The 57,671-nt window shown below is 64.8% G+C and carries 44 protein-coding genes and 1 tRNA gene (2 of these 45 running past the window's edge); 30 read left to right on the top strand and 15 right to left on the bottom strand.

Features of this window, described 5'->3' with window-relative positions:
• Window positions 1-32, top strand: the final stretch of a protein-coding gene (gene rho / locus FJV83_RS23460) for a transcription termination factor Rho (protein ID WP_095775599.1). The gene continues 1,234 nt to the left of window position 1, outside the view; 32 of the gene's 1,266 nt are visible here — the last part of the coding sequence; its start codon lies off the left edge, out of view; its stop codon occupies window positions 30-32.
• A gap of 146 nt (window positions 33-178) precedes the next feature.
• On the opposite strand, the gene FJV83_RS23455 is transcribed toward rho, so the two are convergent.
• A complete protein-coding gene (locus tag FJV83_RS23455; protein ID WP_142887355.1) occupies window positions 179-2,194 on the bottom strand; it encodes a thioredoxin domain-containing protein in 2,016 nt (671 codons plus the stop codon).
• Between the two features lie 59 nt (window positions 2,195-2,253).
• Between FJV83_RS23455 and mnmE the strand changes: the two genes are divergently transcribed.
• The 6 genes from mnmE (at window position 2,254) to FJV83_RS23425 (ending at window position 9,552) form a co-directional block, all read left to right on the top strand.
• Window positions 2,254-3,585 (top strand): tRNA uridine-5-carboxymethylaminomethyl(34) synthesis GTPase MnmE, encoded by a 1,332-nt coding sequence (gene mnmE, locus FJV83_RS23450; protein WP_142887356.1) that lies wholly within the window; start codon window positions 2,254-2,256, stop codon window positions 3,583-3,585.
• Window positions 3,586-4,035: 450 nt separating this feature from the next.
• On the top strand, window positions 4,036-5,943 hold the full coding sequence (gene mnmG, locus FJV83_RS23445) for a tRNA uridine-5-carboxymethylaminomethyl(34) synthesis enzyme MnmG (RefSeq protein WP_142887357.1): 1,908 nt from the start codon (window positions 4,036-4,038) through the stop codon (window positions 5,941-5,943).
• Window positions 5,940-6,572: a 16S rRNA (guanine(527)-N(7))-methyltransferase RsmG gene (rsmG, locus tag FJV83_RS23440; protein WP_142887358.1), complete on the top strand. Its 633-nt coding sequence runs from the start codon at window positions 5,940-5,942 to the stop codon at window positions 6,570-6,572. Before mnmG ends, rsmG begins: the two co-directional genes overlap by 4 nt.
• A 55-nt stretch (window positions 6,573-6,627) precedes the next feature.
• Window positions 6,628-7,425 (top strand): ParA family protein, encoded by a 798-nt coding sequence (locus tag FJV83_RS23435; RefSeq protein WP_019862172.1) that lies wholly within the window; start codon window positions 6,628-6,630, stop codon window positions 7,423-7,425.
• An 81-nt stretch (window positions 7,426-7,506) separates the two neighbouring features.
• Entirely contained in the window at window positions 7,507-8,394 is an 888-nt protein-coding gene (locus tag FJV83_RS23430; protein WP_095775595.1) for a ParB/RepB/Spo0J family partition protein, read from the top strand.
• Between the two features lie 534 nt (window positions 8,395-8,928).
• Window positions 8,929-9,552 carry a DUF1326 domain-containing protein gene (locus tag FJV83_RS23425; protein ID WP_095789016.1) on the top strand — a complete coding sequence of 208 codons (624 nt, stop codon included), beginning with the start codon at window positions 8,929-8,931 and terminating at the stop codon, window positions 9,550-9,552.
• A 171-nt stretch (window positions 9,553-9,723) separates the two neighbouring features.
• Here the strand turns inward: FJV83_RS23425 and holA are convergent, their stop codons facing one another.
• Window positions 9,724-10,767 (bottom strand): DNA polymerase III subunit delta, encoded by a 1,044-nt coding sequence (gene holA / locus FJV83_RS23420; protein WP_142887359.1) that lies wholly within the window; start codon window positions 10,765-10,767, stop codon window positions 9,724-9,726.
• 727 nt (window positions 10,768-11,494) lie between these two features.
• Here holA and FJV83_RS23415 point away from each other — a divergent pair.
• The 4 genes from FJV83_RS23415 (at window position 11,495) to lpdA (ending at window position 16,614) form a co-directional block, all read left to right on the top strand.
• Window positions 11,495-12,727, top strand: a complete 1,233-nt coding sequence (locus FJV83_RS23415; RefSeq protein ID WP_142877164.1) for a 3-methyl-2-oxobutanoate dehydrogenase (2-methylpropanoyl-transferring) subunit alpha — start codon at window positions 11,495-11,497, stop codon at window positions 12,725-12,727.
• A gap of 3 nt (window positions 12,728-12,730) precedes the next feature.
• Window positions 12,731-13,744 carry an alpha-ketoacid dehydrogenase subunit beta gene (locus tag FJV83_RS23410; protein WP_142887360.1) on the top strand — a complete coding sequence of 338 codons (1,014 nt, stop codon included), beginning with the start codon at window positions 12,731-12,733 and terminating at the stop codon, window positions 13,742-13,744.
• Between the two features lies 1 nt (window position 13,745).
• Window positions 13,746-15,077 (top strand): dihydrolipoamide acetyltransferase family protein, encoded by a 1,332-nt coding sequence (locus FJV83_RS23405; RefSeq protein WP_142887361.1) that lies wholly within the window; start codon window positions 13,746-13,748, stop codon window positions 15,075-15,077.
• A 142-nt stretch (window positions 15,078-15,219) separates the two neighbouring features.
• Window positions 15,220-16,614 (top strand): dihydrolipoyl dehydrogenase, encoded by a 1,395-nt coding sequence (gene lpdA, locus FJV83_RS23400; protein ID WP_142887363.1) that lies wholly within the window; start codon window positions 15,220-15,222, stop codon window positions 16,612-16,614.
• Between the two features lie 256 nt (window positions 16,615-16,870).
• On the opposite strand, the gene FJV83_RS23390 is transcribed toward lpdA, so the two are convergent.
• Window positions 16,871-17,974 (bottom strand): saccharopine dehydrogenase family protein, encoded by a 1,104-nt coding sequence (locus FJV83_RS23390; protein WP_142887362.1) that lies wholly within the window; start codon window positions 17,972-17,974, stop codon window positions 16,871-16,873.
• Window positions 17,975-18,100: 126 nt separating this feature from the next.
• Between FJV83_RS23390 and FJV83_RS23385 the strand changes: the two genes are divergently transcribed.
• Window positions 18,101-18,529, top strand: a complete 429-nt coding sequence (locus tag FJV83_RS23385; protein ID WP_142877160.1) for an Lrp/AsnC family transcriptional regulator — start codon at window positions 18,101-18,103, stop codon at window positions 18,527-18,529.
• A 462-nt stretch (window positions 18,530-18,991) separates the two neighbouring features.
• On the opposite strand, the gene FJV83_RS23380 is transcribed toward FJV83_RS23385, so the two are convergent.
• From FJV83_RS23380 to FJV83_RS23370, 3 genes are all read right to left on the bottom strand, one after another.
• Entirely contained in the window at window positions 18,992-20,362 is a 1,371-nt protein-coding gene (locus FJV83_RS23380; RefSeq protein WP_142887278.1) for an ATP-binding protein, read from the bottom strand.
• Window positions 20,359-21,042, bottom strand: a complete 684-nt coding sequence (locus FJV83_RS23375; protein WP_095775587.1) for a winged helix-turn-helix domain-containing protein — start codon at window positions 21,040-21,042, stop codon at window positions 20,359-20,361. The genes FJV83_RS23380 and FJV83_RS23375 overlap by 4 nt, the downstream gene beginning before the upstream one ends.
• A 90-nt stretch (window positions 21,043-21,132) precedes the next feature.
• The gene (locus FJV83_RS23370; protein WP_142887279.1) at window positions 21,133-21,924 is read right to left on the bottom strand and encodes a hypothetical protein; all 792 of its coding nucleotides are present in this window, start codon (window positions 21,922-21,924) and stop codon (window positions 21,133-21,135) included.
• 232 nt (window positions 21,925-22,156) lie between these two features.
• Here FJV83_RS23370 and FJV83_RS23365 point away from each other — a divergent pair, with 232 nt between their 5' ends.
• Window positions 22,157-22,792: an isoprenylcysteine carboxylmethyltransferase family protein gene (locus FJV83_RS23365; protein WP_142887280.1), complete on the top strand. Its 636-nt coding sequence runs from the start codon at window positions 22,157-22,159 to the stop codon at window positions 22,790-22,792.
• A gap of 80 nt (window positions 22,793-22,872) precedes the next feature.
• Window positions 22,873-23,916 (top strand): peptidase C39 family protein, encoded by a 1,044-nt coding sequence (locus FJV83_RS23360; protein WP_246691907.1) that lies wholly within the window; start codon window positions 22,873-22,875, stop codon window positions 23,914-23,916.
• Here the strand turns inward: FJV83_RS23360 and FJV83_RS23355 are convergent.
• Complete coding sequence (locus FJV83_RS23355) at window positions 23,913-24,398, bottom strand: hypothetical protein (protein WP_142887282.1); 486 nt, start codon at window positions 24,396-24,398, stop codon at window positions 23,913-23,915. The genes FJV83_RS23360 and FJV83_RS23355 overlap by 4 nt on opposite strands.
• A gap of 219 nt (window positions 24,399-24,617) precedes the next feature.
• Here FJV83_RS23355 and FJV83_RS23350 point away from each other — a divergent pair, with 219 nt between their 5' ends.
• Window positions 24,618-24,983: a RidA family protein gene (locus FJV83_RS23350; protein ID WP_142887283.1), complete on the top strand. Its 366-nt coding sequence runs from the start codon at window positions 24,618-24,620 to the stop codon at window positions 24,981-24,983.
• Window positions 24,984-25,184: 201 nt separating this feature from the next.
• On the top strand, window positions 25,185-26,420 hold the full coding sequence (locus tag FJV83_RS23340; protein WP_142887284.1) for an amidohydrolase/deacetylase family metallohydrolase: 1,236 nt from the start codon (window positions 25,185-25,187) through the stop codon (window positions 26,418-26,420).
• Between the two features lie 243 nt (window positions 26,421-26,663).
• Here FJV83_RS23340 and FJV83_RS23330 read toward each other — a convergent pair whose 3' ends face one another.
• Together FJV83_RS23330 and FJV83_RS23325 are read right to left on the bottom strand one after the other, a co-directional pair.
• The gene (locus tag FJV83_RS23330) at window positions 26,664-28,454 is read right to left on the bottom strand and encodes an NAD(P)/FAD-dependent oxidoreductase (protein ID WP_142887285.1); all 1,791 of its coding nucleotides are present in this window, start codon (window positions 28,452-28,454) and stop codon (window positions 26,664-26,666) included.
• 104 nt (window positions 28,455-28,558) lie between these two features.
• A complete protein-coding gene (locus FJV83_RS23325; protein ID WP_095775663.1) occupies window positions 28,559-29,500 on the bottom strand; it encodes a MurR/RpiR family transcriptional regulator in 942 nt (313 codons plus the stop codon).
• Between the two features lie 306 nt (window positions 29,501-29,806).
• Here FJV83_RS23325 and FJV83_RS23320 point away from each other — a divergent pair, with 306 nt between their 5' ends.
• The 5 genes from FJV83_RS23320 to FJV83_RS23300 all read left to right on the top strand — a co-directional run bounded on the left by FJV83_RS23320 (window position 29,807) and on the right by FJV83_RS23300 (window position 35,497).
• Window positions 29,807-30,640 carry an ABC transporter ATP-binding protein gene (locus FJV83_RS23320; RefSeq protein WP_142887286.1) on the top strand — a complete coding sequence of 278 codons (834 nt, stop codon included), beginning with the start codon at window positions 29,807-29,809 and terminating at the stop codon, window positions 30,638-30,640.
• The gene (locus FJV83_RS23315) at window positions 30,637-31,479 is read left to right on the top strand and encodes an ABC transporter permease (RefSeq protein WP_095788999.1); all 843 of its coding nucleotides are present in this window, start codon (window positions 30,637-30,639) and stop codon (window positions 31,477-31,479) included. Before FJV83_RS23320 ends, FJV83_RS23315 begins: the two co-directional genes overlap by 4 nt.
• A 70-nt stretch (window positions 31,480-31,549) precedes the next feature.
• Window positions 31,550-32,713: an ABC transporter substrate-binding protein gene (locus FJV83_RS23310; RefSeq protein WP_095788998.1), complete on the top strand. Its 1,164-nt coding sequence runs from the start codon at window positions 31,550-31,552 to the stop codon at window positions 32,711-32,713.
• A gap of 76 nt (window positions 32,714-32,789) precedes the next feature.
• The gene (locus tag FJV83_RS23305) at window positions 32,790-33,878 is read left to right on the top strand and encodes a Gfo/Idh/MocA family oxidoreductase (RefSeq protein WP_095792522.1); all 1,089 of its coding nucleotides are present in this window, start codon (window positions 32,790-32,792) and stop codon (window positions 33,876-33,878) included.
• A gap of 182 nt (window positions 33,879-34,060) precedes the next feature.
• Window positions 34,061-35,497, top strand: a complete 1,437-nt coding sequence (locus tag FJV83_RS23300; RefSeq protein WP_142887287.1) for an amidase — start codon at window positions 34,061-34,063, stop codon at window positions 35,495-35,497.
• A gap of 153 nt (window positions 35,498-35,650) precedes the next feature.
• Here FJV83_RS23300 and FJV83_RS23295 read toward each other — a convergent pair whose 3' ends face one another.
• Window positions 35,651-36,895 (bottom strand): Xaa-Pro peptidase family protein, encoded by a 1,245-nt coding sequence (locus tag FJV83_RS23295; protein WP_142887288.1) that lies wholly within the window; start codon window positions 36,893-36,895, stop codon window positions 35,651-35,653.
• 154 nt (window positions 36,896-37,049) lie between these two features.
• A complete protein-coding gene (locus FJV83_RS23290) occupies window positions 37,050-37,595 on the bottom strand; it encodes an invasion associated locus B family protein (RefSeq protein ID WP_246691906.1) in 546 nt (181 codons plus the stop codon).
• A 352-nt stretch (window positions 37,596-37,947) separates the two neighbouring features.
• Here FJV83_RS23290 and FJV83_RS23285 point away from each other — a divergent pair, with 352 nt between their 5' ends.
• From FJV83_RS23285 to FJV83_RS23265, 5 genes are all read left to right on the top strand, one after another.
• Entirely contained in the window at window positions 37,948-50,232 is a 12,285-nt protein-coding gene (locus FJV83_RS23285; protein ID WP_142887290.1) for an S-layer family protein, read from the top strand.
• A gap of 107 nt (window positions 50,233-50,339) precedes the next feature.
• Window positions 50,340-50,840 carry a tail fiber protein gene (locus FJV83_RS23280; RefSeq protein WP_095788994.1) on the top strand — a complete coding sequence of 167 codons (501 nt, stop codon included), beginning with the start codon at window positions 50,340-50,342 and terminating at the stop codon, window positions 50,838-50,840.
• Between the two features lie 13 nt (window positions 50,841-50,853).
• Complete coding sequence (locus FJV83_RS23275) at window positions 50,854-51,354, top strand: tail fiber protein (RefSeq protein ID WP_142887291.1); 501 nt, start codon at window positions 50,854-50,856, stop codon at window positions 51,352-51,354.
• Window positions 51,355-51,363: 9 nt separating this feature from the next.
• Window positions 51,364-51,888 (top strand): tail fiber protein, encoded by a 525-nt coding sequence (locus tag FJV83_RS23270; RefSeq protein ID WP_095775572.1) that lies wholly within the window; start codon window positions 51,364-51,366, stop codon window positions 51,886-51,888.
• A gap of 7 nt (window positions 51,889-51,895) precedes the next feature.
• On the top strand, window positions 51,896-52,420 hold the full coding sequence (locus FJV83_RS23265; RefSeq protein ID WP_142878247.1) for a GNAT family N-acetyltransferase: 525 nt from the start codon (window positions 51,896-51,898) through the stop codon (window positions 52,418-52,420).
• Between the two features lie 13 nt (window positions 52,421-52,433).
• Here the strand turns inward: FJV83_RS23265 and FJV83_RS23260 are convergent, their stop codons facing one another.
• Window positions 52,434-53,012 (bottom strand): 2OG-Fe(II) oxygenase, encoded by a 579-nt coding sequence (locus FJV83_RS23260; protein WP_142887292.1) that lies wholly within the window; start codon window positions 53,010-53,012, stop codon window positions 52,434-52,436.
• A gap of 74 nt (window positions 53,013-53,086) precedes the next feature.
• On the bottom strand, window positions 53,087-53,362 hold the full coding sequence (locus FJV83_RS23255) for a hypothetical protein (protein WP_095775661.1): 276 nt from the start codon (window positions 53,360-53,362) through the stop codon (window positions 53,087-53,089).
• Between the two features lie 275 nt (window positions 53,363-53,637).
• On the opposite strand from FJV83_RS23255, the gene FJV83_RS23250 reads away from it, so the two are divergent.
• A complete protein-coding gene (locus FJV83_RS23250; RefSeq protein ID WP_142887293.1) occupies window positions 53,638-54,432 on the top strand; it encodes a SapC family protein in 795 nt (264 codons plus the stop codon).
• Between the two features lie 85 nt (window positions 54,433-54,517).
• Here the strand turns inward: FJV83_RS23250 and FJV83_RS23245 are convergent, their stop codons facing one another.
• Window positions 54,518-54,940 carry a nuclear transport factor 2 family protein gene (locus FJV83_RS23245; RefSeq protein WP_095775568.1) on the bottom strand — a complete coding sequence of 141 codons (423 nt, stop codon included), beginning with the start codon at window positions 54,938-54,940 and terminating at the stop codon, window positions 54,518-54,520.
• A gap of 173 nt (window positions 54,941-55,113) precedes the next feature.
• On the opposite strand from FJV83_RS23245, the gene FJV83_RS23240 reads away from it, so the two are divergent.
• A complete protein-coding gene (locus tag FJV83_RS23240) occupies window positions 55,114-56,127 on the top strand; it encodes an AraC family transcriptional regulator (RefSeq protein WP_142887294.1) in 1,014 nt (337 codons plus the stop codon).
• A 6-nt stretch (window positions 56,128-56,133) separates the two neighbouring features.
• On the opposite strand, the gene FJV83_RS23235 is transcribed toward FJV83_RS23240, so the two are convergent.
• Window positions 56,134-56,208: transfer RNA gene (locus tag FJV83_RS23235), tRNA-Gly, on the bottom strand.
• Window positions 56,209-56,420: 212 nt separating this feature from the next.
• On the opposite strand from FJV83_RS23235, the gene FJV83_RS23230 reads away from it, so the two are divergent.
• Window positions 56,421-56,918 carry a prolyl-tRNA synthetase associated domain-containing protein gene (locus tag FJV83_RS23230; protein ID WP_142878251.1) on the top strand — a complete coding sequence of 166 codons (498 nt, stop codon included), beginning with the start codon at window positions 56,421-56,423 and terminating at the stop codon, window positions 56,916-56,918.
• Between the two features lie 81 nt (window positions 56,919-56,999).
• A protein-coding gene (gene trxA / locus FJV83_RS23225; RefSeq protein ID WP_142878252.1) for a thioredoxin crosses the window boundary here: on the top strand, window positions 57,000-57,671 show its 5' portion. The gene runs 336 nt beyond the window's last position; the window shows 672 of its 1,008 coding nt (coding positions 1-672); it begins with the start codon at window positions 57,000-57,002; its stop codon lies off the right edge, out of view.

Genomic DNA, 57,671 nt, shown 5'->3' with positions numbered 1-57,671 from the left:
ATGCCGATTTCTTCGATTCGATGAATACGTAAGGGCTTACCCTCCCCCTTGTGGGGAGGGTCGATCCGCGCAGCGGGGCGGGGGTCAGCACTGAGGCTGGCGTTTCACCCCCCGTCTCCCGATCTACGCTTCGCCACGATCGCAAGCCGACCCTCCCCACGAGGGGGAGGGTGAGGAGCTATCGCCGCAACAGCCGCTCCAGCTCTCCAGCATCCGTCACCACCGGCAAACACACCTGCCCGGTACACAGCCAGGCACCGGCTTTGTCGGCCGGTGGCAGAATCCCGCCGGGCAGCAAGGGTCGATTCGTTTCCGAACCAATCGCGGCAATGATGTCGACGCGGCGCGGGTCGGGGCACCGATTCGCAACCGGAACGAGCTTTGGATCCTCTGGAATGTCGACGATGACCAGTTTCAAAGGCTCGATGGCGAGCGCGCAGGCATTGACGATGCCGGCCTGGCCATAGGCCTGGTGCGCGGCGCGGCCGGCCGCATGTTCGGCGATTTTCCAGGCTTTTTCGCCGAGATCGAGATCGCCGGTAACGGAGGCGAGCCGCACGAGTGCCGCGATGATCTGGCTGGTGGCTGAGGAAATGGCCTCGTCGACATCGCCCCTGATACGGATCGGCACGTCGGTGCTGTCCGAGGCGGTCAGATAGTAGCCTGTACCGGTGTCGTCGGCATGCCAATGGTCGAGCTGTTCGATGAACTGCTTCGCCTGGTCGATGTAGCTCCAATCGCCGGACGCCTCGAACAGCGAGATCGCCGCATTGGCCATGGCGGCGTAGTCGCTCGACAAAGCGGGAAACAGTTTTCTGGCACCAAGCATGGAATGCGGCAAGCGGCCGTCGCGGCTGGCGCCGGAGATGTGGGCAAACGCCTTGGCCGCTGCCTCGATGCAGTCGGGCCGGCCCAGCGAGCGACCGGCCTCGGCGAGTGCCGCGATCATCAGGCCGTTCCAGTCGGTGAGGGTCTTGGCATCGAGGCCTGGCCTGACGCGCTCCTCCCGCACCGCGAGAAGCCTGGCTTTGAGCGGCATGAGTTTTTCGCGGTCGGCCACGCTTTGGGCTTGCTGGCCACGGGTTTGATGGACGACCGGCTTGCCTTCCCAGCCATGCGGGGCAGATAGCGTGAAGTATTTAAAAAACAAGGCTGAATCGCTACCGAGGACGGCTTCGATCTCTTGCCGGTTCCAGGTGTAGAACAGCCCTTCCTCGCCTTCGCTGTCGGCGTCGAGGCTGGCTGCGAAGGCGCCGCCGGTGACGCGCATTTCGCGCAGCAGCCAGTCGACCGTCTCTTCGATTCGTATCCGGAACAAATGATTGCCGCTTGCCGAAAAGGCCCAGTTGCAGAAGCGGATCAGCTCGGCATTGTCGTAGAGCATCTTCTCGAAATGCGGCACCAGCCATTCCGCATCGGTTGAGTAGCGGCTGAGCCCACCGCCAATATGATCGTAAATGCCGCCGCCCAGCATCCGTTCCAGGCTGACCAGCAGGTCGTCACGATGCGCGGCGTTGCCATCGCGCAGCCAGGACAGCCACAGCGTCAGCATGAATGGCGCGTTGGGGAATTTCGGCGCGCCACGCAGGCCGCCAAGGTCGCGGTCGATCATGCCGTCGATGCGGCCGGCGAGGTCGGTGAGCGTGCCGCGGTCGAGGCTCTGCCTGGCATGCGTGCCGGAGAGCCGCGCCTCGACATGGGAGGTCAGGCCGTCGGCGCTCTGGTGCAGGCTGTCGCGCTTCTCGCGCCAGGCCTTGTCGACCGCTTCCATGACCTGGATGAAGCCCGGGCGGCCATAGCGCGCCTCGCGCGGAAAATATGTGCCGCCCCAGAATGGCTTGCCGTCCGGCGTCAGGAACATGGTCAGCGGCCAGCCGCCTTGCTCGCCCATCGAGGAGAGCGCGGCCATATAGATCTGGTCGATGTCGGGTCGCTCCTCGCGGTCGACCTTGATATTGACGAACAGACGGTTCATGACGGCGGCGACGCCGTCATTCTCGAAGCTTTCATGCGCCATGACATGGCACCAGTGGCAGGCGGCATAGCCGACGGAGAGCAGGATCGGGCGATCGAGAGTCCTTGCTTCTTCGAGCGATGCCGTGGACCAGGCCCGCCAATGCACGGGATTGCCGCTGTGCTGCTGCAGATAGGGGCTGGCCTCTTCGGCAAGCAGGTTTTGCGCGGGCAATGTCACGATGGGCAACTCGGGTTGTTTGAAGGCGCGAGGCTAGGGCGGTTCAACAGAGCGGGCAAATGATTTCAGGCGATTCGATCGTTGCGCTGTCGAGCGGCCGGCTTCCGGCCGGCGTCGCCGTGCTGCGCATTTCCGGCCCACGGACTCGATTCGTGGTCGAAACGATCGCCGGTGGCATGGTTAAGGACCGGGCGGCGCTCCTGCGCAGGCTCAAGGCGCCCGATGGAACCATACTGGACAGCGGGTTGGTCATCTTCTTTCCCGGTCCGGCCAGCTTTACCGGGGAGGATGTCGCCGAATTCCATGTCCATGGCGGACGCGCCGTGGTGGCCAGGATGCTGGAGACGATCGCCGGCTTTGAGGGCGTCAGGCACGCCGAACCGGGCGAATTCACCCGCCGGGCCTTCCTCAATGGCAAGTTCGACCTAGTCGAGACGGAGGCGCTGGCGGATCTGGTCAGTGCCGAAACGGAGGCGCAGCGACGCTTTGCGGTCCAGAATGCCGAGGGTGTCCAGAGCGAGCTCTATATGAGTTGGCGGCGCCGGCTGATCCACGCGCGCGCGATGATCGAGGCGGAGATCGACTTTGCCGATGAGGAGGATGTGCCGGGATCCGTTTCGGAGACGGTCTGGTCGGATGTCCGGGCGATGATCGGCGAAATCGATCGCCACATCGCCGGATTTCATGCGGCCGAAATCATCCGCGACGGCTTCGAGGTGGTGATTCTCGGCGCGCCGAATGCCGGCAAGTCGAGTCTGTTCAACGCCTTGGCGCGGCGCGATGCAGCTATTGTAACGGATGAGCCCGGCACGACCCGCGACCTGCTCGAGGTGACGCTGGACCTCGGCGGCCTGCGCGTCAGGCTGACGGATACGGCCGGCTTGCGCGAGGCGCCGGGCAAGGTCGAGGCGATCGGCATCGAGAAGGCGCGAGCCAAGGCCGACCGCGCCGATCTCTTGCTGCTGCTGGAGGACATTTTGGCTCCCAGGGGCATCGGCTCGGTCGAGTCTACGGCACCTCTGTTGCGCGTCGGCACCAAGCTCGACCTGTTGGATGAGCAGGCGGCCGGTGATGCGGCCGGCAGATACGACTTCGTCATTTCAGTTATGAATGGCATCGGCGTGGAGGCGCTGCTCGCCGAAATCGGCCGTCGCGCCGCGGAAGCGGCCGGTCATGTCGGCGATGTTCTGCCGTCGCGCCTGCGCCATGTCGAACTGCTTGGTGAAGCGAATCGGCATTTGCTTCGCGCTGCTGCCGAGGGTGCCGCAGGCCAGGAACTGCGCGCCGAAGAGCTGCGGCTGGCGGCGGACAGCCTGGGCCGAATCGTCGGCGCGATCGATGTCGAGGATATGCTCGACGTGATCTTTTCGCAGTTCTGCATCGGGAAATGATTCACGTGAAACAATTGCTTGGACTGATGTGAGCTGGACCTCTGCGATTACGGATACTGGTGCGACTGGCGAAGACATCAACCGCTTCGTCACCTATGGCGGAGCAAGGAGCGAAGCGACGCGGCGCAGACCCCTGGAGCTGCTCCGCAGCCCAAGGGATCCATGCCGCGACTCTGACGCGCCGCAACGGTGCAGAATTCTGCGCCGCTGCACCCTTCGACCTCGGTCACGGCATGATCCTCGGGTCTCCGCGACGGAGCTTCGCTCCTGCTTCGCCCGTGGATGACGAAGTTGGGGACGCTTCGGCAATCCCTTGCCGTGACTCACGTGAAACATCGCCGGACGTGCCGTTCACTCTGTTTCACGTGAAACTTGCCGCGAAGTTTTCTTGACAGCTTGGTGCTGCGGGGACATGTGTCCCTCAATCTCTTTTTGAGTCCAGGATTTGAAATGACCGATCACTATGATGTGGTTGTGGTGGGCGGCGGCCATGCCGGGTGCGAGGCGGCCAGCGCTGCCGCGCGCGCCGGCGCCAAGACAGCGCTGGTGACGCTGCGCTTCGATACGATCGGCGTGATGTCGTGCAATCCCGCAATCGGCGGGCTCGGCAAAGGCCATCTGGTCCGCGAAATCGACGCCATGGACGGGCTGATGGGCCGGGTGGCGGATGCAGCCGGCATCCAGTTCCGTTTGCTCAACCGCCGCAAGGGGCCGGCGGTGCGCGGGCCGCGCACGCAGGCCGACAGGAAGCTCTATCGCCTTGCCATGCAGGAAGCGATTCGGCAGCAGAACGATCTCGACGTGGTCGAGGGCGAGGTGCTGGATTTCGAAATCAACGAAGGGCGGATCGCCGCTGTCCTGCTGGCCGACGGCCGCAGACTTGCGTGCGGCGCCGTGGTCCTGACGACGGGCACCTTCCTGCGCGGCCTCATTCATATTGGCGAGAAGAAGATCGTCGCCGGCCGCATGAACGAGCAGGCGAGCCTTGGCCTGTCGGCGACGATGGACGGTGCCGGTTTCAAGCTCGGCCGGCTGAAGACCGGTACGCCGCCGCGGCTGGACGGAAAATCCATCGACTGGGCGTCTCTGGAAAGCCAGGCGGCGGACGAGGATCCCGTGCCGTTCTCGCTGATGACCGACCGTATCACCACAGCGCAGATCGAGTGCGGCATCACCCGCACGACGCCGGCCACGCATGAGCTGATCCGCGCCAATCTCGGCCGCTCCGCCATGTATTCCGGGTCGATCGAAGGCGTCGGGCCGCGTTATTGCCCGTCGATCGAGGACAAGATCGTCAAGTTCGGCGACCGCGACGGCCACCAGATCTTTCTGGAGCCGGAAGGGCTCGACGACGACACCGTCTATCCCAATGGGATCTCGACCTCGCTGCCGCAGGATGTGCAGCTCGACATCCTCAAGACAATTCCCGGGCTCGAGCATGCGACCATGCTGCAGCCGGGCTATGCCATCGAGTATGATCACGTCGATCCGCGCGAGCTGCATCAGACGCTGGAGACGAAACGTGTCGCCGGTCTTTTTCTCGCCGGGCAGATCAATGGCACGACCGGGTATGAGGAGGCCGCCGGGCAGGGCCTGCTCGCTGGCCTCAACGCTGCGCGGCGGGCGTCCGGCGGCGAGCAGATCGTGCTCAGCCGCACCGAAGCCTATATCGGCGTGATGGTCGACGATCTGACCAGCCGCGGCATCAGCGAACCCTACCGCATGTTCACCTCGCGGGCAGAATTCCGGCTGTCATTGCGCGCCGACAATGCCGATGAACGGCTGACGCCTGTCGCCGAGAGACTGGGGATCGCCTCGGCGCATCGCATGCAGCGCTATGGCGATGTCATGCAGCGGCTCGATGCGGCGCGCGAACTGGCCAGATCGGTGGCGATGACCCCCAACGAGGCGGCGCGGCATGGGTTGGAGATCAACCGGGACGGGGTGCGCCGGTCCGGTTATGAGCTGCTGGCCTATCCCGACGTCGATGTCGCCTGGCTGGCCAGGATCGAGCCTCGGTTCGCGGCGATCGACGCCAGGACCGCCGAGCGCCTCGAAACGGAAGCGAAATATTCGGTCTATCTCGACCGGCAGAAGAGTGATGTCGCTCAGATCCGCCACGAAGAGAGGCGGCTGATCCCGGAGACGGTCGATTTCACCGGCGTACCGGGCCTGTCCAATGAGTTGAAGCAGAAGATGCAGGCGCGGCGGCCGCGGTCCATCGCCGACGCGCAGCGCATGGAGGGCATGACGCCGGCGGCGCTGGCGATCATCGTCGCGCATGTCCGCCACTGTGAGAGTGCGCAGAGGCTCCAGAGCGAGCAAAGGCCCCAGAGCGAACAAAGGGTCGTTGCGTGAGCTCTTTCTCCTGGAAGAGCCTGCAGGACGCGTCCGGCACGGTTTCACGTGAAACATTTGATCGCCTGGTGGCGTTCGAAGCAATGTTCCAGAAATGGAATCGCAGCATCAATCTGGTCGCGCAGTCGACCGCGGGCGATGTCTGGCAGCGCCACATCCTCGACAGCGCGCAGCTGGCACGCATAGAACCCAATGCCACGCATTGGGTCGATATCGGTTCGGGCGGCGGATTTCCCGGCCTGGTCATGGCTTTCCTGCTCGCCGAGCGCGACGGGGCCAGCATCGATCTGGTGGAGAGCAACCGCAAGAAGGCGTCGTTCCTGCAGACCGTCATCGGCCAGTTCAACCTGCCGGCGCGGGTTGTCGCGCGGCGGATCGAGGACAGCCATGCGCTTGTTTCGCAACCACAAATCGTCACGGCACGGGCTCTGGCCTCGCTTTCGGTCCTGCTCGACCTGTCGGCGCCGTGGCTGACATCAGGCGCGCGCGGCCTGTTCCATAAAGGCCGGGATTATCGCGCCGAAGTGCAAGAAAGCGTTAACCGATGGGCCTTCGATCTGGTAGAACATGCCAGTGTGACGGACCCCCATGGCGTCATCCTGGAATTGTCTAACCTGCGACCTGTCTGATCTTCGACTTGACGGGCTATTTGGCGACCCAAAAATGAATTTCTGGCATAAACCCATGAAGAACGGCCCCCGAATCATCACCGTAGCCAACCAGAAGGGCGGGGTCGGCAAGACCACCACCGCCATCAATCTGGCCACCGCTCTGGCCGCGATCGGCGAAAAGGTGCTGATCGTCGACCTCGACCCGCAAGGCAATGCCAGCACCGGCCTCGGCATCGACCGCAAGGACCGCACGGTCTCGTCCTACGACGTGCTGACCGGCGAGCTGGAGCTGGAAGCCGCGGCCATTCCGACGGCCGTGCCCGGCCTGTCGATCGTGCCGTCGACGCTCGACCTGCTCGGCATCGAGATGGAGATCGCCTCGGCGCCCGACCGGGTGCTGCGGCTGCGCAACGCGTTGCGTGCCGCTTCAGCGCGGTCGGCCGGCTTCGGCTATGTGCTGATCGACTGCCCACCTTCGCTCAATCTGCTGACGCTCAATTCGATGGCGGCGGCCGATTCGGTGCTGGTGCCGCTGCAATGCGAGTTCTTCGCGCTCGAAGGCTTGAGCCAGTTGCTGGAAACCGTCGAGCAGGTGCGCCGGTCGATCAATCCGGACCTCACCATCCAGGGCATCGTGCTGACCATGTATGACGGCCGCAACAATCTCGCCAACCAGGTGGTGCAGGATGTCCGCCAGCATATGGGCGACAAGGTCTACGAAACCATCATCCCGCGCAATGTGCGGGTATCGGAGGCGCCATCCTACGGTAAGCCGGCGATCCTTTACGATTTGAAGTGCTCGGGCAGCCAGGCCTATCTGCAGCTGGCCTCGGAAGTGATCCGCCGCGAGCGCAAATTGCGCGCCGCTTGATTGGATCGGATCCAGAATTAGCAGCCGATTCGATACCGAAACGATCTCAAGACGATTATCCTAAATAGACCTGGAATAGACATGAGCGAAGACCTTTCGAGGAAAAGACTGGGCCGTGGCCTGGCGGCACTGATCGGCGAGATCGATCGTCCGGCGGCTCCGGAAAAGCCCGGCATGAGCGCCGACGGCAAGGTGCCGATCGAGTTTCTCAGCCCCAACCCGAAGAATCCGCGCCGGCACTTTGGCGACGCCGAACTGACCGATCTTGCCCAGTCGATCCGCGAACATGGCGTGGTGCAGCCGGTGGTGGCGCGGCCGTCGCCGACGCAGGCGGGCCGCTACGAGATCATCGCCGGCGAGCGGCGCTGGCGGGCGGCACAGCGTGCCGGGCTGACCGAGATCCCGGTCATCATCCGCGAGGTCAACGACCGCACCGCGCTCGAGCTGGCGATCATCGAGAACGTCCAGCGCACCGACCTCAATGCCGTCGAGGAAGCGCTGGGCTACCAGCAGCTGATCGACGAGCACGGCTACACCCAGGCCGATCTCGGCAATGTCATCGGCAAGAGCCGCAGCCATGTCGCCAACACGCTCCGGCTGCTGAAGCTGCCGGATGTCATCCGCGACATGCTGGTCGACGGCGCGCTGTCGGCCGGCCATGCCCGCACGCTGGTGACGGCGGAAGATCCGGCCGGCCTTGCCAAGCGCATCGTCGAGGAAGGGCTTTCCGTGCGCCAGGCCGAAGCGCTGGCGCAGATGCCGACCGGCCCCACGCCGGCCAAGCCGAAGCAGCCGCAAGCCGCGCCGGAAAAGGATACCGACACGTTGGCCCTGGAAAAGCTGATGACCGATACGCTCGGCATGATCGTGGCCATCGATCACAAGGGCAAGGGCGGCGAGCTACGGGTGTCCTACCGCTCGCTGGAGCAACTGGACGAGCTGTGCCGGAGATTGAAGCAGGAGCGGTAGTTAGCCGGCGAATGACATCAAGCGGAAGCTTGATTTAACGCAGAAAAGGGGGGCTGGCTGTTGGGTCAGCCCTTTCGTTTTGCCAGGGTTGGCGACACGAGCTGATGGGGGGGCGATGCTGGCGGCGGCGGTGGGCGATTGGCCGATCTCCCCCTTGTGGGGGAGATGGCTGGCAAGCCAGAGGGGGGCGCTGGCCCGCCGACATCTCAATGGATAGTGATGCAGCTTCAGGTAAGTCTCTCGGCCAGTCGAAGCTGGCCGAGGCAGCGCTCTACGGCGCCCCCCTCTGCCCTACCGGGCATCTCCCCCTCGAGGGGGGAGATTGCAGCGTTGCCGATTTCGCCAATCGCCAGCCCTCGTGCCCGCGGCTTGACAGTGCCGGGCAACGGCGCAATTAATATTAGATATGGCTTAAATTAATTGCCCTAGCGTGCCGGTCGCGGCGAGGGCTGTTTGCCATTCCAGCAATAGTCGTGAAATGGCATCGCCTCGCCAGAATGATATGCCGACGCGCCTGACGCATGGGAGGTGCAAATGGCAGTCCGTTGGCAATTGTCCGGAAGTTACTTCGAAAATTGCAGCTGCGATGTCGTGTGTCCTTGCCTGCTGTCCACCAAGGCGCAGCTGACATCGAGGCCGACGAAAGGCGTTTGCGACGTCGGCCTGGTCTTTCACATCGATACGGGCAATTACGGCGACGTTCGATTGGACGGGCTCAGTGTCGCATTGGTCGCTCACACGCCGGGTCCGATGGCAGACGGCAATTGGACGGCCGCCGCCTATATCGACGAACGGGCCGATGACGGGCAGACAGAGGCGCTGGGGGCCATCTTCACTGGCGCCGCGGGTGGCCCGATGGCGGTGTTGGCACCCTTGATCGGCACGAACCTCGGCGCCAAGAAGGTGCCGATAGACTACCGGATAGACGGCAAGAAGCGGTCGGCGGCGATTGCCGGCGTCATGCAGATGGCGGTCGAACCGCTGCCGACGATGCGCGAGGACGGGCAGATGTGGGCGGCCACCGGCCATCCCGTCAATCCCGACTGGCTCGGCATGGCGATGGGGGCGCAAGGCAGCACGTTCAGCGACCATGGCATGAGCTGGGACAATTCCGGCCAAAACGGACATTACGCCCCGATCAATTGGTCCGGCCAGTAGCCGTTGGCGCCGCCGACCTTCCAACCGCTGGGCGCCATGACAATGGATTGACTTATGGGCAGCGCCCGGCGCCGAAAAGGCGAAGATCGACTCTTTGTTTTGACGCAATTGCCAAGGGAAGGTGCTACGCGCTTCCCCGGGAAAACCGCTCACACTCTTCCTGGAATTGCTCTAACGCTGCCCCAGCCTGGCGCTTTCCACCGCAATGCCGAGCAGCGCCTGGCGCGCCAGTGCCTCGGACAGATCGGGCCGTTTGCGGGTCTGCAGCACCGCGGTCTGCAACCGGGTCAGTGCGCGGCTCAGCGCATCGCTGCTCCAGCGCTCCAGCGCCTTCTCCACCAGCTTGCGCCGCGAAAAGAAAACCGGCGGGCGCGCGCCTGCGACGACCGATGCGGCATTGCGTCCGCCAGAGTCCATCTGGCCGCGCATGATTTGAATCTGCTGGAACTGGCGCATCGCCGAGGACAGCACGAGGAAGGGCGGGCCGCCCGACTGGCAGTGGCGGGTGAAGGCGGTGTCGAAGTCGCCGATCTTGCCTTCGAGCAGCGCGTCGACGGCGTCGTCGAACGAGGCGCCTGACACGTCGCCCGACATCGCCCTGATATCCTCCAGGCCGATCTCCTTCTGGCCGTGGGCGTAGAGGATGAGCTTTTCGATCTCGCCGCGCGAAGCGAGCCTGTCGCCGCCGAGATTGCGGCGCAGCGCCTGTCTCGCCTCCAGCGTCATCGACATGCCGGCCTTGCGCAATTCATCGTCGATGACCGTGTCGATGTCGCGCGCCTCATCGGCGTAGCAAGGCAGCGCCATGGCGTTGTCCGCAGCTTCGACCACGGCGCGCAGGCCGACGCCCTTCTTGAGATCGCCGGCCTCGATGAGGATGATGGCATCGCGCGCGGGTTCCGCCGTCAGCGCCTTGACGTCCTCGGCCAGCGCCTTCTGGCCGGTGGCATTGCGCACCCAGAGCAGGCGGCGGTCGGAGAACATCGGCACGGTGCGGGCCTCGTCGAGCAGCCGGCCCTCATCGCGGTCGACCTCCGAACCCTCGAGCCGGACCACGGAAAAGGGATCGTCGAGCGGCAGGCCGGTCTTTTCGGCAAAGGCCTTTGCACGCTCGGAGACGAGGCCGCGATCGGGGCCGTAGAGCAGAACGATGGACATGCGCGCGTCAGGCCGCGCGAGCCAGGAATCGACCTCGAAAGCTTTCTTCTGTGCCATGGGGGGTGGTTAGCATGGCACGAGGGCGAGGTGAACGACTTCGATAGACGGGAGGGGAGAAACGCGGATTTGGAGGCAAAGATCGACCCCACTCCGTCTCGGCTTCGCCGAACCACCTCTCCCCCGATCGACGGGGGAGAGGAAAAGCGCGAGTTCGGCAAGCTTGGCGCCCACCAAACCGCTTGGCGCGGCGGCGGACACGTAGGGAGAGAACTGTTACCCATGTATCCGGTTCAAACTGTTGCCCACCGACAGGACAAGGCGCGGTTTCGTCGAGCTCGACGCCCTTCCTCTCCCTCCGGAGGGGGGAGAGGTGGCGCTGCGAAGCAGCGACGGAGTGGGGGAAGGCGGTCCTCAAATGCGCCGCCGCTGACAACTCATCACAGGGCCTCGATAAGGGCGGAGGGCATTGTCCGGCTTGAGTAACGACGGGCGAGTCAGGTCGACCCCCACTCCGTCGAGCTTCGCTCGACACCTCTCCCCCGATCGACAGGGGAGAGGAAAGGCGCGGCGCCAATCGCCTTATCTGACGACAAGCCCGGCCCAAGCTTACGCCAAATTGCGCGCCGCCGTGAAACATCGACAAGAAATTTCGCGGACATATCTTCATCTTGGCGCAGGGAGGCTGGATCGGCCGGCGCGGCCGGTCCGACGACCTTCGGCGAATTCGCACTGGACGCGCGGATGTGCAAATATCGGCGCCAGGCAACATTGGAGGACGAAGGTCATGGCCGATGCTGGGATGTTGCGTTTCCACGTTCCGGAGCCGGAAGTGCGGCCGGGCGGCACGCCTGATTTCTCCAACGTGACCATCGCAGCCGCCGGCTCGGTGCCGCGCCCCGACATCGATGTCGATCCGCGCACCATCCGCGACATGGCCTTCTCCATCATCCGCGTGCTGAACCGCGATGGCAAAGCCGTCGGCCCGTGGGCCGGGCTGCTCTCCAATGAGGAGCTGCTGGAAGGCCTGCGCCACATGATGACGCTCAGGACCTTCGACGCGCGCATGCAGATGGCGCAGCGCCAGGGCAAGACCTCCTTCTACATGCAGCATCTGGGCGAGGAGGCGGTGAGCTGCGCCTTCCGCAAGGCACTCGCGCCGGGCGACATGAATTTTCCGACCTATCGGCAGGCCGGCCTGCTCATCGCCGACGGCTATCCGATGGTCACGATGATGAACCAGATCTATTCCAACGAGGCCGACCCGCTGAAGGGCCGGCAGCTGCCGATCATGTATTCGTCCAAGGAGCACGGCTTCTTCTCCATCTCCGGCAATCTGGCGACGCAGTATATCCAGGCGGTCGGCTGGGCGATGGCCTCGGCGATTTCGAACGATTCGAAGATCGCGGCGGGCTGGATCGGCGACGGCTCGACGGCGGAATCCGATTTCCATTCCGCCCTGGTGTTCGCCTCCACCTACAAGGCGCCGGTCGTGCTCAATGTCGTCAACAACCAGTGGGCGATCTCGACCTTTCAAGGCATAGCGCGCGGCGGCTCCGGCACCTTCGCGGCGCGCGGTCTCGGCTTCGGCATCCCGTCGCTTCGGGTCGACGGCAACGACTATCTCGCCGTCCATGCGGTGGCCAAATGGGCGGCCGAGCGCGCGCGCAAGAACCTTGGACCGACGCTGGTCGAATATGTCACCTACCGCGCCGGCGCCCATTCGAGCTCGGACGATCCCTCGGCCTACCGGCCGAAGACCGAATCCGACGCCTGGCCGCTCGGCGATCCGATCGTGCGGCTGAAGAACCATCTGATCGGGCTCGGCGTCTGGTCGGACGAGCGGCACGCGCAGGCCGAGGCGGAAATCCTCGACACGGTGATCGCGGCGCAGAAGGAGGCGGAAAGCCACGGCACGCTGCATGCCGGCGGCAAGCCGTCGACGCGCGACATGTTCGAGGGGCTCTACGCCGAGATGCCGCCGCATCTCAGGCGCCAGCGCCAGCAGGCGGGAGTCTGAGCCATGCCAAGACGGACCATGATCGAGGCCATTCGCGACGCCATGGACGTGTCGATGGAGCGCGACGAACGCGTCGTCGTGTACGGCGAGGATGTCGGCTTCTTCGGCGGTGTCTTCCGCTGCACGCAAGGCCTGCAGGCCAAATACGGCAAGAGCCGCTGCTTCGACGCGCCGATCAACGAATCCGGCATTGTCGGCTCGGCCATCGGCATGGCCGCCTACGGGCTGAAGCCCTGCGTGGAAATTCAGTTTGCCGACTACATGTATCCGGCCTACGACCAGCTGACCCAGGAAGCGGCACGGTTGCGCTACCGCTCGAACGGCGATTTCACCTGCCCGATCGTGGTCCGCATGCCGACCGGCGGCGGCATTTTTGGCGGCCAGACGCACAGCCAGTCCCCGGAAGCGCTGTTCACGCACGTCTCCGGCTTGAAGACGGTGGTGCCGTCCAACCCGCATGATGCCAAGGGGCTGCTGATCGCGGCGATCGAGGATCCCGATCCGGTCATCTTCCTCGAGCCGAAGCGGCTCTACAACGGCCCCTTCGACGGCCATCACGACCGGCCGGTGACGCCCTGGTCGAAGCATGAGCTCGGCGAGGTCGCCGACGGGCACTACACCGTGCCGCTCGGCAAGGCGGCGATCCGCAGGGCCGGCTCGGCGGTCACCGTGCTCGCCTACGGCACCATGGTCTATGTGGCGCAGGCCGCCGTCGCGGAGACCGGCATCGATGCCGAGATCATCGACCTGAGGACGCTCTTGCCGCTCGACCTCGACGCCATCGTCGCTTCGGTCAAGAAGACCGGGCGCTGCGTCATCGTGCACGAGGCGACGCTGACCTCCGGCTTCGGCGCCGAACTGTCGGCGCTGGTTCAAGAGAGCTGCTTCTACCATCTGGAGGCGCCGGTGGCGCGGGTCGCCGGCTGGGACACGCCCTATCCGCACGCGCAGGAATGGGACTATTTCCCTGGTCCCGCCAGGGTCGGCCGCGCGCTCATCGAAACCATGGAGGCCTGACATGGGCGAGCACATCATCAAGCTGCCCGATGTCGGCGAAGGCGTCGCCGAGGCCGAACTCGTCGAATGGCACGTCAAGGTCGGCGACATGGTGCGCGAGGACACCGTGCTCGCCGCCGTCATGACCGACAAGGCGACGGTCGAGATCCCGTCGCCCGTCGATGGCGAGATCCTGTGGCTGGGCGCCGAGATCGGCGACACCGTGGCGATCGGCTCCCCTATTGTGCGGCTGAAGGTGGCGGGCGAGGGTAATGCAAAGCCGCAGGGCGATGCCAAGGCCGAGGCGGTGGCCGCCGAGCCGCCGGCGAAGCTTCCAACGCCGAAGCCGGAGACCGCCGCGCCGATCGCGAAGGCCTCGCCAAAGGCCGACGCCCCGGAGGCGAGACCTGCTCCGGCCGTTGCGAAAAACACCGGGCAGAGGTCCGTCTCCGGCGCGCCGCGCCCGGAGGGTGAAAAGCCTTTGGCATCGCCGGCGGTGCGGCTGCGCGCGAAGGAGGCGGGCATCGATCTCAGGCAGGTCGCGGGAAGCGGCCCGGCCGGCCGCATCGGCCATGACGACATCGAGGCGTTCCTGGCGCGCGGGCCGCAGGTCGCCAAGGCATCGGGCCTGGCGCGCAACGATTCGGTCGAGGATATCAAGGTGGTGGGCTTGCGGCGCAAGATCGCCGAGAAGATGACGCTGTCCAAGTCGCGCATCCCGCACATCACCTATGTCGAGGAGATCGACGTCACGGCGCTCGAGGACTTGCGCGCCGCGCTCAACAAGGAAAAGCGCGCGGCCAAGGGTGCTGGAGAGAGGCCGAAGCTGACGCTGCTGCCGTTCCTGATGCGGGCGATGGTCAAGGCGATCGCGGACCAGCCCCAGCTGAATTCGCTGTTCGACGACGAGGCCGGCATCATCCACCAGCATGGCGGCGTCCATATCGGCATCGCCGCACAGACGCCGTCCGGGCTGGTGGTGCCTGTCGTCAAGCATGCCGAGGCGCGCGACATCTGGGATTGCGGCGTCGAGGTCAACAGGCTGGCCGAGGCGGCCAAGTCCGGCACGGCGACGCGCGACGAGCTGTCCGGCTCGACCATCACCATCACTTCGCTCGGCGCCATGGGCGGCATCGCGACGACGCCGGTCATCAACCATCCGGAAGTGGCCATCATCGGCGTCAACAAGATGATGGTGCGGCCGATGTGGGACGGCACGCAGTTCATCCCGCGCAAGATGATGAACCTGTCGTCCAGCTTCGACCACCGGGTGATCGACGGCTGGGATGCCGCGGTGTTCGTGCAGCGCATCAAGGCGCTGCTGGAAACGCCGGCCCTGATCTTTGTGGATTGAGGGGCGGGACAATTGAGATGCCGCGGGACAGCGCCAATCTCCCCCCTCGTGGGGGAGATGTCCGGCAGGACAGAGGGGGGCGCGAAGGATCTCGACAGACTGTTATTTCCGATCCAGCGCGACAACCAGTTAGGATGCGATGATGAAAGAAATCTCCTGCAAGCTGCTGGTCATCGGCGCCGGTCCGGGCGGTTATGTCTGCGCCATCCGTGCCGGCCAGCTCGGCGTCGATACGGTCATCGTCGAGGTTGGCAAGCCCGGCGGCACCTGCCTCAATGTCGGCTGCATTCCGTCCAAGGCGCTGATCCATGCGGCGGAGGAGTTCGACAAGGTCTCGCACATGGCCGGCGGCAAGAGCCCGCTCGGCATTTCGGTATCGGCGCCCGTGCTCGATCTTGGCAAAACCGTTGCCTGGAAGGACGGCATCGTCAGCCGGCTCAACAGCGGCGTCGCCGGCCTGCTGAAGAAGGCCGGGGTGAAGACCGTGCATGGCTGGGCGACGTTCCGCGACGGCAAGACCGTCGAGGTCGAGACCGAGACGGGAAGCCAGGTGATCCGGGCGGAGACGATCGTCATCGCCACCGGCTCGGCGCCGGTCGAGCTGCCGTTCCTTCCCTTTGGCGGGCCCGTGATATCGTCGACGGACGCGCTGGCGTTGAGTGCGGTGCCGAAGAAGCTTGCGGTGGTCGGCGGCGGCTATATCGGGCTGGAGCTTGGCATGGCCTTCGCAAAGCTGGGTGCCGACGTGACCGTGGTCGAGGCCTTGCCGCGCGTGCTGGCGCAATATGACGCCGAGCTGACCCGGCCTGTCGTGAAGCGGCTCGCGGCGCTCGGCATCGAAGTCATGGCCGGGGCCGAGGCCAAGGGGCTGTCGACCAAGGGCGATGCGCTGCTGGTCGAAACGGCGGACGGCAAGAATGCAAAAGTTTCCGCCGACAAGATCCTGGTGACGGTCGGCCGCAAGCCGGTGACCGAAGGCTGGGGCCTCGATCAGATCGACCTCGATAGGTCAGGCAAATTCATCAGGATCGACGATCAGTGCCGCACCTCGATGCGCGGCATCTTCGCCATCGGCGACGTCACCGGCGAGCCGATGCTGGCGCACCGGGCGATGGCGCAGGGCGAAATGGTCGCCGAGATCGTCGCCGGCCACAAGCGCAGCTGGGACAAGCGCGCGATCCCCGCGGTGTGCTTCACCGATCCGGAGCTGGTGACGGTCGGGCTGTCGGCCGAGGAAGCGAAGGCTCAGGGCGAGATCAAGGTCGGGCTGTTCCCGTTCGCCGCCAACGGACGGGCGATGACGAAGCTCGGCGAGGATGGTTTCGTCCGTGTCGTCGCCCGCGCCGACAACCATCTGGTGCTCGGCATCCAGGCGGTCGGGCAGGGCGTGTCGGAACTGTCGGCGGCGTTCGGCCTGGCGCTGGAGATGGGGGCTCGGCTGGAGGACATCGCCGGCACCATCCATGCGCATCCGACGCAAGGCGAGGGGTTCCAGGAAGCGGCGCTCAAGGCGCTCGGGCACGCGCTGCATATCTGAGGGGCGGTTCTTTCTTGTTCCTCTCCCTCCGGAGGGGGGAGAGGTGGCGCTGCGAAGCAGCGACGGAGTGGGGGAAGCCGGTCCTCAAACACGCTGCCGCTGGTAAGTCACCGCGCGGCTTCAGTCAGAACTAATCATCGGCCGGACTTGAAATCACAACGACCAAGCCGGGTCGACCCCCACTCCGTCGAGCTTCGCTCGACACCTCTCCCCTGATCGACGGGAGAGAGGAAAGGCGCGAACCTATCCAGGCTCCTCACCCCGCCAGCCGGCTCACCATCTCATGCTGGGCATAGGCCCGGCCGAAGCGGTTGGCCAGAAAAGCATCCAGCGCGATGTCTTCCTGCTTGACGAAGCCGGTCGCCGGCAGGCTGCCGTCGGCCAGCATGTCGAGCACGGCACAGATGCCGGACGCGGTGGTGATCTGGATGGCGCTGCGCAGCTGGGTGCCGACGCGCTGCGAATAGATCTTGTTGGCGTAGGTTTCCTGCAGCAGGCGGCCGTTGCGGCGACCGGAGACGGTGACGAAGACGATGACGACGTCCTGCAGCGTCGCCGGCAGCGCGCTTTCAAAAATGTCCTTCAGCACGTCGCGGCGGTGGCGCAGGCCGAGATCGTTGAGCAGCGCCTTCATGATGGCGGCGTGGCCGGGATAGCGGATGGTGCGGTAGTTCAGCGTGCGCACCTTGCCCTTCAGCGTCTCGGCCAAGGTGCCGAGCCCGCCCGACGTGTTGAACGCCTCGTAGGTGACGCCGTCGAGCGAGAATTCCTCGCGCTCTTCGAGCGGCGGCACTTCGATCAGCTCGCCCTCGACGATCGCCTCGCAGGGCTCGCAATATTCGTTGATGACGCCGTCGGTGCTCCAGGTCAGGTTGTAGTTCAGCGCATTGGACGGGTATTGCGGCAGCGCGCCGACGCGCATGCGCACGCTTTCCAGCGTGTCGAAGCGGCTGGCCAGATCATTGGCGACGATCGAGATGAAGCCCGGCGCCAGGCCGCATTGCGGGATGAAGGCGCTCTTGCCCGAACGCGCCAATTCCTTGACGCGGCGGGTCGAGACGACATCCTCGGTGAGGTCGAGATAATGCACGCCCGCACTTGCCGCAGCTTCGGCGATGCGCGTGGTGAGATGGAAGGGGGCGGCGCTCAGCACCGCGAACTTGCCGACGAGTGCTGCTTCCAGCGCGCCGGCCGCGGCGATATCGAGTTCGAGCGGCTCGACGCCGGCAGGGACTTCGGCCGCGGCGAGCTGCGCCGCCGAGCGGTCGACGAGGGTGACGCGGTAGTCGCCGGTCGCGGCGAGCATTCCGGCGATGGTCGAGCCGATCTTGCCGGCGCCGACGATAACGATGTTGTTCATGGTCCAATACCCCTGCCAGTTTTGATTACTTGGCGGGAATCATCGCAGCTTGCCTGTCGAAAGGAAGCGTGAAATCTGGCAGAATGAACCCTATCTTAAGCCGATCCGCCGAAGGAGATCGTCGATATGCTCAGTGAAGCCGAACAGGCGCTGCTTTCCCTGCTGCGTTCCAACGCACGCGCCTCGACCGCCGAACTGGCGCGGCGGCTCGGCGTGTCGCGCACCACGGTGCAGAGCCGGATCGAGCGGCTGGAACAGCGCGGCATCATATCAGGCTACGGCGTCAAGCTTTCACCGGATTATGAGCAGGGATTGGTGCGGGCGCATGTTCTGCTCACCGTGACGCCCAAGCTCGCCGACAAGGTGGTGCGCGCGCTGCAGGCGCTGCCGCCGGTCAGGACGCTGCATTCGGTGAGCGGCAATTTCGACATGATCGTCATAGTCGACGCGCCGTCGATCCGCGACCTCGACGCGCTGCTCGACCAGATCGGCGCCATGGACGGTGTCGAGCGGACCTCGTCATCGATTATTTTGTCAACACGGATTGACCGATGAGTGGGCCTCTCAAGGCTTGGGTTCCTCGCCCCCGCCAGAGGCGCTACGGCACACATTTCCAAGCGGCTGGTCTTTGGCGATAGCGTGCAGGGCAGCTTGGCGCATGCATTGTCTTATGCTGCGCTGGTCGCCCCCACTCCGTCTCGGCTTCGCCGAGCCACTGCCGGGGCGAGCCACGGGTCTCGCCCGTCCTTCGGACCCCCCGATCGACGGGGTAGAGGAAAGGCGCCAAGCTTTTTGCCGTCAACGCTTGTCCAGCAAAGCTCCCCTCCTTTCCCTCCGGAGGGGGGAAAGGTGGCGCTGCGAAGCAGCGACGGATTGGGGGAACCACGTGGCAATCAAGCCTCGGGCCGATCCGTCATGCCAGTCACAGAAGATGTGTGCGTGGCGTAGGCCATCTCTCCCCCCTTTACGAGGGCGAGGAACCCGAGCTGGTGTTGGCCGGCACCGGTCATTTGTCGGCTAATCCGTCGCCAGCGGAAAGCTCACCACCACGCTGAGGCCAGGCGCGCAATCCTCAAGCGCAATCGATGCGCCGTGCAGATCGGCGATGGCCCTGACGAGGCTCATCCCAAGGCCGCTGCCCGGCGTCGAGCGGCTGTGATCCAGCCGGTAGAGCCGCTGGAAGACCTTTTCGCGTTCGTCCGGGGGGATGCCGGGCCCATTGTCGGCGACTGCGGCCAGGACATGGTCGCCGTCGCGCGCCACCGACAGTCTGATGGTCGTGCCGGGCGGGCAATGGCGCAGCGCGTTCTCGACCAGATTGGCGAACATCTGCGTCAACAGTTCCGGATCGCCATGGATGCGGCCGGCGGCCCGATGCAGCTCGACCGACGACAGCGACTTGCCGTCATCCTCGGCCACCTCGGAGTAGATCTCGGCGATGGTTTGCAGGATCTCGCCGAGGCCAACATCGGTGAACCGCGCCTTGCGCGCGCCGGCCTCGATCTGCGCAATGCGCAGCAGCGCGTCGAACGTCTCGTTGATCTGCAGGCTCTCGGCATGCGCCTCGGCCAGTTCACTGGCGACTTTCTGGCCCGACAGGTTCTTTTCCGACGCGCTGTCGAGGATCATCTGCAGCCGGTTGAGCGGCGTCTTCAGATCGTGCGCGATGTTGGCGCTGACCTGCCTCATGCCTTCGACCAGCGCCGACAGGCGGTCGAGCGCCGCATTGACCTGGCTGGAGACGACATCGATATCGTCGCCGTTGCCGGTCAACGGAATGCGGGTATCCAGCCGGCCATGCGAGACATCGACCATGGTGGCGGCGATGCCGTCGAGGCGGCGCTGGACACGCGAGGCAAGCAGGGCGCCGCCGGCGACCGCCAGCCCGGTGACGATCAGGGTCGCCCAGCCGAAGCTCATCAGCATGATCGTCTCCAGTTCCTCCGTCTCGGACAGGCTGATGGCGACCGTCAGGGTGTTGTTGCCGACCGCGCCCGAATAGGCGCGGTACTGAGCACCCTGGGGCAGGCCGGGCATTTCGGCGCCGAACATCGAAAAGCCGTCGGGAAGTCCCGCTGCGGTGAAGTTGCCGGCCAGCCGGTTGCCGGCAGCGTCGGTCAGCGAAAACAGCTGCTCCTTCTTCGGGCTGCGCGTGGCGTGGCTCTCGACGGTCTCGACCAGTTCCTTGGGATCATTGTCGGCATGGCTTGCGGCGATGACGGCGTAGGTTTCCTTGATGGTGTCGTCGAGTTGCTCGGCCAGATCGGCGCTCATCATCTGGTAGACGATGGCGCCCGACAGGATGAAGGCCAGCATGAACAGGAAGGCGAAAGTGAGGGCGAGCCGGAACGGTGTGCTGCGCAGCAGGCGAGACCAGCTTCCGGTCATGGCGCTAGCGGCGCGTGCAGGCTGTAGCCGGTGTTGCGGATGGTGTGGATGAGCTGGGCCTCGAACGGCTTGTCGACCTTGGCCCGCAGCCGGCTGATATGGGTCTCGACAACACTGGTCTTGGGATCGAAATGAAAGTCCCAGACGCGCTCCAGAAGCATGGTGCGGGTGATCACGCGGCCCTCGCCGCGCATCAGCACCTCCAGCAGGCTGAATTCGCGCGGCTGCAGGTCGATCGGCTGGCCCTGGCGCGTGACGCGCCGCATGATGAGGTCCATCTCGAGGTCGCCGACCCGCAGCGTCGTCTTCTGCTCCTGCGCCGCCGGCCGGCGTCCGAGCGCATTGATGCGGGCAAGCAGCTCGGAAAAGGCGAAGGGCTTGACCAGATAGTCGTCGCCGCCGGCCTCCAGGCCCTCGACGCGGTCGTCGATGCCGCCGATGGAGGTGAGGAAGATCGCCGGCGTGCGCACGCCGGCCGCACGCACCGCCTTGATCATCGACAGGCCGTCCAGGCCTGGGATCATGCGGTCGGCGACGATCACGTCATAGTTGCCGCTGGTGGCGGCGAAAAGCGCGTCATGGCCGTTGCGCAGGAGGTCGCAGACATGCCCGGCCTCGGTTAGTCCCCTGACGATATAGTCCGCCGTCTTGTGGTCGTCCTCGACAAGAAGAAGTCGCATCGCTGTTCCGGTTGATCGCCGATATCGGGCACAGGCTATCACCGGCAAGACCCCGTTCCTAGGATGGCACGGACCGCCAAACGCCGAAGCCTAATCCTGTTCCAGCAGGATCTCGTCGGCATCGTCGGCGGTTTTCTTCAGCGTCATGTACAGAACCAGTGCTGCGATGCAGCCCAGAAAGATCAGGCTGGTGAAGGTGGTGCCGAAGCCGAGGCCGCCCTGTTCGGCCGGCTGCGACAAAAGATCGCCGAAGGAGGCGCCGAGCGGGCGCGTCAGTATATAGGCCAGCCAGAAGGCGAGGATAGCGTCGAGGTGGATGAGATAATAGGCAAGCGCGATCAGCGCGATGAGGCCGCCGAACACGAGGCCCGACGTGAGATAGCCCATGTCGAAACTCTCGGCGACGAGATCGCCGGCGGCGGTGCCGAGCGAGAAGGTGAGCAGGATCGCCAGCCAGTAGAAGATCTCGCGCCTCGTGGTGGAGATGGTGTGGATCGACAGCGTCCGCTCGCTTGCGTACCAGACCGCGAAGGTCGCCGCGAGCGCAACCGAGAAGGCGATCGTCGTCGTCTGCAGGCGCACGCCGAAACTGTCGACGAGGTTGTCCGTGATCAGCGTGCCGACGACGCTGATCAGCACCACCGCCAGCCAGTAGGCCCAAGGTATGTAGCGCTTCTGCGCGAAATGCAGGACAAGGGCGACGATCAGCACGCCGGTCATGATCAGCGAGGTGACGGCCAGCCCGAGCCCGAGATTGACGGCGAGATAATCGGCGGCCGTCTCGCCCATGGTGACCGCCATCAGTTTGATCAGCCAGAAGTCGAGCGTGACCTCCGGAACCCTGTTACGGTTCGGTCCGGTGGTTTTGTTGGGAGAGAGCATGGCCAAGTCCCGAAGTGGGACCGGATGGAAGCGATCCGGCATCTCCACGATAGGCAAGCGACTTCACTGCAGCCTGTCCCGGGGCATACAAATTCGTAAGGATGGCCGTGATTGGCGCAAAAGGCCTTTACGAAAGCCGCGTGCTGCGCTGATAGAAGCAGCGGCCTTGTATCCGCCATCAATGGCGCGCCCCAGTGGCTGAACCCGTAATCCGTGGCCCAGGAAGACACGAATGACCTACGCGTCCCTCAAGCCTGTTTCACAGGCCTTCGTGCAGCGAAAGCGGCTGATCTTCGTGCGCGTGGCGGCGGTGCTGGCGGTGCTGCTGCTGTTTCTCACCAAGCCGGCGCTCGCCGAGGGCTCGAACGGTCACGAAACGCTCGAATTCTTCGGCTTCTGCCTGGTGCTCGCCTGCGTTACCGGCAGGCTGTGGAGCATCCTCTATGTCGGCGGCAAGAAGAACGAGGAGCTGGTTTCGACGGGGCCGTTCTCGATGAGCCAGAACCCGCTCTATTTCTTTTCGACGGTGGGCGCAGTCGGCATCGGTCTGGCCTACGGTTCGCTGGTGGCGGCAGCCGCGCTTGGCGTGGCCAGCTTCCTCATCTTCCGCGTCACGGCGCGCAAGGAAGCCGAATATCTCCTGGGCAAGTTCGGCCAGGCCTATGCCGCCTATATCAAGACGACGCCGCGCTTCTGGCCGAACCCGCTGCTCTACCGCGACGACGACCAGTTGCAGTTCTCGACGCGCGCACTCAAGCGCACCTTCCATGACGGGCTCTATTTCCTCGCCATCTTCCCGGCCATCGAGCTGATCGAGTATTTGCGGCAGACGGGCCTGCTGTTCCCGGCCTTCGTCACGCTGTACTGATCGGCCATTGTCCGGCTAATTTACGGGTCATGCAGCACTTCGAGGAGCCTGTGGTATCGGCTGAAGGCGAAGGGGCCAGTATGACGGTCTTCACGGCCGGACACGCGGCCGTCTGGGCCGACCTGATCGCGGCGGTGCCGGCCGAGGCCGGCGATCGCCTGGCGGCGCTACGGGAGATCGCCGGGGTCACCGGCGTGGCGCACTACAGCGAGGGCCGCCCAGAGGCGATCGTGGTCGGCCAGCGCCGGCCGGCGGCAGCAATGATGCGCATCGCCCTGTTCTGGTCTGCTCCGAACTTCATCGCTGGTGACGGCCCGCGCCTGCTGGAGGCGCTGGAGAAGGAGGCGCTCGCACAAGACGTGCTCTGCCTGCGTGCCGACGAGGATATGGTGCAGCGCATCGGCGGCCAGTGGCAGCGCCGCGACGGGTTCCTGCAACGCTGGATCGGCAACGAACCGGCCGGCCGGCAGGGGCAGGTTCCGCCATCCTGGCCGCAGACGGCGGGTTTTACGTGCGGGCCGTCGGCGCTGGCCATGGCGATGGGCGGGATCGCTCCGGCCTTGTTGCCGGACCGGGCGCTGGAGGTCGAACTGTGGCGCGAGGCCACCACCATCATCGGTCCGAGCGGTCCGGGCGGCTGCGACCCCTACGGCCTGGCGCTGGCGGCGCGCCGGCGCGGCCTGCGGGTCGAAATATTCATGAGCAGCGCCGAACCGGTTTTCCTCGACCGGGCCAGCTCGGAGGAAAGGCGCGGGCTGATGCGCTTCGTGCAGGCCGGTTTCAAGCGCGAGGCCGAAGCCGCGTCATTGCCGGTCGAGACGCGCGCCTTTGCCGTCGAAGAAATCGGCCAGGCGCTCGATCGTGGCTTGTCGGCGCTGGTGCTGATCGATCAGGCGCCGATGATGGGCCACACCTGCCCGCATTGGGTGCTCGTCCATGGCCATGGCGACGGCGTCTATTTCCTCAACGATCCCTGGATCGAGCCAGACCGGCTCGAACAGAAGATGGATGTCGTCGACCTTCCGGTTCGGGCGGCGGAGCTCGACCGGATGGCCTGGTACGGCAACCCGGCCTATCGCGCCGCCGTTCTTGTTGGGCCGGGTCCAGCCACCCGGAAGCGCTAGGTCCCCAGCGGATACGGCATGTAGCCGACGAAGCCGGCGATCTTCCAGCTGCCTTCGACCTTGCGGCAGAAATACAGCGTCTGCCATTTCAGCCGGTCGACGCTGCCATCCGCCTTGGCGACGGAACCGTCGAACTTCTTGTGCAGCACGGCGCGGTCGCCGTCGACGTCGATGTCGCGCAGATTGGTGACGCGAAACAGCGCTTCGCGCAGCGGCTCGGCGAATTTGGTCGCCGCCGTCTCCCGGGCCTGGCGCAGCCACTCGTCGCGATAGATCTCCAGCCGCGGGAACTGCAGCCGCCAGGCATCGGCATTGGCGAGAAAATGCGCATGCATGCCGAAGAAGCTTTCGGCGATGAAATCGTGCTCGACCATGGACCAGTCCTGGCCGATGAAGGCGTCGATGTCGCGCCGCACCAGCATCTCCCACAACGCATGGCGGTCGGCATCGCCTGAAGGAAACGGGTTCTTGTCGAAGGTCATTCTCGGTTTCTCCGGTCTGGCGCAGGCATGTGCTCGTGGCGGCGCGCAGTCCGCCCGCCGGTCCGCACGATGCAAGCGCTTCTGTAATAAAGCAACACGGATTTCGAAGAATGTTGCTTTCCAACAAGGGCCCTATCGGGACCGCCCCGATCGCGGTAAATCTGCGTGGACGTGGGCGCCACCCTGGTGCCCTGCCGCGTCATCAGAGGAGGCGATCCCTTGCCCAAGCAGACTTTTGGAACATCCCATGTGCCGCTGTCGCCCGCCGTGCGGGCCGGCGACTTCGTCTATGTCTCGGGCCAGGTTCCGGTCGGCAGCGACGGCATCGCGGTCAAAGGCGGCATCACCGAGCAGACCGAGCAGGTGCTCGCCAATGTGAAGGCGGCGCTGGCGCTGGCCGGCTGCACGCTGGACGACGTGGTGAAGACCACCGTCTGGTTGGAAGACGCGCGCGATTTCGGCGTCTTCAACGCGGTCTACGCCAGGCACTTCCCGAAGAATCCGCCGGCCCGCACCACGGTCGAATCGCGGCTGATGATCGACATCAAGATCGAGGTCGAGGCGGTCGCCTACAGGCCCGTCTAAGAAACCGTTTGGAAATTCTGCTCCGGCGGCCATCCAGCGGCGTTTTCCGCGCTTCCCCGTTCTACCGCGTGCGGTAGAACTGAGCTCGCGGACCCAAATGCCGCTCGGCTCCGGCTCTCGAAACCACCACCATATGACTCGCCAGAGCGAATTTCGAAACAGTCTCTGAGAAGGCAAAGCAACGAACCGGAGGTTCCCCTCATGCAATTCGACCTCCTGCTGAAGGGCGGACGGCTCATCGATCCGGCGTCCGGCATCGATGCGCCGCGCGATGTCGCCATCGCCAATGGGCGGGTCGCGGCGGTCGACGCCGATATCCCGGCGGATCGCGCCAATGAGGTGATCGACGCGGCCGGCTGCATCGTCGCGCCCGGCCTGGTCGACCTGCACAGCCACGTCTATTGGGGCGGCACCTCGCTCGGCGTCGACGCAGACCGGCTCGCCGCCAAAAGCGGCACCACCACCTTCATCGATGCCGGCAGCGCGGGCGCCGGCAACTTCCTCGGTTTCCGCCGCCATGTCATGGAGCGGTCCAAGGCGCGCATCCTGGCCTATGTCAACATTTCATTCGCCGGCATCTTCGGCTTCTCGCAGTCGGTGTCGGTCGGCGAGTGCAGCGATCTGCGGCTCTGCGAACCGCGCGAGGTGGTCGCGGCCGCCCGCGAGCACGCCGATGTCGTCGTCGGCGTGAAAGTCCGCTCCGGCAAGCATGCCGGCGGCACCAGCGGCATCGCGCCGGTCGATCTGGCGCTCGAGGCGGCCGACAAGGCCGGTCTGCCGCTGATGGCGCATATTGACGAGCCGCCGCCCGGCCGCTCGGAAGTGCTGCCGCGCCTGCGCCGCGGCGATATCCTCACCCATTGCTTCCGGCCGTTCCCCAACGCGCCGGTCTTCGCTTCCGGCGCGGTGCGGCCCGACATGCGGCTGGCGCGCGAGCGCGGCGTCATCTTCGATCTCGGCCATGGCATGGGTTCGTTCGATTTCGACGTGGCGCGCGCCATGCTTGCCGAGGGGCTGGCGCCGGACGTCATCTCGAGCGATGTCCATCTCTACTGCGTCGACGGGCCGGCCTTCGACATTCTGGTCTGCATGTCGAAGCTGATGGCGCTCGGCATGCCACTGGTCGAGGTGCTGCGCGCCGCGACGCAAGCGCCGGCGCGGGCGATCGCCAGGCCGGACTTCGGCACGCTGGCCGTCGGCACCGTGGGCGATGTCACTGTCCTTCGCCAGCTGTCCGGCCGGTTCACCTTTGTCGACGCGGTCGGCGCCTCGCTGGTCGCCGACCAGCGGCTGGTGTCGGAAGGCATCGTCATCGGCGGCACCTGGTGGCCGAACGAGGCGGTGAACGATGTCAGCGAGACCGAGCGTTTCGAGGCGCATGTCGCGCATACGCATGTCGAGGTTGCCGCCCGGCATTTCGGGCACCGGCACGATTAGCCGATCTCCCGTCGTGGGATCGCCGGTAGGGTTGTGCCTGTCCTGTGGCGGCTGCGCGTTGGCGATGGCTTCCCCACTCCGTCGCTGCTTCGCAGCGCCACCTCTCCCCCCTCCGGAGGGAGAGGAAGGGAGCCAGCCCGGTTAAGCTCGCGCCTTTCCTCTCTCCCGCCGACCGGGGGAGAGGTGTCGAGCGAAGCTCGACGGAGTGGGGGTCGACCTCTCTCACCGAAGCATGCTTTCGCCTCACCGCCCGGCGTTGCTCGGCCTGCCGTAAACCGGCGTCGCAATGCCTTCCATACGCGCCTTGATCTGCAGCGCCACGTATTTCGAGTAAAAACGCGACAGCGCCAGATTGCCGCCGTGGAACCACAGCGCTTCCTGCGCCGTCGGCTTCCACATGTTGCGCAATTCGCCTTGCCAGGGGCCAGGGTCGCCCTTGACGCCGGAACCGAGGCCCCAGCAGGGCCCGACCTTGTCGGCGACTTCGCGCGAGACGAGCGCGGCGACATTCTCGTTCATCGACTGGTAGCCGGTGCAGGCGACGATGGCGTCGGCCTCGAGCTCGCTGCCATCCTCGAACAGGATGCCGGTCGGCGTCAGCGCCTTGATGGCGACGCCGCTGCGGATGCCGATCTTGCCGTCGATGATCAGGTCGGAGGCGCCGACATCGATGTAGTAGCCGGAGCCGGTGCGGTAGGCCTTCATCAGGAGGCCGGTCTCGTCGTCGCCGAAATCGATGGCGAAGCCCGAGGCACGCAAGCGGTCATAAAAGGCGGCGTCGCGCGCCTTGATCACCTCGTAGAGCGCGCACTGGCCCTTGGGCACAAGGGCGAAGGGCGTCGAGGCGACGATCATGTCGGCCTTTTCGGTGGTGATGCCGCGCGCCAGCGCGCGCTCCGAGAAGATCTCGAAGCCGACCTCCATCAGCGTGTCCGACTTGACCACGGTGGTCGGCGAGCGCTGGATCATGGTGACGTCGGCGCCGCTTTCCCAGAGATCGACGCAGACATCGTGCCCTGAGCTGGCCGCGCCGATGACGGCGACCTTTTTGCCGCGGAATTTGTCGCCGCTGGCATACTGGCTGGAATGCAGCAGCTCGCCCTTGAACGCCGCGGCGCCGGGCAGGTCGATCTTTCGCGGCGGGCCGTAGGCGCCGGTGGCGAAGACGACATGCTTCGGTTTCAGCGTGATCTGCCGGCCGACACGGTCGACCACCACGGTCCACTCCTTCCGTGCCTCGTCATAGGAGGCGCTGAGGCATTTGGTGGCGACCCAGTAGTTGAGCTCCATGACGCGCGTGTACATTTCCAGCCAGTCGCCCATCTTGTCCTTGGGCGTGAAGACCGGCCAGTTCTCCGGGAACGGAATGTAGGGCAGATGGTCGTACCAGACCGGATCGTGCAGCACGAGCGTGCGGTAGCGGTTGCGCCAGGAATCGCCCGGGCGCGCATTCTTCTCGATGACGATGGTCGGCACGCCGAGCTGGCGCAGCCGTGCGGCCAGCATGATGCCGCCCTGCCCGCCGCCGATGACCAGGCAATAGGGCTGCTCGGTGGCGCCGAGTTCGCGCGTCTCGCGCGCCCGCGCCTCCGACCAGGTCTCGCGTTCGGGGTCGGCCTTGTGGTGCACGCCGAGCGGCCGCGCCAAGCCCTTGCGCTCCTCGAACCCCTTGAGGTCGGTCATCGCCGTGAACAGGGTGCGGCAGCGGCCGTCGCGCAGGCGCACAATGCCTTGGCCGGAAGCCACAGCGGTCTCGAAGGTGAACCAGGCTTCGATGGTGCCTTCGTCCGAGGTCGCCTCGCCGGCGAGCTGCCATGCGGTGGGCTTGGTCGTCGCCAGCGTCGCCTCGAGCATGTCGGTGATGGCCTCGCGGCCTTCCATGGTCGTGATGTTCCAGGTGAAGGTCAGAAGATCGCGCCAGTAGCAGTCGTCGACGAACAAATGGCTTGCCGCGGTCGCATCGCCGGCTGCGAGCGCCTGCGCCAGGGATTCCAGCCATGCGGCTGCCTGTTTCGTCGGTGCCATTTCCAGCATGTGTTCCTCTTCCTGCGTGTGCCTTACCTGAATGGGACGTCGAAGCCGGCGCTGCCCCTCATCCGCCTGCCGGCACCTTCTCCCCGTGAACGGGGAGAAGGGAGCTAGTCTCCGAGCGGCTCCATCTCCTTGCCGGTGCGGTGGATCTGGGCGTTGTATTTGATGCGGCGGACCGTCTCGCGCGCCGAGCCGTCGAGCTTGTAGGCGCAGGCCACGGCCAAGAGGTCGATCGCCGCCAGGAAGGCGAAGCGCGAAGCGGTCGGCTTCAGCGTGTCGGGATATTCGGGCACCGCCACGGTCAGCCGGACATCGCAGGCGCGGGCCAGATCGGTGTCGGGCGCGGTCACGGCGATGGCGTTGGCGCGGTAATGCTTGGCGAGCTCGACGGCCTCGATCACCTCGCGCGTGCGCCCGGTCGCCGAAATGGCGATCACCAGGTCGCCCGGCTTCAGCGTCGAGGCGGTCATGCGCATCAGATAGGGATCGCACTGGGCGCTGACGGTGATGCCGTAGCGAAACAGCCGGTACTGCGTCTCCTGCGCCAGCGCCGAGGAACTGCCGCCGAGGCCGAAAACGGTGACCTGGCGAGCCTTGGCGATGAGTTCCGCCGCCTTCTGCAGCTCGCCCGGATCGAGCTGGCGTTCAGCCTCCTGCAGCGCCCGGCGCGCCTCGCCGAAGACGGCGTTCCAGAACGGCATGCCATTGTCATTACTGATGGCCGGCGGCTTGGCCAGATAGAGCGCGCCGACGACGAGGCTTTGCGCCAGCTTCAGCTTGAAATCGCGCACACCCTCGCAGCCGATGGCGCGGCAGAAGCGGGTCACCGTCGGCTCGCTGACGCCGGCGCGTTCGGCAATCGCCGCATTGGAGGCGTCGACGGCGTATTTGACATCGTCGAGCACGACATCGGCGACGCGACGCTCCGCCGGGCTCAACTCCGCGTAGGAATCCTTGACCAGCGAGATGATGTCGGGGATGCGCCTGATGTCGCGTCCCTCCGGCTCGTGGCTTGCAACAGGCTCTTGCTGGCTGTCAGCTTCGGTCATGAAGTCGGTCTTCCCTGGCGTTTCGACCTGACCTCTTACCATGTTTGCACGCCGTCGTTCCATGCGCCCGGCCGCGCTGCAACCGTTGCGTGCCTGGCGATAAGCTCGCGTTTCCTTTTCAGAGTATGTAGGAAAGCAACACGAATTTCAAGGCCGAGAAAACTGGGCAAAAACAATATATTAGGCGAATACCGAAAATTTCATGATACGGTTACCACCGCGAACGCTTGACAGCAAAGTAGGATAGTTACAGACTGATTTTTGGCAGATGACCTACTGGATCATCACGCAATCTCCGAGGGGCGGATGAACGCGGGCGAGACAACAACGCCGAAGCTTGGCGTGCAGGCAGCGACCAAGATCTATCATACGGCGTCAGGCGACCTCTTGGCGCTGGACCGCTGCAGCCTCGATGTCAGAGCCAATGAAATCGTCTCGATCGTCGGCCCGTCCGGCTGCGGCAAGACCACGCTCTTGTGGTCGATGTCGGGCCTGCACCGCCTGACCAGCGGCGAGATCCGGCTCGACGGCGTAAAGATCACCGGCCCGCATCCCGATATCGGCATCGTCTTCCAGGAAGCCAACCTTTTGCCCTGGCGCAATCTCGACGCCAACATCCGCTTTCCCTTCGAGATCAAGGGCGAGAAGCCGGACCGCGCCTGGATCGCGCATCTGCTGAACCGCGTCGGCCTCGACGGCTTCGGCGGCAAGTTCCCGCGTGAGCTTTCGGGCGGCATGCAGCAGCGCGCGGCGATCGTGCGGGCGCTGGCGCTGAAGCCCTCGGTGCTGTTGATGGACGAGCCGTTCGGCGCGCTCGACAGTTTCACCCGCGAGGAGATGAACCGGCTGGTCGAGGAGATCTGGATCGACACCAAGACCACCATCGTCTTCATCACCCACAGCATCGAGGAAGCGATCTTTCTGTCGGACCGCGTGGTGGTGCTGAGCGCCCGGCCGGGCAAGGTCGCCAAGGAGTATCGCGTGCCGTTCGCGCGGCCGCGCTCGCTGGAGATCATGGCGACCAAGGAAGTCTTCGACCTCACCAACCGGATCAAGATGGACATTGTCGGCGAGCGCGCCAGGCCGAAGGCGCCGGAACAGGAGCGCGCCAGCGCCGAGATCGTGAGGATCAGGCCGTGAGCGACGCCATCCCGGAATTCTCCAAATCCAAATCAGGCGATGGCCAGGAGGTCAGCCTGACCAATCTGTCGGCCTTCGCCAGCGGCCCCGGCGTCAAGTCGGGCAAGGAGGTGGCGGCCATCATCGCCGTCGCCGTGGTCATCATCGGCGGCATCGAACTGGCGCTGCGGCTGTTCCATGTGCCGCTCTACATCATGCCGCCGCCGAGCTCGATCGCCTATGCGCTGTTCGACGAGTTCCCGCTGATCGCGCCGCATCTCGGCTACACGCTGGTCGAGCTGGTCTCCGGCTTTGCCATCGGCGCCGTCGTCGGGCTGGTGCTGGCCGCCGTCATCACCCAGTTCCCCTTCGCCGAAAAGATCGTCGCGCCCTACATATTGCTGCTGGTCACCACGCCGATGCTGGCGCTGGTGCCGCTGCTCATCCTGCGCTTCGGCTTCGGCTACACGCCGCGCATCATCGCGGTGGCGCTGGCCGCCGGGCCGATGGTGATGATCAATGCCGCCACCGGCTTTCGCCGCGTCGACAGCGCCAAGATCGCGCTCGCCCGCTCCTACGGCGCCAGCACCTTGCAGATCTTCTGGAAGATCCGCGCGCCGATGGCGCTGCCGATGATCCTGGTCGGGCTGATGATCGGCGCCATTTTCGGCCTGCTCACCGCCGTCGGCGCCGAGATGGTCGGCGGCGGCTTCGGCCTCGGCAACCGGCTGACCACCTATTCGTCGATGATCCAGATGCCGCAATTCTTCGCCGTGGTGCTGATCCTGTCGACACTCGGCATCCTGATCTACGTGCTGTTCTTCCTCATCGGCAAGAAATGGGCGAGCTGGGAGGCTTGAAGACAAGGATTTGAAGCAAGACGCCCGGGAGGCGGGCGGCAGACCGACGTCAAACAAAAAGGGGAATGCCATGACCAAAGACCATTCGACGAACCACCCGGGCATCAGCCGCCGCTATTTCCTGCAGGTCACCGGCGCCGGCTTGGTGACGGCAACCGCGCTCGGCGCCACCGGTTTCAAGGCAAGGGCCGAGGCCTATGGCAAGTTCACCTGGATCTCGCCGCGCGGCACGCTCGAAGTGCTCGACGACTATCCCTATTGGGCAGCCAAGAAGGCCGGCTATTTCGACGGGCTCGACACCGACATGCAGCCGGGGCCCTCGGACGGCACGGCGACGGTCAAGTTCGTCGATGTCGGCCAGGCCGATATGGGCTTCCCCTCGCCCGGCGTGTTCTCCTTCGCCATCCAGAACGGCATGAAGCTGAAATCGGTGTTCCATATGGGCGCGCGCGACACGTTCAGCATCGCCTTCCGCAAGGGCGAGGGATCGAACGATCTGAAGAAGCTCGAAGGCAAGACCATCCTGCTCGGCTCGGCCGCCTGGCAGTCGATCACCGATCCGCTGCTCGCCGCGCAAGGCGTCGACATCAAGAAAGTAAAGTATGTCGAGGCCGGCTGGCCGACCTGGGGCACCGCGCTTGCCGGCGGCCAGGGAGATGCTGCCCTGTCGTGGGAGGGGCTGCGCGCCGAATGGATCGCCAAGGGCCTCGACTTCGAATACTGGCTCGGCGTGAAAAACTCCAAGCTGCCGGCCAACACTTTTGTCGTGCGCAGCGCCGACCTTGAGGACCCCGACAAGAAGGCCTTCCTGGAAAAATACCTGCGCGGCTGGGCGATGGGACTCGAATTCGGCTACCAGAATCCGCGCGCGGCGGTCGAAGCGGTGTTCGAGCAGTTCCCGACGCTGGCCAAGAATCTCGGGCCGGAGCTCGGCACCACCTCGATCCTGCAGCAGATCAACGTCTTCCGCGGCGACATGGACAAGCGCGGCGGCTGGGGCTCGCACGACATGGCGAGCTGGCAGGGCTTCTTCGACGAGATCCACAAGATCGGCCAGATCACCAATCCGGTGAAGGCCGAGGATGTCTGCACCAACGACTTGATCCCGGCGGCCAACGATTTCGACAAGGCCAAGGTCAAGGCCGATGCCGACGGCGTCAAATTGTCGGAAGGCTTTGCCGCGCTCGATGTCGAGAAGATCAAGGCGCATCTGTTCGATTCGGCCGTCAAGTAGGGACTGCCGGCGACAGAACCGGGCGGCGACAGGGTTGCCGCCCGCAATCCATTGAAGAAAAGCGTGGGAGGTGGCGGTGGCCGACAAGGTAAAAGTGCTGGTGGTGGGTCTCGGCAATATGGGTGCGTCGCACGCCAGCGCCTATCACCGCTCCGAGGGTTTTCAGATCGTCGGCATCATGAGCCGCTCGATCAAGAGCAACAGCAAGATACCGGCCGAATTAGCCGGCTATCCGCTCTACGAGGATTTCGACCAGGCGCTGAAGGAGACGAAGCCGGACGCCGTTTCGATCAACAGCTGGCCAAACACCCATGCCGAATATGCGCTGAAGGCGATCGCGGCCAATTGCCATGTGTTCATGGAAAAGCCACTCGCCACCAACATCGAGGATGCCGAGAAGGTCGTGGCGGCGGCGCGCGCCAAGAACCGCAAGCTGGTGCTCGGCTACATCCTGCGCGTCCACCCGTCCTGGATCAAATTCATCGAGGTCGGCAAGACGCTGGGCAAGCCGCTGGTGATGCGCCTCAACCTCAACCAGCAGAGCAGCGGCAGCGCCTGGCACTGGCACAAGAACCTGATCGATTCGCTGATCCCGATCGTCGATTGCGGCGTGCACTATGTCGACGTCATGTGCCAGCTGACCGGCGCCAAGCCGGTGCGCGTGCACGGCATCGGCGCCAAATTGTGGGCGGAGGCCGACAAGCAGAATTACGGCCATCTGCACGTCACCTTCGATGACGGCTCGGTCGGCTGGTACGAGGCCGGCTGGGGCCCGATGATGAGCGAGACGGCCTATTTCGTGAAGGACGTGGTCGGCCCGAAGGGCGCTGTGTCGATCGTCGCCGGCCAGGCTGCCAGCACCGCCTCGGACGCCGAAGTGTCTAACTCGGCCGACATCGACCGCCACACCAAGACCGATGCGCTGAAGATCCATTACGCCCAAGTCGACGGCGACAAGAACTTTTCCAAGCGCGATGAGATCGTCAGCATGGAGGACGAGCCCGGCCACCAGGAGCTGTGCGACCGCGAGCAGGCCTTCTTCCTGCGCGCCATCCGCGAGGACCTCGATCTGACCGAGCAGATGGACGCGGCGGTCAACAGCCTGCGCATCGTGCTCGCCGCCGAACAGAGCATCGCGTTGGGACGGACGGTCGAGCTGGCCTGACGCAATCCGGCTGCTGGCGCTGGAGGCGGCACCGGCAGCGCGGAATTTCATCTTTCTCCCGGTCACTATACGGGAAGAAGGCGCCGGCAGGCGGGGCGGAGCTTACATTTGCAGTTGGCCGGTAACGACAGCTCGCGCATTCCTAAGCGAGGTGCCGAGGCATGCAAATTTGGGAGAGAGAAATGGTCACCGACAGTCTTTTGAAAACCTACGCGGACTCCGATGCGCTCGATCTGGCCGGGCTGGTGCGCGGCGGCCAGGTTTCGCCGGCCGAACTGGTCGAGGCGGCGATCACGCTGGTCGAGCGGCTCAATCCGGCGCTGAACGCGATCGTCCATCGCCTCTACGACATGGCGCGGACGCAGGCGCAGACGGTCGACAGGTCCGCGCCCTTCGCCGGCGTGCCGTTCCTGCTCAAGGAGCTGGCCTCGTCCTGGACCGGCGCGCCGAACACCAATTCCTGTTTCTATCTGAAGGACGTCGTCGCCGACTCCGACACCGAAGTGGTTCGCCGCATGAAGGCGGCGGGACTGGTGCTGGTCGGCAAGTCGAACGCGCCGGAGAACGGCTGGTCGATCACGACCGAGCCGAAGCTCTACGGCGTGACGAAGAATCCGTGGAAGGAAGGCATCACGCCCGGCGGCTCGAGCGGCGGCGCGGCCGCGGCCGTCGCCTCGCGCATGGTGCCGATCGCCGAAGCCAGCGACGGCGCCGGTTCGATCCGCATTCCAGCTTCTTGCTGCGGCATTGTCGGCCTGAAACCGTCGCGCGGCCGCGTCAGCCTCGCGCCGTTCGGCGACTACTGGTATGGCGGCGCCTATTTTCTCTGCTGTTCGCGCTCGGTGCGCGATACCGCGGCCTATCTCGATGCCGTCGCCGGCGCGCTGCCGGGCGACCCCTATACGCCGCCGGTTCCCGATGCCTCGTGGCTCAGCCTGTCGGCGCAGGCGCCGAAGACGCTGCGCATCGGCTTCACCGTCACGCCGCCCAACGGCACAGCCATCGATCGGGAGGTCAAGGCGGCGGTGCTGGCGACGGTGATAACGCTCGAACGGCTGGGGCACCATGTCGAGGAGCACGACATGCCGCTCGATGCCAACGGCGTCTGGGGGACCTACACCAACATGACCTGCGTGCAGACGGCGGCGACCTTCGACTATCTTGAAACGGTGATCGGCCGGCCGGTGACGCCTGACGACGTCGAGGCCGTGACCTGGGCGATCATCGCGCGCGGCCGCGTCACCAGCGGTGTCAGGCACATCTCCGATGTCGAGCAGCTGAGGCAGATCGGCCGCGACATTGTCGGCGATCTCGATGCCTACGACCTCTTCATCACACCGACGCTGACGCAGCTGCCGCGTCCCTTCGGCTATTACGACATGTCGGAGACGGACATCGACCGTTACAACGCCAAATGGACGGACGCGGTGTTTGCCTTCCCCTTCAACATTTCAGGCCAGCCGGCGATCTCGCTGCCGCTGGGCTGGTCGAAAGGCGGCGCGCCGATCGGCGTGCAGCTGGTCGGCCGCTATGGCGACGAGGCGACCGTGCTGGCGGCTTCGGCGCAGCTGGAGCAGGAGATGCCATGGAGGGATCGGCGGCCGCAGGTGAGCGCTTAGTTAGCCGGCAAGGGTTGTGCAGCGGCGCTGCACCATTCGATCAAGGTCGCGGCATATGGATCCTCGGGTCTCCGCGACGCCGCCACGCGACTGCTCCGTCCGTGGATGACAAACGTGGAGGGGCTCGGCCAATCTCCGGAGTGAAGCCTCCCGCTAGCCAAGCCTCTCCAGCCGCCTCGGCAGCCGGTTCATCGGCATCGGCCCATCTGCCCTGATCAGGAACTGGTCCTCGAGATTGAAGCTGGCGAGGCCGTCCATGTAGAGCGGGATTTCGAAGGCCAGCACCATGCCGACCTCGATGACGACATCGCTGTCGGCCGCGATGAACGGCCATTGCTCGGAAAACACCGACTGGCCGACGCTGTGGCCGAAATGGCCGCGGCGGAAGCTGCGCAGGCCTTGCCGCGCCAGGCTCTCGGTGGTGACGCGATGCACATGAGCGAGCGTGTTTCCCGGCATCAGCGCCGCCAGCCCATCCTCGAAGGCGCGCTCGGCGATGGCATGCAGCTCGGCCTGGTCGGCGGAAGGCGGCCCGAAGGTGAAATTGCGCGACATGTCGGAAGCGTAGCCGCCGACCGTGCAGACCATGTCGCATTTCAAGGGATCGCCGGCCACGGCCCTGGCGTCGGCGCCCTTGGCGCGGGCGCCCAGCGTCACATATTCCGCCGTGACGACCGGATGCGACAGCCCGGCTGCCGCTTCGGCGACGCCCTTGCGGTAGAGCGCGATGAGATCGGCCTGGCGCATGCCGGCCATCGCGTCCACCTGCAAGCGCTCCAGCCCGGCTTCCGAGAGAAAGATACCTTGCTGGAGGAGATCGATCTCGCGCTGGGATTTGACGGCCCGCAGCCTGTCAAGGACCGGCGAGCCATCGACCATCGGGCAATGCGGCAACAGCGCCTGGATGGCCGCGAAATCGGCGGCCGGGACGAAGTCAAGGTCGATGCCGAGCGTTGCGCGCTCCAGTCCGAATTCCTCGAGCAAGGCCTGCAGCTGGCGCACCGAGCCGGCGAGATCGAAAGTGGCGGGGCGGGAGAAATCCGGGGCGCGGCCAAGCGAGGCAAGGCCGGCCTCGATGCGTTCGGCCAAAGCGAGCCCGTGCGTTCCAATCTCGACCGGCGCGGATTCGATCCAGATCGGGTGCGACCGCACGATTGCTTCCGGCGCGGCGAGCCGCAGCTGCGCGGCGTTGAAGTCGGCGACGACAACACCGATCGGCAGGTCTTGTCCGGCCGGGATGATCACGAAGCCGCCACCGGCACGGCGGAACAGTCCCGCCGGGCCGATCCACGCACCGGTCGCATAGTGGAAGGCCTCGGGCGCGCAGAGCACCAGCGCCCCGATGCCGGCGCCTTCCATCAACTGCGCGGCGCGCTGGCGGTCGACAAAGCCTGTCATGGGTTTCTCCGGATGTCAGAAGCGACAACGGAGCATTGCGGGTGCGGACAATCAAGCTGGTTGCTCGCATTGACGCGCTGCGTAGCTTGAGCGCGGAGCGGAGACGCCCACGACGAGGGGGCGGGATGTCGGCCAATGGTTGCCGGCGAACCCGCTACTTGATCGATTCCAGCTTGGCGATGGCCGTGGTGAAGCCGGCGAGCGAGACCGGGATGGTGACCGGCTTGCGGGTGACCGATTCCATGCCGATGTTCAGATTGGTTCCCGACTTCATCGTCTTGAGCAGTTCCGGCGACAGCGGCGTGGCGGCATAGGCGCCGTTCTGGTCGCTGGTCTGGATGGCGATGACGACCTTTTGCCCCTGGTCGACCTGATAGCTGACGCCGGACGGCAGGAACAGGCCGTGCGGCAAAGCGAGCAGCATGGCGAAGCTGCCATTGGCGTTGTCGCGGCGCACGGTGACGGTCAGCACGCGCTGCCCGGTCTTGGCCTCGGTGAGGGTCTGCGACACCTGGCACTGAAGCTCGTTGGTCGCCGAGCCGCTGGAGCAGTTCACCGCCCATGCATTGGCGTCGGCCGGCTTGGGTCCGGCCTCCTTGGGCTGAGACTGTTTGGCTTGGGACCCTTTGGCCGCGTCCTCGGCAAGCGCCGGGCCAACAGAAGTCGACAGCAGCCAAAGGGCAGCCGATGTCGCGATCATTCGCGCTAGATTAGCTCTAGCTAAATTACTTGGCATGTTCTTGACGCCCCACAATTTTCCTTGCCCCGGCAGGTATTCTCTCGGAAAAGGCTTGATACAACAATGGCGACGGCTCCGAAAGCCGAGTCCCGGGTCAAGCAAGCCGGCAAATCTACTGTGGCAATATGGTCACAGGACAGAACTTTGCGGTCCGACAACAACACGCACAACCTTCCGGACTCGCTATACAATAGAATTCGCGTAAGAATTAACACGCGGGACGTGCAGTCCCTGAAGGGACTCGCCAGGGATGGAAACTACCGAGACGTCTCGGCAGGTTGGTGGGATGGTGGCGCATGGGGAGGCTTTCCGCGTGCGCGCTGGTTATCGCCGTTCGCGCATTGTAAGCCATCTTTGGAAGACGACGGCGCTGACGACGCTGGCGCTTGGCCTTTCGGGCGTGATTGCCCATGCCGACCCCGACGGCCTCTGGCAGCCGCAGATCCGCGCCATCGTCGGTGCCGACAACAATGGCGGCAACGCCGCGCTCGAAGGCTTCATTCCGATCAAGCAGACGGCCGAGTCGGTGCTGTTCCTCGATGTCCGGGCCAAGCACGATTTCAAGGATGCTTCCGGCCAGGACATCGGCCTCGGCATTCGCCGCATCGTCAATCCCGACCTGATGCTCGGCGGCTACGCCTATATAAACCTCGAGAACTACGACAGCACGCAGTTCACCGCGGCCACGCTGGGCGTCGAGGCGATCACGCCGAACTTCGACGCGCATGTGAACGTCTTCGTACCGATCAAGGGCGACTCGACCGATCATTCGACCAGCTCGACCCTGTCGATGGTCTCGAACCAGCTGATCGAACGGATATCGGTGCTCGACCACCGCGACTACGCGGCCTGGGGCATCGAAGGCGAGATCGGCGCCCAGGTTCCGGTCAACCTGCCCGACAAGCACTCGCTGCGGCTCGACATTGGCGGCTACCATTTCGAGGACCCGCACGGCGACGACGGCAGCGTCACCGGCGCCAAGGCCGGGTTCGAATACACGATCGGCGATGTCTTCGGCAGCGGCACCGAACTGGTCTTCGCCGGCGAGGTCCGCAACGACAATCGCGACGACACCCAGTTCGCCGGCAGCGTGCGGCTGAACATCCCGTTCAACCCCGGCCACGGTTCGGACAAGACCGCGGCCATCGGTGCCGAACCGGTCTATCCGGTCAGTGAAGGCCTGCGCAAGCGCGTCAACGAGCGCGTGCGCGGCGATATCGGCGTCAGGATCCAGTCGCAGGAGATCAACGGCGGCTCGACGACGCGCGTCGCCATCAACGCCGCGACCAATGCGGCGTTCGGCAAGTTCTATTTCGCCGATGGCGGGCTGGCGGGCGCCGGCACGCTGACCGACCCGACGACGCTGGACGACGCGGTCACCAAGGCCGGCAGCGGCGGTTTTGTGGTTGCGCTGGGCGGCAATGGCAATCTGACGACAGCCGGCGTGACACTTGCCAATGGCCAGACCGTGATCGGCGGCGGCGAAAGCGTCACCGCGAAACTGTCCGGCGGCGGCACCGCCACCTTCAATCTGGGCGGCAGCGACGGCACGATCCAGGGCACCAATGTCGCCAACAACGTCATCACGCTCGGCACCGGCAATACGCTGAACGGCATCACCATCACCGGCGGCGCCAACGGCATCTTCGGCAACAACGCCACCGGCACGACGCTGACCAACGTGACTGTGACGGGTGCCGGCGGCAACGGCGCCGCGTTCACCGGCAATTCGACCAACGTCAAGGCGTCCGGTTTCACCGCGACCGGCAATGGCCTCGACGGCCTGCATATCGAAGACAACGGCACGTACAATTTCACCGGCACGACGCTGCTGCAGGGCAATGGCGACGACGGCCTCGATATATCAGGCCAGGGCACCTACACCTTCGCCACCGTCAATGCGCTTGATAACACCGATCGCGGCATAACCGTGCAGGGCACGTCGATTGCCGGCAGCTTCACCACCACCGGCGGCACCGTGTCGGGCAATGGCGGCATGGCCGTCTTCATCGACCCGATCACTGCCCATTTGGTGCTGGATTCGATCAGCCAGACCGGCGGCACGTCGGGTGTCGTGCTCGACCATGTCTCGGGCAGCTTCACCGTCAACGGTTCGACGACGATTTCCAACACGACTGGACCGGCGATCGCCATTTCCGAATCGCCGGCGGCGATCCGCTTCGGCGATGTCGCCATCTCGGCACCCGGCGGCGACGGCATTTCGTTTGCCGGCGTCAATGCGGCGGTGGTCGCCGGCAACATCGTCATCTCCGGCCTCGGCGTCGGCACCGGCCTCGACTTCTCCGGCAGCCACACGAACTTCACCGCGCAGTCGCTCAACATCACCGGCACCGGCGCCGCCGGCTCGATCGGCATCGATCTCTCCTCGCCGACCTCGGGCGGGGCAACGATCGTCATCACCGATGGCGGCGCCATCGCCGGGGTCGACACTGGCGTGCGCTTCGGCATAGCCGGCTCGCTGGCCCATTCGGCCAATGCCGAATTCAGCTTCGGCGGCGGCTCGATCGCCGGCAGCACCGCTTCGCTCGACGCGCGCGGGCTGAACCAGACGCTCGGCCACTACGCGTTCGGCTCGACCACCTTCAGCGGTCCGCAGCTGTTCGACGTGCAGAATGTGATCTTCGTCGGCGCCACGGCGACCGGCTCGGGCACCGGCTCCTCCCTGCTGGACCTCGCCTCGATCGCGACAGCCGATGCCAACACCGACGGCACGGCGATCTTCGTGCTGGTCAATCGCGGCACGGCCATCGACGACACCGACGGTTTCTCGCTGAGCGCCGGGCAGACGCTGGCCTCGTTCGGCAACGGGCGGACCTTCTCGCTCGGCGGCATCCCGGTCAACGTGACCGGCGACAACATTTCCCATACCGGGACCATCTCGGACGCCGGCGGCGCGGCGACGCTGACCAGTTCGGCCGGCGCGGATACCGTGACGCTGGCCAACGGCACCTCGCTGCTCGATTTCAACGTGTCGAACGCCAATCCGGGCGGCGGCAACGGCATCCATGGCAACAACGTCACCGGCGTGACGATAAGCGGCGTCAATGTCAGCGGAGCCGGCCTGGACGGGCTGCTGTTCGAAGGCGCCAGCAACGTCGCGGCCAACAATGTGACCGCGACCGGCAATGGCGGCGCCGGCCTGCGCATCGACGGAGACGGGACCTATGCCTTCAACGGCGCGACAGGGCTTTCGGGCAATGGCGCCGGCCTGGCCATCAACGGCGACGGAAATTACGCGTTCCAGACCCTGAACGCATCCGGCAATTCAAGCCTCGGCGTCAACGTCTCCTCCACCGCCGGCACGTTCACTACCACCGGCGGTACGATCTCCGGGAACGGTGGCGGCGGCGTCGCGCTATTCGGCGCCGATCTCGACGTGACGCTGACCAGCTTGACGCAGGACGGCGGCCTTTTCGGCGCGTCGTTTGCAGGCGTGTCGGGAAATTTCGCCGTTTCCGGCGCAACGACGGTCAGCAACACCTTGCTCGGCGGCCTCGGGATATTCGACAGCACCGCCGATTTCACGTTCGGAACCGTCGATATCTCGGACATCACCGCCCCGGGCGGCGTCGGTATCGACGTCCAGAATTCCGGCGGCGCGGTCACGTTCGGCGGGCCGGTCACCCTGACTCATATCGACAGCGAGGGCATCCTCGCCACCGACAATGCCGGCACGCTCACCTTCAGCGGACCGGTCAGCATGACCGATCCCGGCGACGGCATCTGGCTGGAAGACAACACCGGCGCTGTTTCGTTCAGCGGCGCGGTCACCATCGACCAGCCGTTCGGAAGCGGCATCGACGTCGTTGGCAGCAACGGCATCATCAGCTTCGGCGACATCGATATCACTGGCCTGTGTAACTGCTCCACCGCGCTCGACCTGTCGGGCAGCACCTCGACCTTCACCGCCGCCATGCTCGACATCAGCGGCAGTTCCGGCGGCTCCTCGATCGGCATCGACCTGTCGGGCACCAATGGCGGCTCGGTGACGATCGGCGGCGGCATCATCGCCGGTGTCGACACCGGCGTGCAGATGGGCACCAATGGCGCGGCCGGCACCACCGCCAACACGGCGTTCTCGTTCGGCGCGGCCGGCGGCGCGGTCATCACCGGCACGACGGCGTCGCTCGACATGCGCGGCCTGTTGCCAGGCAGCGGCACCTATGCCTTCAACACCACGGTGCTGAACGGTCCGCAGCTGTTCGACATCGCTAATGTCGTCTTCGTCGGCGCCGCCAGCACCGGCGCTGGCGACGGCTCCAGCGTCAACGACCTGATCAACGCCACCGCGGCGGACGCCCTGGCGGCTCCCGCCAACACGATCTTCGTGCTGGTCAACAACGGCGCCGGAAACATCGATACGGATGCCGACGGCTTTACGCTGGCCGACGGCCAGTCGATCGTTTCCTTCGCCAATGGCGCTTCGGTGAGCCTTGGCGCGCCGCCCGCCAATGTCACCGGCACGCATGTCATAAGTGGCACGCAATTCCAGGCCGATCCTTTCGGCAATGGCGGCGCGACGCTCAACAATTCGGCCGGCAACACCATCGACCTGGCCAATGGCAACCTCGTCGCGAACCTCACCGCCAGCAGTTCCGCCACCGCAATCGATGGAACGGGCATCGCCGGCGCAACGATCAACGGCGTGACGGTCAGCAGCGCCGCGACAGGCGTCGTCCTCGACAGCGTGACCGGCACGGTGACGGTCGACGGTCTCCACATCCAGAATGCGAGCCAGACCGGCATCGCGCTGGTCAATTCAAGCGCGACCGTCAATTTCACCGGCAATACGACGATCGCCAATGCCGGCAATGTCGGGCTGTTCGCCAACGATTTCGACGGCACCGCCACTTTCGACGACCTCGATATTACCGGCGGCGGCATAGGCGTCGGTATCGTTGCCGGCTCGAGTGGAACCCTGACCTTCGGGGCCGGAAGCTCCATCGCCGGTACGAGCAGCAACGCCTTCTCGATCACCAACTCCACGCCCAACGTCACCTACAACGGCACCATCAGCCAGACCGCCGCTGCAAGCGCGGTGAGAATTTCCAACATGACCGGCGGCACCGCCACCTTCGGCGGCAAGATCACCGCCAGCACCGGTGCGGCCAATGCGATCAACCTGACCGGCAACACCGGCGGTACGATCAACTTCACCGGCGGCCTCGACCTGACCACGGATGGCGGCTACGGCTTCAGCGCTGTCAATGGCGGCACGCTGACGGTGACCGGGACCAACACCGTAGCAACCGGCCTCGGGCCGGATGAGAAGGGAATTCTCATCGGCGGCACCGGAATGACCATCGGCGCCGCCGGCGTGAATTTCGCCAGCGTCAACGTGGATGGCTCGGGCGGCGGCGCTTCTACTGGCATCGTCATCGAGAACATCAGTGCCGGCAGCGGCAACGTCACCTTCGGCAATGTCGATCTGTTCCGTATCAGCGGCGACGCCATCCGCCTCACCAACATCGCCGGCGGCACGTACAGCTTCAACGGCACGACGAAGATCGATACCACCGCCCTCGGCGTTTCTGGCTTCGTGGTGCAGAACAGTGCGGCGACCGTCAGCGTCAACAACTTGGTTACGACAAGTGTTAACGCCGCCGATGTCAGCCTGGCCAACAACACCGGCACCATTGCCATCGGCGGCACGATCACCAACTCCGGTACCGGCAACGGCGTCGTCGTCTCCGGCGGCAGCGCTGCGATCACGGTCTCGGCCGGTATCTCCAGCTCGGCGACCGCGCCCGGCACGGCGGTCAAGGTCGATGGCATCACCGGCGGCTCGGTGGCCTTCAGCGGCAGTATCACCTCAACGGGCACCGGTAACCTCTTCGCTATAGGCACATCGTCAACGCTGACCGGCGGTACGATCAGTTTCAGTGGCTCGGCGATGACGGCCACTGGCGGTGGCGGCGCAGTCCTCACCCGCCTAGGCGCCCCCGGCGAAAGCGCTATTTTCAACGCCACCGCGCCTTTGTCGATCACCAACGCGATAGGCAACGGGCTGTCGGTTTCGAACATCGCCGGCGGCTCCAGTGCCACCTTCGGCGCGGTCACGGTGTCGGGTGCCGGTGGCAATGGCATAGACATCGGTACCTTTGCGAGTTCGTTGACCTTCGGCACGACCAGCGTGATTCTAGGCTCGGCCGCCAACGCGGCCGGCATCAATTTCTCCGGCACCAATGCTAACGTGACCTTCGGCACGACCAACGTGACGATGGGTGCCGGCGCCAACCAGACCGGCATCGACTTCAACGGTTCGTCGACCACGGCCGATTTCGGCGTGACGGCAATTGCCGGCAACGGTGACCTCACCTCGCGCGGCATCGACCTGTCGTCGACGACGGGCAACAAGACCATCACCTTCCAGCGCGGCTCCAGCATCACCAATCTCGGCGTCGGCGTCGAACTGTCGTCGGGCGGCACCACGGCGACCTCGGCCAACGCCAACTTCACCTTCGGCGACGGCACTTCGGCCGACGGGCTGCAGTCATCGATCAGCGCCACGGCCGTTGGCGCCTTCACCGTCAACACGGTCGGCCTCGATCCGGCCTTGGGCAATTACGATTTCGACGATGTCGCCTTCACCGGCAACGCCAATCTGCCCAGCGCGGTTGGTGGGACCATCATGGTCTCGCAGAACGGTGGCGTGATCGCCGCCGGCACCTACGGGCTCAGCGCCGCGGTGACGACCATCTCGGTCGCCGCCGCCGATGCCCTGGCCGGCACGCAGACCTTCGCCTTCGTCGGCACAGTCGATCTCAGCGGCACGCCGTTCACGCTCGATTCGGGCCAGTCGATCACCGGCTTCGGCAACAATACCGCCATCACCGTCTCCGGCACGGTCCAGCCGGTCAATGTCCAGGGCAATCTCGGCGCCACCGGCGGCAACGTCACCGGCAATGAAGGCGTGGTCACCGGCACGGCCGACTTCCTGCATCTGCTCGGCAGCAACCAGGTCAGCAACACCGCTTTCAACTTCAATGGCGCCAACGGCTCGGTCTTTACCATCGACCAGAGCGCGGGTGGCTTCAACAATGCCGGCGGCATCACCATCCAGGGCGTGACGGTCAGCAATGTCGCCACCGGCAGCACGGCCTTCAAGGTCGCCAGCCTCGACTCGAACCTGTCCATTCTCGACAACAACATCAATGTCGCCGGCACGCTGCTCGACGCCAATGGCGGCGCCGGCAACATCACGCTGACGCGCGGTACTTTGCCCAACAGCGCGACACCGGGCACGCTGACCGGCGGCGGCGTCAGCATCGCAAACCATACCGGCGGCCTGATCACGTTCTCCGACGAGGTGACGGTCGGCGGCAATGGTGTCTCGCTCACCAACAACGCCGGTTCCATAATCACTTTCGAGGGTTTGGACATCACCACGAACGCCGCGACGGCGTTCAGCGCCAGCGGCGGCGGCACGGTCAGCGTCAGCGGCACCGGCAACACCATCACCACCGGGACGGGCACCGCATTGGACCTCGACGGCGTGACCATCGCCGCGGCCGGCATCAATTTCGATACGATTTCGAGCAACGGTGCTGCGACCGGCATATCGCTCAACGATGTCAACGGCGGCTCGCTCGATCTCGGCGCGGTAAACCTGCAAGGCATCACCTCGCGCGGCGTCGATATTTCCGGCGCGCTCGGCTCGGCACTGGACTTCACCAGCCTGACGGTCGGGCTCAATGCCGCGAACGCTATCGGCTTCGACCTCAACGGCGCATCGCTCGGCGGGAGCAACATCACGGCGGGCGATTTCGACGTCGACGGCGGCAGCTTCGCCGGCACGATCGGCATCGACATGGCCGGCACGACCGGCACGGGCATCATCCAGCTCGGCGACACGGTCAATCCCGGCGGCGCCCAGACCTCGACCATCGGCAATGTCGGCTATGGCGTCCAGTTCTCCAGCGCCACCAACGCCAAGCTGGTGTTCGGCGACGGCCAGGGCCCGGCCGAATCGACGATCGCGACCACCGGCGGACAGGTCATCCACGCCACCGATAGTTTGCCGACCAACGGCGACTACAATTTCAACGACGTCAATTTCAGCGGCGACACGTCGAACCTTTCGGCGGTCCGCGTCTACTATGTCACATCCGGCGGCACCGGCGACGGCAGCCTCGCCAATCCGGGCAGCTATTTGGGTGCGCAGGCGTCCACCGCCAATGTCGTGGTGCTGATCGACCAGAACGTCAACGGTGCCCAAGAAACCATCGACCTCAGCGGCACCGCGTTCAACCTCGATGACGGTCAGGTGCTGCTCGCCTTCAAGAGCGGCGACGCGGCCATCGATGTCTCGCAGCTCGGTGTCGACACCAGCGGTGGCGCGTCGGCAGCGTTCCACTTCACCACGGTGCAGAATTCGCCGATCGTTACGGCGCCGGGCGGCATCGATACGCTGCGGCCGATCCTGCAGACCAACAACGCCACCTCGGTCATCAACCTGGCGACATCGGGCGCCGGGACGATCACCGGCGGCATCCAGAACCTCATCATCCGCAATACCGGCACCGGCGCCGGCATTTCCGGCAACGCATCGGCCGCCTCCAGTTTCTTCGTCAGGGACAACGACATCGCCGCCGGCGGCCGGGCGCTCGATTTCATCACCACCGGCGCGCCGGCCGACACGCTGCTGCTCTCGATCGATGGCAACACGCTGCAGTCGACCGGAGCCGCGCTGGCCGCGTCCTTCGCCGGCCAGAACATCGGCCCGACAAGCAACTCGATCGCCGTCAGGTCCTTCTCCGGCAATACGGTCACCGGCGGCACCGGAGGCGGCATTGCCTTCAACAACGTTACGTTCGATTCCACTGGAGCCGGCGGCACGGTCAGCGTCGGCACGCTCGATGTCGGCACGACTGGCGCACGCGTCCAGGGCAACGGCATCGCTTTCACCAACACCAGCGGCACGCTCGATCTCGGCACCTTCACCGTCGCCAACAATGGCGGTACTGGTCTCCTGGTCGACACGAAGGGCGCGAATACCAATTTCACCCTGAACAGCAGCGGCGGCTCGGTCGACACCACCAACGGCTCGGCGTTCAACCTCGACCCATTGACCGTAAACATGACGGTCGGCAGCGTCACGGCCACCGGCGGCGTGAGCGGCATCATTTTCGACGGCGTTGCCGGCACCTTCACCGTCACCGGCGCGACAAGCATTTCCAACACGTCGGGCGCCGGCATCAGCGCCATCAACGCCAACACCGGCACCTTCAATTTCAACACGGTGACGGTCAACAACACGACCGGCGGCGGCATCGGCTGGGCCAGCGGCACGCTCAACGTCAGCGGCCTCGCCAACATCGACACGACGAGCGGCAGCGGTCTCTCGCAGGGCGGCGGCACGACCAGCTTCACCGGCGGGCTGACCGTCGACACCACGACCGGCACCGGCATCGCCAACACCGGCGGCACGATGGGCATCACCGCCACCGGCGGCGCCGAGACCGTGAATTCGACCCTCGGCCAGGCCGTCAGCCTCTCCGGCGTCGCCGCCACCATCGCGCTCGATTCGACCTCGTCGGGCGGCGGCACCAACAATGTCGGCCTGACCAATGTCACCGGCACGGTCGGCCTCGGCTCCGGCGCGCTGAGCGGTGCGACGGGCACAGCGTTCAACGTGACCGGCGGTAATGCCGTCATCACCTATGGCGGCTCGGTCACCAAGGCGACGGCTGGCAGCGCCGTCAGCATCGCCAACCGCGGCGGCGGCAGCGTCACCTTCGGTGGGCCGGTCTCGGCGAATGGCGTGGCGAGCGGCATAGCCATTTCCGGCGCGACCGCGGCGAACACGGTCAGCTTCAACGGGGCCGTCAATCTCGGTACCAGCACGACGATGACAGGCACCGCGGTGTCGATCGACAACGCCGGCAAGGCTTCGACCGTCAACTTCGCCAATCTGAATATCCTGACGAACGGCACGGCGGGCTTCAGCGCCAGCAATGGCGGCACGGTCAATGTCACGACCGGCACCGTGAATTCCACCGGCGCGCAGGCGGTGAATCTCAATGGCATCGCCGCCGGCGTCACGTTCACCTCGACGACGTCGACCGGCGGCACCAACAATGTCAGCCTGACCGCTGTCACCGGCACGGTCAGCCTCGGCTCCGGTGGCTTGAGCGGTGCGACGGGCGCGGCGTTCCTGGTCAGCGGCGGCAGCGTGAACACCACCTATGCCGGCAACATCACCCAGGCCAACAACGCCGCCATGGTCAACGTCCTCGGCGCCCATACCGGCACGCTGACCTTCAACACGGGCACGCTGTCGGCCACCAACGGCACCGGCCTGCAATTCTCGAACGCCGACGGCACCTATAATTTCAACGGCACGACGACGCTGAACGGCGGCACCGCCAACATCAACATCCTCACCGGTTCGGGCGGCACCTTCAGCTTCGGCACCGGCACCTCGATCACCAATACGACCGGGACGGCGATGAACGTGTCCGGCAGCACGGCCAACGTCACCTACAGCGGTAACATCACCCAGGGCGGCAGCGGCGCCATGGTCAACGTGTCGACCCACTCCGTCGGCACGCTGACCTTCCAGACCGGCACGCTGTCGGCCAGCAACGGCATCGGCCTGCAATTCTCCAATGCCGACGGCACCTACAATTTCAATGGCACGACGACGCTGAACGGCGGCGACGCCGGCATCGACATCCTCGCCGGCTCGGACGGCGCCTTCAGCTTCGGCGCCGGCACCTCGATCACCAACCCGACCGGGGTCGGTTTCAACGTCGATGGCGGCGCCGGCAACATCACCTATGCCGGCACCATTTCGAAAAACAACGCCAACAACATCGTTGCCATCCAGAACCGCACCGGTGGTACCACGACACTGTCCGGCAATCTTACGGCCACCGGCGCCACCACCAACGGCATTCTCGTCAACGCCAACAGCGGCGGCACAATCAATTTCTCCGGTGCCGGCAAATCGCTGACGACCGGCACCAACACCGCCGTCAACCTGACCAACAATACCAATGCGACCATCAACTTCACCGGCGGTGGCCTGGTCATCAACACCACCAGCGGCACCGGCTTCAACGCCACCGGCGGCGGCACGGTGACGGTGCAGGGCAGCGGCGACACGATCACGTCAACGACCGGCACGGCACTCGATGTCGAGAACACAAATATCGGCTCGGGCAACCTGGTCTTCCAGAGCATCTCGTCGAATGGCGGCAGCGCCGACGGCATCATCCTGGTCAACACCGGCACGGCGGCCGGCAATGGCGGCCTGCATGTGACCGGAACGGGCTCGGCCGGCACGGGCGGCACCATCGCCAACAAGAGCGGCGCCGACGGCTCCGCCACGCAAGGCACGGGCATCTTCCTCAACGGTACGAAGAGTGTGCAGCTCGCCTGGATGCAGCTCAACGACTTCGGCAATTTCGCGATCCGCGGCAACAACGTCACCGGCTTCTCGCTGGACCACAGCGTCATCAGCGGCGACAGCGGCACCAGCAACAGCCTGTCCGACGGGCTGGCGTCCTTCGCCAATGTCGGTGAGGATGCGATCCGGCTGACCAACCTGCTGGGCTCCGGTTCGATCACCAATTCGAACATCAGCGGCGGCTATACCAACACCATCATGGTCGAGAACAACACCGGCACGCTGAACCGGCTGACGATCGACAGCTCCACCATCGGCGGCAGGAGCGACAACGGTACCGGGATGAACGACGCCATCAACTTCCAGGCCGACGCGGGCAGCACCGCCATGAACCTGACCGTCTCCAACAGCGCTTTGACGACAGCCCGCGCCAACCTCGTTGCCGCGACAGGCGGGGTCGGGACGAACATGGACGTCCAGCTGGTCGGCAACACGGTAGCCAACAACCACCCTGTGACCGTGAGCGGCGGCACCGCCTTCGACATCGCCAGCCTTGGCAATGTCACCTTCAATATCGCCAACAACACGTTCGACATGCATGCCGCCAATGGTGGAACCGGCATCAAGTCGCACGTCATCGAAGTGAACAAGGGCAGCGGCAGCGGCAATTCGATATTCGACGGCACGATTTCGGGCAATACGATCGGCGTCGCCGGCACAGCCCATTCGGGCAGCGGCATCGGCTCCAACGATATCGACATCAACAGCCAGGACAACGGTACCTTCACCGTCGCGATCCTGAACAACATTCTCACGCACTACGACACGGCCGGCATACAGATCTCCCAGATTTCCGGCAGCAGCACGATCAATGCCACGGTGCAGGGCAATACGACCAGCAATGGCGATTCCAATGCCTTCACCGGCCTCTACGTCGTCGCGGGCTCGGGCCTGGCCGGCGACAATGGCGTCATCAACCTTTTGGTCGGCGGTTCCGGGACTCAGCGCAACGACTTCTCCAATGGCGATCCGGCGAACGGCAGTGACGTCTTCCTGGCGGTATCCGGCGGAGCCAGTACCTCGACGATCAACCTGTCGAGGGGTGTCTCCGCAGCTCCAACGGCCGAGCAGGTCGTCACGGACAACAACCTGAATCCGGCCACGACAACCGTGGCGACGTCGGGAACGATCAACATCGTCAATACGGTGCCACCGCTGCCCTGATCAAGTTTTGTGGTAGTTTAGCAGTTGCGAATACACAAGATTCATGTCGACATTTCTATCTGACGTGTCATGTTAGCGGCATCGGATAGAAGCTGGAGGGGGCCCGTATGGCAGAGCCATATCTATCGGAAATAAAACTGATATCGTTCAACTTCCCTCCCAAGGGTTGGGCGTTCTGCAACGGCCAGTTTCTGCCGATAAACCAGAACCAGGCGTTGTTTTCTCTTCTGGGCACGACCTATGGCGGCAATGGGCAAACCACGTTCGCGCTGCCAAATCTGCAGGGCCGGGTGCCGACGCATATGGGCGGCGAAGGATTTTTCCTTGGTCAACAAGGCGGCGAGCCGTCGCATACGCTTACCGTCCAGGAATTGCCGTCCCATGTGCATGGGGCCAGCGCCTCGACGGTGGATGGTGACCAGGTGATTGCCACCAACAATTATCTGGGCCCGGCCAATCAGCTCTATGGCGCACCGGCGAATCTGACGACCATGATACCAACCGAAGTCAGCAGTATCGGCGGCAGCCAGCCGCACGAAAACATGCAGCCATACCTGACCTTGAATTTCTGCATCGCCCTGGTCGGCATCTTTCCCTCGCGAAATTGAAGGAGTTCGAACGATGACGGCCTATGTGGGCGAGATTCGCATGTTCGCCGGCAATTTCAATCCGAACGGCTGGATGTTCTGCCAAGGCCAGACATTGCCTATCTCGGAGTATGAGACGCTGTTCCAACTTATCGGCACCACCTATGGCGGTGACGGGGAAGAGACGTTCAATCTGCCGAACCTGTCGGGCCGGCTGCCGCTGCATCAAGGCAACGGGTACGTGATCGGGCAGATGGCGGGTGTAGAAGAGGTTACGCTTACAACGCAGCAGATCGCCTCGCACTCGCACCCGTTCATGGCGACAACCAATATCGGTGGCGCCAGCGCCCCGGGCAACAACGTGCTTGCCCAGTCGTCCACGATCAAAGTCTACTCCGCGATCGCTCCCACCGTGGCGCTGGGGCCGTCGTCGATGACGCCAGCGGGCGGCAGCCAGCCGCACAGCAATTTGCAGCCCTATCTTTGCATCAATTTCATCATTTCACTGTTCGGCGTTTTCCCGAGCCAAACATAGGACAGGACCATGTCGGACCAATTCGTCGCGGAAATCCGAATTTTCCCGTTCAACTTCGCCCCCACGGGCTGGGCGACCTGCGACGGTCAGCTCATGCCGATCTCGCAAAACACCGCCTTGTTCTCGCTGCTGGGCACAACCTATGGCGGCGATGGCAAATCGAACTTTGCCTTGCCGGACATGCAGGGCAATGCGCCGATGCAGCCCGGCCAGGCCGCTGGCGGATCGGATCACTTCCTGGGTGAAACCGGGGGATCGACGACGGTAGCGCTGCTACAGACCGAGATGCCGCAACATGTGCATTCGCTGATGGCCGCCATTCCTCCGGCGCTGCTGTTCGCGCCGTCGGCCTCCACGGGACTGGCGCGGTCGGCGGGCGGACCGGTCTACCAGACCAGCAACGCCAATTTGACGCCGCTGAACAGCAATGCGGTGCAGCCAACGGGCGGCGACCTGCCGCACAACAACATGATGCCGTACCTGACACTCAACTTCTGCATCGCCTTGCAGGGCATTTTCCCGGCCCGCCCCTGATCTGTCGATGACCGGTCTGCAGGTGTTTGAAGCGGCATCAATCGGCTGGATGCGGGCGGTTGGCGCCGGGCTGTCGTTTCGCCCGGCCACGGATGCCGATCTGCCGTTCCTGTCACGGCTCTATGCGTCGACCCGCGCCGAGGAACTCGCGGTGACGTCCTGGACCGACGAGCAGAAGGCGGCCTTCCTCGACATGCAGTTCCGGGCGCAACACGCGCATTACATCAAACACTATCCCGCGGCCGACTGGCTGGTGATCATGCGTGACGGAGACGATATCGGTCGCCTCTATATCGAGCGCTGGCCGACCCAGCATCGCATCATCGATATCGCCCTTCTGCCGGCGCATCGGCGCAAAGGGCTCGGCGCGGCACTGCTCGGCGACCTTATCGACGAGGCATGGTTAGCCGGCAAATCAGCGTCGATTCATGTCGAGAAGAACAATCCGGCCAGACAGCTCTATGCCAGGCTCGGCTTCGCCGTCGCCGAGGACAAGGGCGTTTACGACCTGATGATGTGTCCTCCCCGGTGAAGCGCTGGTGCTCTCACGCGCCGCGATACCACGACACGATGGTGAAACGTTCGTTGCGCGTGACCGGTGTGACTTCGTGCGTCGTTTCCGAACGGAAGGCAACGAGCGAGCCCGGCAACGCCGGCATGGTGACGCGCAGGTTCGGACCGCTGTATGGCCCATGCAGGACCAGCGAGCCGCCGGAATAGCCTTCGGGCAAAGGATCGTCCGACTGACGGTTGAGAAAAATCACCGCCGAGATCTTTCTGAACCGCGACTCGTCGTGAATGAGCGGCGTGTTGCCATCCTGATGCGGCACGAAGAAATCACCTTCCCGGTAGTGAAGAAACTGCGGCTTTTCGCAGGTGCCGAGCGCGAGCCCGAAATGCCGTTCCAGAGCCGTCTTCTGCCGCGCCAACAGGGCATTCACCGGCCCTTCGGTCGCTTCCGACACCTCGGCGCGCCTGGTGCGGCGGACTTCGGGCCATGCCGGTTTTTGATCGGGACGCCCCATCACGCCGGCCGGACGGCCCGAGGCAGCCCGAATTTCCGCGCACAGCGCGCAGCATGCTGCTTCGTCAAGGACGCCGGCGATCTGGATATAGTCGATCATATGTCGAGCCGCCCCTCCGAACCGCCCTGTGCCCTGATCGTCGTCCTGACCGACCGGACCGTCGAAAATCAAAATCAGTTGAAGACAGCCTCGTACTGATAGCCGGTCGCGTCGGCTGAAACCGGCACGATGAAGATGTCGTCGGCGATCGCATCGCTGGTGAGGTGGTAGATGGCCTGCGGCAGGCCTATATCGCGCGGCCCCTTGAACAGAAGCGTGAAGCCGCCGCCAGGGCGTGGGCTGGAGGCGATCTGGTGAACGGCCGTCAGTTCGAGGCAAACCGCCCTGCCGCCAATCGCAACAGTGAAAACCGACCCAACCGCCTGCTTGAAATCCGATACCGACGCCATACCGTCTGTCTCACTCCGCTTGTTGCCGGGCGCAATGTCGCCGCTTCGCGGCAGGCTGTCCATAGGCTGGCAGCAGCCCCGAGGCCCGGACGAGACAATTCATCGCAAAATACCACGGCGGCCGTGCTTTTATGCGCGCCACGGACACTGTAGTACTTTGTCCCTGCGCCGGAGTCTTGGCCCAACCAAGATCAGCGCAACAAGAGCAGATGCCAGTCCTGGGGTCTGATGTGGAGGAGCCGGCCTGATCGGCCGGCGGGAGAAAGGGACGGACCATGGCTGATATCGGGGCGAAGACGCAAGCTGCGCCGGCGGATGCTGCCATGCCGCTGTTCTATTCCAGGCCCGAAGCGCTCAACTCGGCGCGGCACGGCTCGCTGGGGCTGACCGCGCGCGGCGACTTTGCCTTCGCGCGCACCGCGCATGCCATTCCGGTGGTGGCGTCGGAAATGCCGGCGGCGATGCGCTCCTACCCGATCGTCTTCATCGGCCCGGCCAAATCCCCTGTCATCATCACCGGCGTGCGCCAGGGCGAGAACTTGTTCGTCGATGCCGACGGCCGGTGGACCGCGCCGCATTACGTCCCCGCCTATGTCCGCCGCTATCCCTTCATCCTTGCCGAGGACCCGACCACGGCAGGCCGGCTGACGCTGTGCGTGGACAGGGCAAGCGAGCGGGTCATCGACCAGCTCATGGCGCCATTCCGCGATGACAAGATCGCGCCGTTCTTCAGCGGCAACCAGCCGACCGAAGCAATCAGGCAGGCGCTCGCCTTCTGCGACAAGTTCCAGATCGACTTCAGAGCCACCCGCGAGATGATCGACAGGATCGACGCGCATGGCCTGTTCGCGCCGCGCCAGAGCAAGGTGACGCTGGACGGCGGCGAAGTGCTCAACCTCACCGATTTCCAGGTGATCGACGAGCCGGCCTTCAACAGACTGAGCGACGAGGCCTTCCTCGACCTCAGAAAGTCCGGCGCGCTCGGTCTGCTCTACTGCCACCTCGCCTCGACCAACAGCTGGACATCGCTGGTGCACCAGGCATCGCTGCGCGGTAGGCCAGCCGCCTGAAAAGCGAAAGAGCCGCGGTCCGCCGCGGCTTTTCGCTCCATGGAGGGATAGCTGCGCCGCGCGAGCTGTCCGCTCTCGCCGGTGGTCAGATCATGGCATTGGTGTGCAGAGTGCCCTGCGCGACAGGCTGACGGACCTCCCAGTGCTCGACGAGCTTGCCCTTCGCCAGCCTGAAGAAATCGACGATGGCGATGCCGGTTTCCTCGGGCTCTCGTTTGGCGTGCATGTGAACGATGACGAAATCGCCCTCGGCGAAGATCCGTTTGACCTCGCCCCGGACCAAGGGAAAACGTTGCCGAAGCTGCTGCAGATAATCCCGGAACCCCTGGACGCCATCGGCGATGTTCGGATTGTGCTGGGTGTAGCTCTCGCCAAAATGAACGGCGGCCGCGTCCAAATCTCCCTCATTCACCGACTTTTCAATGAAGTCGAGCACGACGGCCTTATTCGCTTCGAGCGTCGCATCGTGGAGCGCTGTGGACGTCTGGATGAATTGCTGATCACGCATGGATATCTGTCCTGTCTTGGGATGGCTTGAAGCCGGTTGCTGAATCGGTCCGGTTCACCGCGCCCCCGCACTTTCATCGACCGAGATGCGATGATCGATGGCTTGAACTTGCATATCCTTATCCAATCGTCTCAAATTGCGCCCTGTTTGGTTTTCGCGAAAGGAATACGGACGTGGACGTCTTGTCGGATGTCCTGGCTTCCATACAGCTGGGAAGTGCGGTGATCGGCAAGGCCACGCTGCGGCGTCCGTGGGGCATCTCGGTCGATCCCATGCGCAATACCGCCATTCATCTCGTGCAGCGTGGCGAATGCTGGCTGCGCCTTGCGGACAATGACGGACCCGTTCGTGTGGCCGAGGGCGACGTGATTCTCGTCGGCAGCGGTGTTGGTCACACGCTCAGCGACCCGGCCAATGCGCAGGTGTCGCCAATAGGCGCCGTGCTTTCGGCAACGCTCGATCCCGATGATCGGCCAGGCGTAGACGACGGGACGACGCTTCTGTGCGCCAAATATGCGCTGGACGGCGCGGGGCCGAACCCGATGGTGTCGCTGCTGCCGCCATTGATCCATCTGACGCGCGCACAGATCGCCGCCAATGAACCGCTTCGGCTGGCAACCGATCTGCTGCGGGTCGAGGCAAGTGGCGGCTTGACCGGCCACGACATCGTAGCGCCGCGTCTTCTCGACAGCGTGTTGGTCTTCCTGCTGCGGGCCTGGATCGAAAGCCAGCCGATCGGAACGGCGGGCTGGTTCGGCGCCTTGCGCGACAAAGGCGTGGCGCAAGCGCTGCGTCTCATCCACGAGCAGCCGGCAGTCCCGTGGACCGTTGCATCCCTGGCGCAAGCCGCATCGCAATCGCGCGCCACCTTCGCGCGGCGGTTCGCCCGGCTGGTTGGCGAACCGCCGCTGGCCTATGTCACGCGCTGGCGCGTCAACCTCGCTGCCAAAGCCTTGCGGGACAGCAATCGAACCATCGACGAAATCGCTCATGCGGTCGGCTACGAGTCGGCGCCATCGTTCTCGCAGGCCTTTGCCCGGCTGACCGGGCAGCCGCCCGGCGGCTATCGCAGAGGTTTTCGGTCGTCCGAACCGGAAATCCAGCGCATTGCTTCCCCGAACGATCCGAGCCCCGAAAAGCAAAACGGCCGCCCGAAGGCGGCCGATTTAGCACTTGATTCCCCTTGAGGAAATTGGAGCGGGTGAAGCGATTCGAACGCTCGACCCCAACCTTGGCAAGGTTGTGCTCTACCCCTGAGCTACACCCGCTCACACGGCGTCTTGGCCGCAAGCCGGGCCTATATGGCTGAAGAGCGCGGCGATTGCAACAGGGAAATCGCAGGCTTTTTTCAACATGCCAAAGGATGCCGGCAAACCGCCCGCGGCGCGGGGATTTCATCGGCCTGTCGTGCGATGGCCTTGTGTCGGCCACCGCATTGGCCGTAAACGGCAAGGCGGAAAAACGACGAAGAAGACAATCGATGCCGAAGACCGAAGCCGAACTTTTTGCCTTTCTCGCCGAACTCGGCATCGCCGTTTCGACGAAACGCCATCCGCCGCTCTATACGGTCGCCGATTCGCAGGCGCTGCGCGGCGAAATCGCCGGCGGGCACACGAAAAACCTGTTCCTGAAGGACAAGAAGGACAATTTCTTCCTGGTCACCGTCGGCGAGGAGGCGGTCGTCGATCTCAAGCAGATCCACCAGCTGATCGGCGCCGCCAGCCGTGTTTCCTTCGGCAAGCCGGAGATGCTGATGGAGCTCTTGGGCGTCTCGCCGGGCGCCGTCACCGTCTTCGGCGTCATCAACGACACGGCGCACCGGGTCAAGCTGGTGCTCGACGAGGATTTGATGGCGCATGCCGTCATCAACGCCCATCCGCTGACCAATGAGGCGACGACATCGATCGCGTCGGCCGATCTCATCAGATTCGTCGAGGCAACCGGGCACGATGCTGCTATCTTGAAAGTCTCGGCATGATCGCCACATGCATGGCGAAACCGACTTCCAATGACATGGCGCCGACCCGCGGGCCGGCGGCGCGACCGAAAGGGTGACGAGATGAGCGACAACAAGCCGTTTGGCGGGTCATTCGGCAGCAGTGGCGGCCAGTATGCGCCCACCGTTCAGTATGGCGGAACCGCAGCCGCGCCGGCAAAGGTCGCGCTTGGCGAAGCCGCGCCTCCCGCCGCCACCGGCGATGTCATCAAGGACACCACGACCGCCGCCTTTGCCGCCGACGTCATCCAGGAATCGCGCCGCCAGCCGGTGCTCGTCGATTTCTGGGCGCCGTGGTGCGGCCCCTGCAAGCAGTTGACGCCGCAGCTGGAAAAGGCGGTGCGGGCCGCCGGCGGCAAGGTCAAGCTGGTCAAGATGAACATCGACGATCACCCCTCGATCGCCGGCCAGCTGGGCATCCAGTCGATTCCGGCCGTCATCGCCTTCAAGGACGGCCAGCCGGTCGACGGCTTCATGGGCGCCATCCCCGAAAGCCAGATCGCCGAATTCATCACCAAGGTCGGCGGCAAGGGCAATGGCGCTCCGGCCGTGGCCGAGGCGCTGGCGGCCGCGACGGAAGCGCGCGAGGCCGGCGACATGCAGACGGCCGCCGACATTTTCGACGCCATCCTTGCGCAGGCGCCGGAGACGATCGAGGCGATCGCCGGGCTGGGCGAGCTGCTGTTCGAGGCCGGCGACACGCAAGGCGCCGAGGCTTTGCTGGCAACGGCGCCC

The organism is Mesorhizobium sp. WSM4307 (assembly GCF_007003945.1).
Taxonomy (GTDB): domain Bacteria; phylum Pseudomonadota; class Alphaproteobacteria; order Rhizobiales; family Rhizobiaceae; genus Mesorhizobium.
The sequence above is the reverse complement of the archived record's forward strand: the minus strand, read 5'-3'. Positions and strand labels throughout refer to the sequence as shown.

Bases quoted from the DNA above. Each gene is read 5' to 3' on its own strand.
- mnmE (WP_142887356.1), top strand. From the start codon at position 2,254: ATGATTTCAGGCGATTCGATCGTTGCGCTGTCGAGCGGCCGGCTTCCG.
- mnmG (WP_142887357.1), top strand. From the start codon at position 4,036: ATGACCGATCACTATGATGTGGTTGTGGTGGGCGGCGGCCATGCCGGG.
- FJV83_RS23435 (WP_019862172.1), top strand. From the start codon at position 6,628: ATGAAGAACGGCCCCCGAATCATCACCGTAGCCAACCAGAAGGGCGGG.
- FJV83_RS23430 (WP_095775595.1), top strand. From the start codon at position 7,507: ATGAGCGAAGACCTTTCGAGGAAAAGACTGGGCCGTGGCCTGGCGGCA.
- FJV83_RS23425 (WP_095789016.1), top strand. From the start codon at position 8,929: ATGGCAGTCCGTTGGCAATTGTCCGGAAGTTACTTCGAAAATTGCAGC.
- holA (WP_142887359.1), bottom strand. From the start codon at position 10,767: ATGGCACAGAAGAAAGCTTTCGAGGTCGATTCCTGGCTCGCGCGGCCT.
- FJV83_RS23415 (WP_142877164.1), top strand. From the start codon at position 11,495: ATGGCCGATGCTGGGATGTTGCGTTTCCACGTTCCGGAGCCGGAAGTG.
- FJV83_RS23410 (WP_142887360.1), top strand. From the start codon at position 12,731: ATGCCAAGACGGACCATGATCGAGGCCATTCGCGACGCCATGGACGTG.
- FJV83_RS23405 (WP_142887361.1), top strand. From the start codon at position 13,746: ATGGGCGAGCACATCATCAAGCTGCCCGATGTCGGCGAAGGCGTCGCC.
- lpdA (WP_142887363.1), top strand. From the start codon at position 15,220: ATGAAAGAAATCTCCTGCAAGCTGCTGGTCATCGGCGCCGGTCCGGGC.
- FJV83_RS23390 (WP_142887362.1), bottom strand. From the start codon at position 17,974: ATGAACAACATCGTTATCGTCGGCGCCGGCAAGATCGGCTCGACCATC.
- FJV83_RS23385 (WP_142877160.1), top strand. From the start codon at position 18,101: ATGCTCAGTGAAGCCGAACAGGCGCTGCTTTCCCTGCTGCGTTCCAAC.
- FJV83_RS23380 (WP_142887278.1), bottom strand. From the start codon at position 20,362: ATGACCGGAAGCTGGTCTCGCCTGCTGCGCAGCACACCGTTCCGGCTC.
- FJV83_RS23375 (WP_095775587.1), bottom strand. From the start codon at position 21,042: ATGCGACTTCTTCTTGTCGAGGACGACCACAAGACGGCGGACTATATC.
- FJV83_RS23370 (WP_142887279.1), bottom strand. From the start codon at position 21,924: ATGCTCTCTCCCAACAAAACCACCGGACCGAACCGTAACAGGGTTCCG.
- FJV83_RS23365 (WP_142887280.1), top strand. From the start codon at position 22,157: ATGACCTACGCGTCCCTCAAGCCTGTTTCACAGGCCTTCGTGCAGCGA.
- FJV83_RS23360 (WP_246691907.1), top strand. From the start codon at position 22,873: ATGACGGTCTTCACGGCCGGACACGCGGCCGTCTGGGCCGACCTGATC.
- FJV83_RS23355 (WP_142887282.1), bottom strand. From the start codon at position 24,398: ATGACCTTCGACAAGAACCCGTTTCCTTCAGGCGATGCCGACCGCCAT.
- FJV83_RS23340 (WP_142887284.1), top strand. From the start codon at position 25,185: ATGCAATTCGACCTCCTGCTGAAGGGCGGACGGCTCATCGATCCGGCG.
- FJV83_RS23330 (WP_142887285.1), bottom strand. From the start codon at position 28,454: ATGCTGGAAATGGCACCGACGAAACAGGCAGCCGCATGGCTGGAATCC.
- FJV83_RS23325 (WP_095775663.1), bottom strand. From the start codon at position 29,500: ATGACCGAAGCTGACAGCCAGCAAGAGCCTGTTGCAAGCCACGAGCCG.
- FJV83_RS23320 (WP_142887286.1), top strand. From the start codon at position 29,807: ATGAACGCGGGCGAGACAACAACGCCGAAGCTTGGCGTGCAGGCAGCG.
- FJV83_RS23310 (WP_095788998.1), top strand. From the start codon at position 31,550: ATGACCAAAGACCATTCGACGAACCACCCGGGCATCAGCCGCCGCTAT.
- FJV83_RS23300 (WP_142887287.1), top strand. From the start codon at position 34,061: ATGGTCACCGACAGTCTTTTGAAAACCTACGCGGACTCCGATGCGCTC.
- FJV83_RS23295 (WP_142887288.1), bottom strand. From the start codon at position 36,895: ATGACAGGCTTTGTCGACCGCCAGCGCGCCGCGCAGTTGATGGAAGGC.
- FJV83_RS23290 (WP_246691906.1), bottom strand. From the start codon at position 37,595: ATGATCGCGACATCGGCTGCCCTTTGGCTGCTGTCGACTTCTGTTGGC.
- FJV83_RS23280 (WP_095788994.1), top strand. From the start codon at position 50,340: ATGGCAGAGCCATATCTATCGGAAATAAAACTGATATCGTTCAACTTC.
- FJV83_RS23275 (WP_142887291.1), top strand. From the start codon at position 50,854: ATGACGGCCTATGTGGGCGAGATTCGCATGTTCGCCGGCAATTTCAAT.
- FJV83_RS23270 (WP_095775572.1), top strand. From the start codon at position 51,364: ATGTCGGACCAATTCGTCGCGGAAATCCGAATTTTCCCGTTCAACTTC.
- FJV83_RS23265 (WP_142878247.1), top strand. From the start codon at position 51,896: ATGACCGGTCTGCAGGTGTTTGAAGCGGCATCAATCGGCTGGATGCGG.
- FJV83_RS23260 (WP_142887292.1), bottom strand. From the start codon at position 53,012: ATGATCGACTATATCCAGATCGCCGGCGTCCTTGACGAAGCAGCATGC.
- FJV83_RS23255 (WP_095775661.1), bottom strand. From the start codon at position 53,362: ATGGCGTCGGTATCGGATTTCAAGCAGGCGGTTGGGTCGGTTTTCACT.
- FJV83_RS23250 (WP_142887293.1), top strand. From the start codon at position 53,638: ATGGCTGATATCGGGGCGAAGACGCAAGCTGCGCCGGCGGATGCTGCC.
- FJV83_RS23245 (WP_095775568.1), bottom strand. From the start codon at position 54,940: ATGCGTGATCAGCAATTCATCCAGACGTCCACAGCGCTCCACGATGCG.
- FJV83_RS23230 (WP_142878251.1), top strand. From the start codon at position 56,421: ATGCCGAAGACCGAAGCCGAACTTTTTGCCTTTCTCGCCGAACTCGGC.